Origin of the sequence: Spirillospora sp. NPDC048911 (assembly GCF_043198015.1) — a bacterium.
GTDB lineage: Bacteria > Actinomycetota > Actinomycetes > Streptosporangiales > Streptosporangiaceae > Spirillospora.
Genome location: NZ_JBICUD010000022.1, coordinates 1 through 57,671, shown reverse-complemented (window position 1 = coordinate 57,671; position 57,671 = coordinate 1). Strand labels below are relative to the sequence as shown.

Genomic DNA, 57,671 nt, shown 5'->3' with positions numbered 1-57,671 from the left:
GCTGAGGGCGTTGCCGGTCAGCAGGTAGCCCTCGGACCGCTCGTCGGCGTGGGGCGTGCCGAAGCCGGGCAGGCCCGCGCCGATGAAGACGCCGGTCGGGGTGGCCCGCAGCGATACCGGGTCGATGCCCGCCCGTTCGAAGGCCTGCCACGAGGTCTCCAGGAGCACGCGCTGCTGCGGCTCCATCGCGGCCGCCTCGCGTGGGCTGACACCGAAGAACGTTTCGTCGAACAGGTCCGCGCCGTCGAGGAAGCCGCCTTCTCGCGCGTAGCTCGTCCCCGGGTGATCGGGATCGGGGTGATAGAGCGCTTCGAGATCCCAGCCGCGGTTCGCGGGGAATCCCGAGATGGCGTCCCGGCCCGCCGCCACGAGATCCCACAGGTCCTCGGGCGAGTCGACGCCACCGGGGAAGCGGCAGGCCATGCCCACCACGGCCATCGGCTCCCGGTGGCGTTCCTCCATCTCCGCCAGGCGTTCCTGGGTCTCCCCGAGTTCGACCGTCACCCGCTTGAGATACTGCCGCAGCTTCTCTTCCGTGCCCGACATCAATCCTCGTTCCCTGACGATCGCAGTTTCCGGTCGATGAGCGCGAACATCTCGGTGTCCGACGCGGCCTCGACGTCGGCGGCCGTCGCCGGGACGACCCGTTCGCCGTCCAGGCTCGCGAGCAGCCCCCGCAACCTGCGGACGACCCGCTCCCGCGACGCCTGATCCAGGGCGAGCGCGCCGAGCTCGCTCTCGACCCGGCCCAGGTCGCCGAGGAGCGGCTCGACGGCGTCGGCGGCCGGCGCCGCCGTGCCGCCGAGGTCCAGCAGGTCCAGCAGGTGGTCGGCGAGCAGGGTCGCCTGCGGATAGTTGAAGACGACGGCCGCGGGCAGGCGCAGGCCGGTGGCGGCCGACAGCCGGTTGCGCAGTTCGACCACGGTGAGGGAGTCGAAGCCGAGCTCCTTGAAGGAGGCGTTCGCGCGGACCTCACCCGCGTCGCGGTGGCCGAGCACCGCGGCGGCCTGCGAGCTCACGAGGTTCAGCAGCGCGGTGCGCCGCTCGGCGTCGCGCATTCCGGCCAGCCGGCCCTTCAGGTCGGTGGACGTCTCACCGGGTCCGGACGCGGCTCGCCGTCCGCGGCCCGCGGCCGTGCTCACCAGCGTCCGGAGCATGGCGGGCACCGCCTCGGCCGGCTGTCCGGCCAGCGCGCGCGGATCGAGGTTCATCGCCACCACGTGGGCTCCGCCCTCCTCGCCGGCGATGTCGAGGAGCGCGGTGCCCTGCTCGTCGCCGAGCGGGGCGAACCCGCTGCGCCGCAGGCGGCCGAGGTCGGCGGCGGTGAGGTGGCCGGTCATGCCGCTGGCGTGCTCCCACAGTCCCCAGGCGATCGACTGCCCGGGCAGCCCGGCGGCGCGCCGCTGAGCGATGAGCGCGTCGCAGTAGGCGTTCGCCGCCGCGTAGTTGGCCTGCCCCGGGCTGCCCAGGGTCGCGGCCGCCGAGGAGAACACCACGAAGAAGCCGAGCCGGGTGTTCGCGGTCGCGGCGTGCAGGTTGGCGAGGCCCTTGGCCTTGGGCTCCCACACCCGTCGAAGCCGGCGGGCGTCCATGTCGCCGACCAGACCGTCATCGATCACACCGGCGGCGTGGACCACCCCGGTCAGCGGATGCCCGGGGTCGATGCCCTCGACCAGTCTCGTCACGGCGTCGGCATCGGTCACGTCGGCGGCCACCACCGTCACATCGGCGTCCAGCCGGCGCAGGAGTTCCCGGGCTTCCGGTGCGTCCGGGCCACGGCGGCCGGCCAGCAGCACGTGCCGCGCCCCCCAGGCCTGGATCATGTGCTCGGCGATCAGCCCGCCCAGGGCACCGGTGCCACCGGTGATCAGCACCGTGCCGTCGGGGTCGAACGCGGCCGGGACGTCCAGCACGACCTTGCCGACGTGCCGCGCCCCGCTCATCGTCCGCAACGCCTCACGCGCCCGCCCGAGCGGCCACGAGCCGACCGGCAACGGCTCCAGCGCCCCTTCGTCGAACAGCTGCCGCAACCGGCCCAGCATGGTCCGGATCAGATCCGGGCCCGCGTCGGGCACCAGGTCGAACGCCCGGTACCGCACGCCCGGGTCGGACCGGACATCGGTCTTGCCCATCTCCACGAACCGGCCGCCCTCCGCCAGCGACCGGAACGACGCGTCGGTGAACTCCCCCGCCAGACTGTTCAGCACCACGTCGACGCCCCGGGAGTCCGTCGCCTCCCGGAACACCCGCTCGAACTCCAGGTCACGCGAGGACGCACGGTGCCCGGCGTCGATCCCCATCCGTTCGAGAACCGCATGCTTGGCCGGGCCGGCCGTCGCGAACACCTCGGCGCCCAGATGCCGCGCGATCTGCACGGCGGCCATTCCCACGCCGCCCGTCGCCGAATGCACCAGCACCGATTCCCCGGCTTCCAGACCCGCCAGCTCCACCAGCCCGTACCAGGCCGTCAAGAACGCCACCGGCACCCCGGCCGCGGCATCGAATCCCCAGCCCGCCGGGATCCCGACCACCATCCGGGCGTCCGCCACCGCCACCGGGCCGAAGGCACCGTCGAAGACGCCCATCACCCGGTCTCCCACGGCCACCCCGGCGACACCGGGTCCTGCTTCGAGCACCACGCCCGCGCCCTCGGTGCCGTGGAAGACCCCGTCGGCGTCGGGGTACATGCCCAAGGCGATCAGTACGTCCCGGAAGTTCACGCCCGCGGCGTGGACCTCGACCCGCACCTGGCCCTCCCCGAGCGGCGCCAGCGCCTCCGGGCAGGCGACCGCCGAGATGCCGTCCAGCGTGGCCGCCGGTCCGGTCATGCCGAGTCGCCAGGCGGGTTCCCCGGCCGGGCCCGCCAGCGCCCGCGGCGCGCCGCACCGGGCCAGGCGCGGGACGAGCGGCTTGCCGTTCCGGACGGCCACCTGCGGTTCGCCTGACCGCAGCGCGATCCCGACACAGGCGTCGAGGTCCTCGTCCTCGTCGACGTCCACCAGCACCAGCCGGTCCGGCTGCTCGGCCTGGGCACTTCGCACCAGACCCCAGACCGCCGCGGCATCCGGGTCCGGGTCGGCCGCCACCGCGCCGCGGGTGACGATCGCCAGCCGCCGGTCCGCCGGGGCCGGTCCGGCCAGCCAGTCCTTCACCCGCGCCAACGCCTCCTCGGCCGTCGCCGCCTCGACGGACTCGCAGTCGTCCGCCATGGGATCGCCGACGTCCGGAGCCGGCACCCACTCGACGGCGAACACGTCGCCGGTGCCGCGCGGTCCAGCCGCCCGGAGCCGGCGGTCGCCGGCCTGCCGGAGGGCGACCGAGTCCACCTCCAGCACGGGGGCGCCCGCCGTGTCGGTGACGCTCACCCGCACGCCCTGGTCGAGTCCCTCGCCCAGCGGTGACAGTCGGACGCGGACGGACACGGCGCCCACGGCGTGCAGCGTCACCCCGGTCCAGGTGAACGGGAGCCAGACCCGCCCGTCGCGGAAGTCGCCGATCAGAAGGAGCGGGTGCAGCGCGGCGTCCAGCAGCGCGGGGTGGACGCCGAATCCGTCCCGGTCCCGGACGACCTCGGGCAGCTCGAGCTCGGCGAGCACGTCGGCGCCCTGCCGCCACACCGCCCGTACGCACTGAAAGGCGGGGCCATAGCCGTACCCGGCGTCCGCGGTGTCACGGTAGAATCCGGCGGTGTCCACGGGCTCGGCTCCGGCCGGCGGCCAGGCGCCGGCCGGCGGCCCGGCCTCGCCGGGCGGTTCCGCGCCGAGTACGCCGGTCGCATGACAGGCCCACGCGGTGTCGTGGTCGGCACGGGAGTACACGTTCACCTCACGGCGTCCGCCGTCGTCCGCGGCGCCGACCGCGACCTGGACGTTCAGTGCGCCCTCCCCCGGGACGACCAGAGGCGCGTGGAGGACGAGTTCTTCGACACCGGAGCAGCCGGCCGCGTCGGCGGCCCGCAGGGCCCATTCCAGCTGTGCCGCGCCCGGGACCAGCACGGTGCCCGCGACCGTGTGGTCGACGAGCCAGGGTGGTCTTCGCCGCGAGATCTGCCCGGTGAGGACGCAGCCGTCGCCCGCGGCGTGCTCCACGACGGCACCGAGCACCGGATGGCCGGTGGATGCCTGTCCGAGATCGTCGACCCGCACCGCCGGGTCGCCGGCCGACAGCCAGTAGCTCTCGCGTTGGAAGGGGTAGGTGGGCAGGTCGACGAGGGAGGGTGCGGGGTCGGTGGGGAACCAGCGGGTCCAGTCGATGCCGACGCCTGCGGTGAACGCCGCACCGGCGGAACGGGTGATCTGCTGCAGGTCGCCGTGATCGCGGCGCAGCGTCGGGAGCACGACGGCCTGCACGTCGGTCTCATCGAGGCACTCTTCGATTCCTGGCACCAGACTCGGATGCGGGCTGGTTTCGATGAAGGTTCGGTGGCCGTCGTCAAGGAGTGTCTTGACGGTGTCGGCGAAGCGGACGGGTTGGCGCAGGTTGGTGACCCAGTAATCGGCATCAAGCGTGGTGCCGTCGGCCCGGGCGCCGGTGACGGTCGAGTAGAACGCCACGCCGCACTTGGCCGGGACGATGCCCGCCAAGGCCTCGATCAACTCGCCCGCGATCTGATCGACCTGCGGGCCGTGCGAGGCGTAATCCACCTCGATCATCCGCGCACGCAACCCCTGCTCCCGAGCCACCGCCACCACCGCCGCCACCTGTCCGGGCGGACCCGACACCACCATCGACACCGGACCGTTCACCGCCGCGACAGCGACGTCCGGCGCATCGGTGAGCAACTGCGCCGCCCGCTCCTCGCCGACACCCAGCGAGGCCATCGCGCCCTGCCCCGAGAGCCGTCGCAGAGCCTTGCTCCGCACGGCCACGACCTTGGCGGCATCGTCGATGGTCAGGGCACCGGCCACACAGGCCGCGGCGATCTCGCCCTGGCTGTGCCCGATCACCGCCGAAGGCACAACGCCGTGGTCGGCCCAGACGGCCGCCAGGGAGACCATGACCGCCCACAGCACGGGCTGGACAACATCCACCCGCGACAGCTCGGTGCCATCGCCGCAGATCACCTCGGAGAGCGACCAGTCCACGTGCGGGTTGAGGGCTTGTTCGCACTCGGCCATCCGCGCGGCGAACACCGGCGACTCCTCCAACAGCCGCGCACCCATCCCGGCCCACTGCGAACCCTGACCCGGAAACACCAGCACCGGACCAGACCCAGGATCCTTGACCATCCCGGTCACCACGTCCGGATGGGCCACACCCTGGGCGAGCGCCGCCAAGCCCCGCGCCGGATCCGCACCCACGACCACGGCACGATGCTCGAACACCGAACGCGTCCTGACGAGAGACCAGCCGACCTCGATCGGCGACAACTCGGGGTGGGCGGTCAGGTGCGCGGCGAGCGCCCGAGCCTGTCCGCGCAGAGCCTCCTCGGTGGAGGCCGAGACGACCCATGGCGCGACGCCCTCGACGCCCTCGCCGGCTCGTCCCGGATCCGGTTCGGGAGGCTCTTCGAGGATCAGATGAGCGTTGGTGCCCGAGAAACCGAAGGAGGAGACGCCGGCGCGGCGCGGGCGGCCGTTCTCCGGCCAGTCCACCGCCTCGGTCAGCAGCCGGACCTCACCCGCCGACCAGTCCACATGCGACGACGGCTCATCGACATGCAACGTCGCGGGCAGCAGCCCATGCCGCAACGCCATCACCATCTTGATCACACCCGCGACACCGGCGGCCGCCTGCGTGTGCCCGATGTTCGACTTGACCGTCCCAAGCCACGCCGGACGATCGTCCGGGCGCCCCTGCCCGTACGTCGCCAGCAGCGCGTTCGCCTCGATCGGATCGCCCAGGGTGGTTCCCGTGCCGTGCGCCTCGATCACGTCGACGTCGGCCGCGGTCAGACCGGCGCCTGCGAGCGCGCCCCGGATGACGCGTTCCTGAGAGGGGCCGTTCGGCGCGGTCAGACCGTTGCTCGCGCCGTCCTGGTTGACCGCCGACCCGCGCACCACCGCCAGCACCCGGTGCCCGTTGCGCCGCGCGTCCGACAGCCGCTCCAGCACCACCAGGCCGACGCCCTCGGCCCAGCCGGTGCCGTCGGCCGCCGCCGAGAACGCCTTGCACCGGCCGTCCGGTGACACGCCTCGCTGCCGGGAGAACTCCACGAAGGTGTTCGGGGTGGCCATCACCGTGGCGCCGCCCGCCAGCGCCAGCGAGCACTCCCCCTGCCGCAGCGACTGGCACGCCAGATGCATCGCCACCAGCGACGACGAACACGCCGTGTCGACCGTCATCGTCGGCCCCTCGAGGCCGAACGTGTACGCCACCCGGCCCGACGCGACGCTCGGCAGGCTGCCGGGCATGAGCCGGCCCTCGACCTCCGCCGGGATCCGGCCCAGGAAGCGGCTCCCGTAGTCGTCGTACATGATTCCGGTGATCACGCCGGTCTGGCTGCCGCGCAGCGTCGCCGGGTCGATGCCCGCCCGTTCGAACGCCTGCCACGCGGTCTCCAGCAGCAGGCGCTGCTGCGGGTCCATCGCCACGGCCTCACGCGGGCTGATCCCGAAGAACCCCGCGTCGAACAGGTCGGCGTCATAGAGAAACCCGCCCGAACGCACATAGCTGTGACCCGCACGGTCGGGATCGGCGTCGAACAGCGTCGACAGATCCCAGCCCCGGTCGGCGGGAAACTCTCCGACCGCGTCGCCCCCGGCGGCGACCAGGTCCCACAGCTCCTCCGGCGAAGCCACACCACCCGGATACCGGCACGCCATCCCCACGATCGCGATCGGGTCGTCGCCGGCCGGGCGGTCCGCGGGCATGGGAAGTGATCCGTCCGTCCCCTCGCCGAGTAGTTCCCCCCGCAGGTGGTCGATGAGCGCCTCGGGCGTCGGGTGGTCGAAGACGACCGTGCTGGGCAGCGTGACGCCGCTCGCCGCGCCGAGGCCGGCCCGGAGCTCCACGGCGGTGAGGGAGTCGAAACCGAGATCCTGGAAGGCCCGGCTGAGGTCGATGTCCTCCGGATCCGGGTGCGCGAGGACGGCGGCGACCCGCTCCCGGACGAGCGCGCGGAGGGCCCGGTCCCGTTCGGCTTCCGGGAGCGCCGCGAGACGCTCCCGCCATGGCCCCGGCGCGGAAGCCGAAGGCGTGCGGACCAGACCGCGCAGAACCGGCGGCAGAGCCCCGGCCGTGGCCTGCTTTCGCAACGCCGCGTGGTCGAGCCGGACCGGCACCAGCGTGGGCTCCGCCATGGAAAGTGCCGCGTCGAGCGTCGCGAGCCCCTGTTCTGGAGTGGTCGGGACGACTCCGGAACGGGCGATGCGGGCCGCGTCCCTCCCGGCGAGAGCGGCGGCCATTCCTCCGTCGGCCGCCCAGGGCCCCCAGGCGAGCGAGACCGCGGGCAGGCCCTCGGCGCGGCGGTGCTCGGCCAGGGCGTCCAGGAACGTGTTCGCCGCGGCGTAGCCGCCCTGACCGGCACTGCCGAGGACACCGGCGGCCGAGGAGAACAGCACGAACGCCCCGAGGCCCTTGTCCCTGGTCAGGCGGTGCAGATGCCAGGCCCCGGCCACCTTGGGCGCGAGGACGCCCTCCAGACGCGACCCGGTGAGCGACGTGACGACGCCGTCGTCGACGACTCCGGCGGCATGGACCACGGCGGTCAGCGGGTGCTCGGCGGGAATCGACGCGAGCAGGGCCGACAGCGCCTCGGGGTCGGCGACGTCGCACGAGGCGACGCGGACGTCGGCGTCCAGGTCGTCCAGCCCGGCCGGGCCGCCGCTCCGGCTGACCAGCAGCAGGTGCCGCGCTCCATGCGCGGTCACCAGATGCCGGGCGACCAGGCGGCCGAGCGTCCCGGTCCCGCCGGTGATGAGGACGGTGCCGTCCAGGTCGAACGGGCGTGCGGCCTCGTCCAGGCCCTCGATCCGGGACTTGACCAGGCGTGGGACCACGACGTCCCCGTCACGGACGGCCGCCTGCGGCTCCGCGGCGGCGAGGGCGGCCCGCAGGGCGCCGGGCTCGGTGTCTCCGTCGAGGTCGAGGAGGGCGATCCGGCCGGGGTGTTCGGCCTGCGCCGCGCGAACCAGGCCCTGAACGGGTGCGGTCACCAGGTCGCCGGAGGTCACGATCACGAGACGGCCGGTCGCGAACCGCTCGTCGGACAGCCAGTCCTGGAGCACCGCGAGCACGTGGCCGGTGACGGCGGAGGCCCGTTCCGGCACATCGCCGCCGGCCGGTCCGTCCGGGCAGGTCACGATGACCACGTCGGGAGCCGATCGCAGCGCGGAGAGGTCGGGATGGACGGGAACGCCCTCCAGGCCGAGGCCGTCCGGCCCGATCACCGCCCAGTCCCCGGCCGGAGCCCCGGGCTCGGCGTTCAGCGGCTGCCAGGTCAGGCGATACGCGGATTCGCCGGCCGCCGCGTGGGCGCCGCGCCAGCGATCGGCGGAAACGGCCCGGAGGGCCAAGGCGTCGATGGTCAGGGCCGGAGCGCCGTCCTGACCGGTCAGGACCAGACCGAACGCGTCGGCGCCGGCGGACCTGATCTGGACGCGCAGCCGGGAGAGGCCCGGTGCGCGCACGCGCACGCCGCTGAACGAGTACGGCAGCCGCACGGCCGGGCCGTCCTCCCGGTAGACCTCGTCGATCGCGTGGAGCGCGCCGTCGAGCAGTGCCGGGTGAACGACGTAGGCCCGCGTGTCGCCGGCCTGCTCCGAGCCGGGCCGCACCTCCGCGAAAAGGTCGTCGCCGAGCCGCCACGCGGCCCGCACCCCCCGGAAGGCGGGCCCATAGCGGTAGCCCCGGTCGGCGAGGCGCGAGTAGAGCTCATCGACGTCGACCTCGGCGGCACCGGGCGGTGGCCAGGCCGCCGAATCGGCAGGCGCCGTCTCACCGGCCGTCTCACCGGCCTGCGATGCGAACGTCCCGGCGGCGTGACGGATCCAGTCGTCCTCGCCGGTGCCGCGCGAATGGATCGCGACCGGTCGCCGGCCCGCCTCGTCGGGGGCCGCGACCGTGACCTGGACATCGACACCTCCCGATGGCGGCAGCAGGAGCGGTGCCTCCAAGGTCAGGTCGTCTATCAGGTCGCAGCCCGCCTGGTTCGCGGCGGCCAGGGCCAGTTCGAGGAAGGCGGTGGCGGGCAGCGGCACGGCACCGGCGATCTCGTGATCGGCCAGCCAGCCGTGCGCGCGCAGGGACAGGTGGCCCGTGAGCAGCAGTTCCCCGGTGGCGGCCTCGACCATGATCCGCAGGAGCGGGTGGTCCGCCGGGCCGACGCCACCGGAGTCGCCCACGACGGTGTCCGGGATCGGCCGCCAGTAGCTCCGTCGCTGGAACCGGTACGTCGGCAGCGGGATCGTGCGCCCGCCGGGCGGCAGGGCGGCGGCGAAGTCCACCGGCGCGCCGTCGACGTACAGGTCCGCCAGGGCGGTGAGGAACGTACGGGTCTCGGGACGGTCCTTGCGCAGGGCCGCGGCGAACACGCCGTCCTCCAGGCAGTCCCTCGCCATGGCCGTGAGCACGGGAGCCGGGCCGAGTTCGAGGTGGCGGACCACCCCTTCGGCACGCAGGGTGCGCAGGCCGTCGGCGAACCGGACCGGTTCGCGGGCGTGCCGTACCCAGTACTCCGGGTCGCCCAGCTGGTCCGCCCCGGCGACCTCGCCGGTGAGGTTGGAGATCACCGGGAGGCGCGGCGAGCCATAGGACAGGCCATGGGCGACCTCACGGAAGTCGTCGAGCATCGGGTCGAGCAGCGGCGAGTGGAACGCGTGGCTGACCCGCAGCCGCCGGGCCTTGTGTCCCGTGGCCCGCAGGCGGTCCGCCACCTCCTCGACGTCGCGTTCCGCACCGGACACGACCACGGCCGCCGGACCGTTGACGGCGGCGAGCGAGACGCGGTCCGCACGTCCCGCGAGCAACGGGAGCACCTCCGCCTCGGCGGCCTGGACGGCGACCATCGCGCCGCCCGGCGGCAGTGCCTGCATGAGCTTCCCGCGCGCGGCGACCAGCGCGCAGGCGTCGGGCAGCGACAGGACTCCGGCGACGTGTGCCGCGACGAGCTCGCCCACCGAGTGGCCGGTCAGGTGGCCGGGGACGAGCCCGAACGACTCGACCAGCCGGAACAGCGAGACCTCGAGCGCGAAGAGCGCGGCCTGGGTGACCTCCGTCCGGTCCAGCTCGCCGGCGTCGTCCGAGGTGAGGACCAGGTCGCGGAGCGAGCGGCCGAGCAGCGGGTCCAGGTGCGCGTCGATCTCGTCGAAGGCCTCGGCGAACGCCCGGTGCTCGTGATACAGCTCGCGGCCCATGCCGGGACGCTGGCTGCCCTGCCCGGTGAACAGGATCGCCGTGTCGCCGTCGCGCACCGGCCCGGGGCCGTCCGCCAGGGCGGACAGCCCCGCGAGCAGCTCGGCACGGTCGGTGCCGAGCAGGACCGCCCGGTGTTCGAACGACGTGCGCGTGGTGGCCAGCGACCGGCTGACGTCGGCGATGGCGGCCTCGGGGTGCGCGGCCACGTGCTCGGCCAGCGCCTTCGCCTGAGCCGTCAGCGCCTGCGGGGTACGGCCCGACAGCGGCCATGCCACGATCCGGGGCGCGGCCGCCGGCGGTGCGGGCTCCTCCGGCGGAGGCGCGGACTCCACCGGAGGCGGTGGCTCCTCGAGAATCAGGTGCGCGTTCGTGCCGGAGATGCCGAAGGACGACACGGCGGCCCGCCGCGAGCGCTCTTCGCGCGGCCACGGGACCGGCTCGGTGAGCAGCCGGACGGCATCGCCCGCCCAGTCCACGTCGGGGGTGGGCCGGTCGGCGTGGAGGGTCGCGGGCAGCCGCTCGTGCCGCAACGCCATGATCATCTTCAGTAGGCCGGCCACGCCCGCCGCGCCCTGGGTGTGGCCGAGGTTGGACTTGACCGCGCCGAGCCACAGTGGACGGCCGACGTCGCGATCCTGCCCGTAGGCGGCCAGCAGGGCCCGCGCCTCGATCGGGTCGCCCAGCCGGGTACCGGTGCCGTGCGCCTCCACCGCGTCCACGTCGGCCGCCGACAGCCGCGCGGACTCCAGCGCCTGCCGGATCACGCGCTGCTGCGCGGGGCCGTTCGGGGCGGTGAGGCCGTTGCTGGCCCCGTCCTGATTGATCGCCGAACCACGGATCACCGCGAGCACGTCGTGGCCTTCCGCGAGCGCGTCCGACAGGCGTTCCAGCAGCACCAGCCCGACGCCCTCGGCGAAGCCGGTGCCGTCGGCCCCGGCCGAGAACGGCTTGCACCGGCCGTCGGGCGCGAGCCCGCGCTGCCGCGAGAACTCGACGAACACGTTCGGCAGGGCCATCACCGTGACTCCGCCCGCCAGCGCCAGCGCGCACTCGTTCCGCCGGAGGGCGGTGCACGCGAGGTGGATCGCGACCAGCGAGGACGAACACGCGGTGTCGATCGTCACCGCGGGCCCCTCCAGGCCGAGCGTGTAGGCCACGCGGCCCGAGAGGACGCTCGGGGCGTTGCCGGTGATCAGGTAGCCCTCGGCGCTCCGGTCCGCGTGCGGCGTGCCGAAGCCGGGAAGCGCGGTCCCGGCATAGACGCCGGTCCGGCTTCCCTTCAGCGAGACCGGGTCGATGCCCGCCCGCTCCAGCACTTCCCATGACACCTCCAGCAGCTTGCGTTGCTGGGGATCGAGCGTCAGAGCCTCGCGCGGGCTGATGCCGAAGAACTCGGGGTCGAACAGGGCGGCGTCGTCAAGGAAGCCGCCGGCGCGGGCGATGCTCGTGCCGGGGTGGCCGGGGTCGGAGTGGAACAACCGGTCGAGGTCCCAGCCGCGATCGCCGGGGAACTCGCTGATCACCTCACCGCCGGAGGCGATCAGCTCCCAGAGCTTCTCAGGCGAGTCCACCCCGCCGGGGAAACGGCACGCCATCGAGACCACGGCCATGGGCTCGGCGTCCCGCTCCTCGACCTCGCGCAGCCGCCGCCGCGTGTCGTGCAGGTCGGTGGTGACCCGCCGCAGGTAATCGACCAGCTTCTCTTCGCTGACCATTCGCGATCACACGCCCAGCTCGTTGTCGATGAACTCGATGATCTGACCCGCGTCGGCGGCGCGCAGCCGTTCGGAGGCGTCGCCGTCGCCGTCCGCGGCCCCCCGGGACGCCGCGGCGTCCCCGGCCGCCGCGGTTCCCCCGGCGTCCGCGGCCTGCCCGGTTTCCGCCGCGTCCGGCGAGAGCCGCTCCAGCAGATGGTCGGCGAGCACGGTGACCTCCGGGTAGTCGAAGACGAGCGCGGAGTGCAGGCGCAGCCCCGTCGTGGCGGCGAGCCGGTTGCGCAGCTCGACGGCGGTCAGGGAGTCGAAGCCGAGGGACTTGAACGACGCGTTCACGGGCACCGCTCCCGGGTCGTCGTGGCCCAGGACGGTCGCGGCGCCGGCGCGGACGACCTTGAGAAGCACCTTGCGCCGCTCGGGGGGAGCCATGCCGCGCAGCCGCGCCGGCCAGTCGTCCTGAGGCCACGCCGACGCCGCGGCACGGCGCGCGGATCGGCCGCCGGGCCTGCCGCCGGGCCCGCCGCCGGGCACCGCGAACCCGCGCAGAGGGCCGGGCAGCTCGCGGGCGGGACGGCCGGCCAGGGCGCTCGCGTCGAAGCCGAGCGCCACCAGTGCGGGACGCCCGTCATGGCGGGCGGCGTCGAACAGGGCGAGCCCCTCGTCGGACGGGAGGGCCTTGATCCCGAATCGGCCGAACCGCGCCAGATCGGCCTCGGTCAGCCTGCCGGTCAGCCCGCTCATCTCGGCCCACAGCCCCCACGCGATCGACAGGCCGGCCAGACCGGCGGCGCGCCGGCGGGCCGCGAGCGCGTCGAGGTAGGCGTTGGCCGCGGCGTAGTTCGCCTGCGCGAGCGTGCCGAGGGTTCCGGCGAAGGAGGAGAAGACGACGAACATGCCGAGCCGCAGGTGGGCCGTGGCCTCGTGCAGGTGGTACGCCCCGTCCGCCTTGGCCGCCCACACCCGCGCGATGTGGCCGGGCGTCAGTGACCCGACCAGCGCGTCGTCGAGCGCCCCCGCGGCGTGGACGACGCCGGTCAGCGGATGCGCCGGGTCGACGCCCGCGACCAGTTCCCGCGCCGAGTCAGGGTCGGCGACGTCGGCCGCGACGGCGCGCGCCTGGACGCCCAGCTCACCCAGCCGTGCGATCAGCTCCGCCGCGCCGGGTGCGTCCGGGCCGCGCCGGCCGGCCAGGATCAGCCGGCGGACCTGCCGGGTCCGTGCCAGGTGTTCGGCCACCGCCGAGCCGATCGTGCCGGTTCCACCGGTGATGATGACCGTGCCGTCCGGGTCCACGGCGGCCGGTACGTCCAGGACGAGCTTGCCCGTGTGGCGGGCTTGGCTCATGTGCCGGAACGCCTCGCGGATCCGGCACAGTGGCCACGCCCTCACCGGAGGCGGCTCCAGCTTCCCGTCGGCGAACAGGCCGGTGAGCTCGGCGAGCATCTCACCGACCCGGTCCGGCCCGGCATGATCGAGCAGCTGGAACGCCAGATAGGAGATCTCCGGAAGGCTGACCGGGTCGCGGACGTCGGTCTTGCCCATCTCGACGAACCGCCCGCCGCGCCGGAGCAGCCGCAGCGAGGCGTCGATGAGGTCCCCGGTCAGGCTGTTGAGGACCACGTCGACGCCCTGGCCGCCGGTGGCGGCGCGGAAGGCCTCTTCGAAGCCGGTGTCCCGGGAGGACGCCCGGTGCGCCCGGTCGATCCCCATCTCCTCGAGGATCGGATGCTTGCCGGGACTGGCCGTCGCGTACACCTCCGCACCCAGATGGCGCGCGATCCGTACCGCCGCCATGCCGACGCCGCCGGTGGCCGCGTGGATCAGGACGCGCTCACCCGGCCGCAACCCGGCCAGGTCCGTGAGGCCGTACCAGGCGGTCAGGCAGGCCACCGGGACGCCCGCGGCCTGCCGGAAGTCCCACTCGTCCGGGATCGGGGCCACGGTCCGGGCGTCGGCGACGGCGATCGGGCCGAACGCGCCCCGGAACAGTCCCATCACCCGGTCACCAGGCGACAGGCGGGTCACTCCGGGGGCGACGTCGAGCACCACACCCGCGCCCTCGCTCCCCAGCCCGGTGTCGGCGTCCACACCGAGCCCGATCAGGACGTCCTTGAAGTTGATCCCGGCGGCGCGCACCTCGACGCGGACCTGACCGGGCTCCAGCGGGTCCAGCACCTCGGGACACGGCACCGCCGCGATGCCCTCGAGCGTCGCGTCCGCGCCCTCGGCCAGCCGCCACGCCCGTTCGCCCACCGGTATCGCCGGCTCCGCGGTCTCGGACGCGGGGGTCATGCGCGGCACCAGCACCCGGTCTCCGCGCACCGCCACCTGCGGCTCGCCGGCGGCCAGGGCCCGCCGGAGGCCCTCCTCGACGTCGGCGCGATCGACGTCGAGCAGGACGAATCGGCCGGGGTTCTCCGACTGCGCGCTGCGGACCAGCCCCCACACCGCCGCGCCGCCCAGGTCGGGGGCGGCGGCGGCGACCGCACCCCGCGTCACCAGCACCAGCCGGGAGCCGGACAGACGCGGCTCGGCCAGCCAGTCCTGAAGTACGCCGAGCGCGCGCTCGGCGGCCTCCCGCCCGCCCGTGGTGTCCAGGTGCGCCACGGCGACCGCCGGGACGGACGTCTCGACGTCCATCGCCTCGAGGTCCATCCAGGTCTGGGCGTCCGGCGGATCGGCCGGCTCCGCGAGCGGCGTCCACTCGACGGAGAACAGGCCGTCGGGTACGCGCCTGAGCCGATCGGCGCTCGTCGGCCGCGACACCAGCGACTCCACGGTCAGCACGGGAGCCCCCGCCGGGTCGACGATGCCGACCCGCACGCCGCCGCCGGACGGCGAGATCCGGACGCGGACCGTCGTCGCCTGGACCGAGTGAAGGCATACGCCGGACCAGGCGAACGGCACCACGGGCCCGTCGGCGTCGAGCAGGATCGGCTGCAACGCCGCGTCCAGCAGCGCGGGATGCACGCCGAACTCGCCGGCCTCGCCGGCGGCGTCCGGCAGGCTCACCTCGGCCAGTACGTCCTGCCCCTGGCGCCACAACGCGCGCAGACCGCGGAACGCCGGGCCGTAGTCATGACCCGCCGCGGCCGCGCGATCGTAGAAGTCCTCGACGGGCACCGGCTCGGCGTCCGCGGGCGGCCACCGCCCCTCCCCGGCGTGCTCGCGCGGTTCCGGAGCGAGGACGCCGGTCGCGTGATGCGTCCAGCCGCCCGGGCCGGCGCCCGGGTCCGGGCTTGAGCACACCCGCACCTCTCGGCGGCCGTCCTCCTCCGGGGGGTCGACGAACACTTGCAAGTGCAAGGTGCGCGATCCCGGGACGAAGGCGGGCTCGTGCAGGGTCAGCTCGTCCACCGTCGCGCAGCCGACCTCGTCGGCGGCCCGCAGCAGGCATTCCACCAGCGCCGCGCCCGGCAGCAACGCGCTGCCCGCGACCGCGTGCTGGGAGGCCCAGCCGGAGGCGGACAGGTCACCGGTCAGGATCCGCCCGCCATCGGCGAGCGCGAGCGACACCGGCAGCAGGGGATGCGCGGATCCCGGCCCCGCCTGCGCACCGGCCGCCCGCGTTCCGGCCCGGTCGGCCAGCCAGTACCTCGTGCGCTGGAAGGCATAGGTCGGCAGGTCGACGACCCGTGGCCGCGGGTCGGCCGGGAACCAGGCGGCCCAGTCCACCTCCGCCCCCGCGGTGTACGCCTGGCCGAGGGAACGAGCGACCCGGGCGAGGTCGTCCTCGTCCCGGCGCAGCGTCGGAACGGCGGCCGCGGTGACGTCCGCCGCCTCGAAGGTCTCCTCCAGTCCCATCGTCAGCACGGGATGCGGGCTGGCCTCGATGAACACGCGGTGGCCGTCGTCCAGAAGCGCGCGGACGCCGTCGGCGAAGCGGACGGGCCGCCGGAGATTGGTGACCCAGTAATCGGCATCAAGCGTGGTGCCGTCGGCCCGGGCGCCGGTGACGGTCGAGTAGAACGCCACGCCGCACTTGGCCGGGACGATGCCCGCCAAGGCCTCGATCAACTCGCCCGCGATCTGATCGACCTGCGGGCCGTGCGAGGCGTAATCCACCTCGATCATCCGCGCACGCAACCCCTGCTCCCGAGCCACCGCCACCACCGCCGCCACCTGTCCGGGCGGACCCGACACCACCATCGACACCGGACCGTTCACCGCCGCGACAGCGACGTCCGGCGCATCGGTGAGCAGTTCGTCCGCGCGCTCCTCGCCGACACCCAGCGAGGCCATCGCGCCCTGCCCGGACAGCCGTCGCAGAGCCTTGCTCCGCACGGCCACGACCTTGGCGGCATCATGGATGGTCAGGGCACCGGCCACACACGCCGCAGCGATCTCGCCCTGGCTATGCCCGACCACCGCCGAAGGCACAACGCCGTGGTCGGCCCACACGGCCGCCAGGGAGACCATGACCGCCCACAGCACAGGCTGGACAACATCCACCCGCGACAGCTCGGTGCCATCGCCGCAGATCACCTCGGAGAGCGACCAGTCCACGTGCGGGTTGAGGGCCTGTTCGCACTCGGCCATCCGCGCGGCGAACACCGGCGACTCCTCCAACAGCCGCGCACCCATCCCGGCCCACTGCGAACCCTGACCCGGAAACACCAGCACCGGTTCCGACCCCACGACGCGGCCCGCCACGATGCCCGGATGGGTCTCGCCGGCGGCCACGGCGGCCAGCCCCGCCGCCTTGTCGTCTCCCACGATCAGGGCGCGATGCTCGAACGCCGAGCGGGTGGTCGCCAGCGACCAGCCCACGTCCACAGCCGGTGCCGCGCCGTCCGCCAGGAACCCGGCCAACCGGTGTGCCTGCGCCCGCAGCGCCGCCGCGTCACGCGCCGACAGCACCCACGGGACGACGGCCGGCTCCGGGCCCGTCCGCTCAGGCGCGGGCCCCGGCTCCTCGGGGGCCTCCTCCACGATCAGGTGCGCGTTCGTTCCGGAGATCGCGAACGAGGAGACGGCGGCGCGGCGCGGGCGGCCGTGGCGGGGCCACGGCGTGTCCTCGGTGAGCAGCCGCACACCACCGGTGTCCCAGTCGACGTAGGGGGTCGGCTCGTCGGCGTGCAGGGCCGCGGGCAGCGTTTCCGCCCGCATCGCCATCACCATGTTGATCAGACCGGCGGCGCCCGCCGCCGCGATGGTGTGCCCGATGTTGGCCTTGATCGACCGCAGCCACAGCGGGCGCTCCGGCGGCCGGTCCCGCCCGTAGGTGGCCAGCAGCGCCTGCGCCTCGATCGGGTCACCCAGCCGGGTGCCGGTTCCGTGCGCCTCCACCGCGTCCACGTCGGCCGCCGTCAGACCCGCGCCCGCCAGGGCGTGACGGATCACTTCCTCCTGCGCGAGGTCGTTGGGTGCGGTCAGCCCGTTGCTCGCGCCGTCCTGGTTCACCGCCGAACCACGGATCACCGCCAGCACCCGCCGGCCGTTGCGGCGTGCGTCGGACAGCCGCTCCAGGAGCAGCAGCCCGGCGCCCTCGGCGAACACCGTCCCGTCCGCCGTCGCCGCGAACGGCTTGCAGCGGCCGTCGGTCGCGAGCCCGCGCTGCCGGGAGAACTCGGTGAACAGGGCCGGGGTGGACATGACCAGCACCCCGCCCGCGAGCGCCAGCGTGCAGTCGTCGTTCCGCAGCGCCTGGCACGCGAGGTGGGTCGCCACCAGGGACGCGGAGCAGGCGGTGTCGATCGTCACCGCCGGCCCCTCCAGGCCGAAGGTGTAGGCCACGCGCCCGGAGACGACGCTGGTGCTGCGGCCCGTCGTGGCGTGTCCCTCCAAGCCCTCGGGGATGCGGGACAGCCCGGACACGTAGTCCTCGCCGGACGTCCCCGCGTACACGCCCGTCCGGCTGCCTCGCAAAGAGGCCGGATCGATCCCGGCCCGCTCGAAGAGCTCCCAGGACGTCTCCAGCATCACGCGCTGCTGCGGGTCCATCATCAGCGCCTCGCGCGGGCTCAGCCCGAAGAACCCGGCGTCGAACCGGTCGGCGTCGTGGACGAAGCCGCCGCGGCGCAGATAGCTGGTCCCCTCGTGATCGGGATCGGAATGGAAGAGCGCGTCCAGGTTCCAGCCGCGATCCGCGGGAAACCCGGTGAGCGCGTCCCGGCCACCCGCGACCAGCCGCCACAGTGCCTCGGGCGAGTCGGCTCCGCCCGGGAAACGGCAGGCCATGCCCACCACCGCGATCGGTTCGGACGAGCGCTCCTCCATCTGGCGCAGCCGTTTGCGAGCGTCGTGGAGTTCCGCCGCGACCTTCTTCAGGGTGTCGACCAGCCGGTCCTCATTCGCCATGGCGCATCACCGTTCAGGAGACTCCGAGGTCGTTGTTGATGAAGTCCAGGACCTGCTCGGCCGATGCGGACTTCAGCCGGTCCGCCGCGTCGGCGTCCTCTTCGTCCGCGGTCCGGCGGGCCCGCTTCCACATCTCGAGCAGCTGTTCCAGCCGGGCGGTGACGGCGCCGACATCGCTCTCGTCGACGTCGGCTGCGGAGAGGGCGGACTCCAGCCTGGCCACCTCGCCCAGGAGCGGGCCGGCGGCGCGGCCGCGGCGCGCCGCCGCGCCACCGGATGCCAGGCGCCGCAGGAGCTCGTCCGCGACGTCCTGCGGGGTCGGATGCCCGAAGACCAGTGCGGCGGGGAGCATGACCGCGGTGGCCGAGACGAGCCGGTCGCGGAGCTCGACGGCCATCACCGAGGCGAGGCCCAGTTCCGTGAACGTGGCGTCCGGCCGCACCTCGGCCGGATCGGCGTAGCCCAGGACGGCGGCGGAATGGCCGCGTACCAGGTCGAGCACCAGGCGGCGGCGCTCCTCCTCGGCGAGCGCGGCCAGCCTGCCGGCCAGGTCCGCGTCCTGCCCGTCGGCGGTGGACGCGACCGGACGGTGCCGGACCGCACCGCCGGACGGGGCCGCCTTCGCCTGATCCACCGCGGCGCGGAGCCGCTCCTCGTCGGCCATGAGCAGGGTGACCTCGGCGTCGAGCACCGGGCCTCCGGCCGGATCGGTGACGGTCAGCCGGACGCCCTGGTCGAGTCCGTGTCCGAGCTCCGACAGCCTGACGCGGACCGAGGTCGCGCCGACGGCGTGCAGGGCCACGTCGTTCCAGACGAAGGGGAGCCAGACCCCGCCGTCGTCGCACCGGCCGGCCAGCAGCGGGTGCAGCGCGGCGTCCAGCAGCGCCGGATGAACGCCGAAGCCGTCGCGGTCCTGAGCGGCCTCGGGGAGGTCGATCTCGGCGAACACCTCGGAGCCGGCCCGCCACATGGCCCGCAGGCCCTGGAAGGCGGGACCGTAGCCGTAGCCCGCGGCGGCGGACCTGTCGTAGAAGCCGGCGAGGTCCACCGGTTCGGCCCCGGCGGGCGGCCATTCACCCGGCGGCTCGCCCGGCGGGAGGGACGTGGCGCGCAGCATGCCGCCGGCGTGGCGGGTCCACGCGGCGCCGGAACGGGAGTACACGCCCACCTCGCGCCGGCCGTCGTCCCTGACCTCGCCGACCTTGACCTGGACGCTCAGGCCGCCCGGCTCGGGCACCGCCAGGGGCGTGTGGACGACGAGTTCCTCGACGGCCGCGCAGCCGGCCTGGTCGGCCGCCCGCAGGGCCCACTCCAGCTGTGCCGCGCCCGGCACCAGCAGGGTGCCGGCGATGAGGTGATCGGCGAGCCAGGGCTGCCGCCGTCGCGATACGCGGCCGGTCAGCACGTGGTCGTCGCAGCCCGCGGGCTCGACGGCGGCCCCGAGCATGGGGTGGCCGGTCGAGCCGAGGCCGAGGTCCGCGGCGTCGGTGACCTCGGACTCCCCGGAGAGCCAGTAGCGCTCGCGCTCGAAGGCGTAGGTGGGCAGGTCGACGACGCGCGGTGGCGGGTCGGCGGGGAGGCAGCGGGTCCAGTCGACGCCGACGCCGGCGGTGAACGCCCCGGCCAGCGCCCTGACGAGCTGGTCGTGCCCGCCATCGTCGCGCCGGATCGTGCCCAGCGCGACGGCCCGCTCGCCCGCCTCCTCGGCGCACTCCTCGATCCCGGGCGTCAGGACGGGGTTGGGGCTGGCCTCGATGAACACCCGGTGGCCGTCGTCGAGCAGCGTCTGGACGGTGTCGGCGAAACGGACGGGGTGGCGCAGATTGCTGACCCAGTATCCGGCGTGCAGCGCGGCGTCCGACCTCTGGCCGGTGACGGTGGAGTAGAACGGCACCTGTGCGGTGGCCGGCGCGACGCCGGACAGCGCCTCGCCCAGCTCGTCGGCGATCCGATCGACCTGCGGGCCGTGCGAGGCGTAGTCCACGTCGATCATCCGGGCGCGCAGGCCGTCCTCCCGCGCGGCCGACACCACGGCCGCCACCCGCTCGGGCGGCCCCGAGATCACGGTCGACGCCGGGCCGTTGACCGCCGCCACCGTCACGTCCCCGGCCGGCGCCAGCAGCCGGCCCGCCTCCGCCTCGCTCATCCGCAACGAGGCCATGGCGCCCTGGCCGGAGAGCCGCCGCAACGCCCGGCTGCGGACCGCGACGACGCGGGCGGCGTCCTCGATGGACAGAGCCCCGGCGACGCAGGCGGCGGCGATCTCGCCCTGGCTGTGGCCGATCACCGCCGCCGGGGTGACCCCGCACTCCTCCCACACGGCGGCGAGCGACACCATCACCGCCCACAGGGCCGGCTGGACGACGTCGACCCGCTCCAGGTCGCCCCCGCGCAGCACCTCGGTGAGCGACCAGTCCACATGGGGCGCGAGCGCCCGCTCGCAGTCGCCGACGCGCGCGGCGAACACCGGAGAGGACTCCAGCAGCTCCGCGCCCATCCCGACCCACTGCGATCCCTGCCCCGGGAACACCAGAACCGGCCGGGCACCGCTCGCGCCCGCGACGCCGGTCACGACGTCGGCGTCCGGCGCGCCCTCCGCCAGCGCGGCCAGCCCGTCCAGCAGGCGGTCACGATCCCGCCCGATCACCGCCGCACGATGCTCGAGCTTCGACCGCGTCTTGATCAGCGACCATCCGACCTCGGCCGGCGTCAGGTCCGGGTCGGCCGTCACGTGCTCGGCCAGCCGCCGCGCCTGGGCCCGCAGAGCCCGCGCCGACTTCGCCGACACCACCCACGGCGCGGCCGACGGGTGGGGCCCGCGGTGGTCCGGTGCCTGTTCGAGGATCATGTGGGAGTTGGTACCGGAGATCCCGAACGAGGAGACGGCGGCGCGGCGCGGGTGACCGGCCCGCGGCCAGCGAACCGGCTCGGTCAGCAGCCGTACCTCTCCGGCCGACCAGTCCACATGCGGGGTCGGCTCATCGACGTGCAGCGTGGCGGGCAACGTTCCGTGCCGCAGCGCCATCACCATCTTGATCACGCCCGCGACACCGGCGGCCGCCTGCGTGTGCCCGATGTTCGACTTGACCGTCCCAAGCCACGCCGGACGATCGTCCGGGCGTCCCTGCCCGTAGGTGGCCAGCAGCGCGTTCGCCTCGATCGGGTCGCCCAGGGTGGTTCCCGTGCCGTGCGCCTCGATCACGTCGACGTCGGCCGCCGCGAGGCCCGCGTTGGCCAGTGCCAGCCTGATGACGCGTTCCTGTGCGGGACCGTTGGGAGCCGTCAGGCCGTTGCTGGCGCCGTCCTGATTGATCGCCGATCCCCGGATGACGGCCAGAATCCGACGGCCGTTGCGCTCGGCGTCCGACTGCCGCTCCAGGATGACCAGGCCCAGTCCCTCGGCCCAGCCGGTGCCGTCGGCCGCCGCCGAGAACGCCTTGCACCGGCCGTCCGGTGCCAGGCCGCGCTGCCGGGAGAACTCCACGAAGATGCCCGGCGTCGCCATCACCGTGACGCCGCCCGCCAGCGCCAGCGAGCACTCCCCCTGCCGCAGCGACTGGCACGCCAGATGCATCGCCACCAACGACGACGAACACGCCGTGTCCACCGTCATCGTCGGCCCCTCCAGACCGAAGGAGAAGGCCAGCCGGCCGGCCATCACGCTGGGGGTCGTGCCGGTGAGCAACTGGCCGTCGGCCTCCTCCGTGGCCTCGTGCATGCGGGGGCCATAGTCCTGGGTGGTGGCACCGACGAACACGCCGGTCCGGCTGTGCCGCAGCGAGCCCGCGTCGATGCCCGCCCGCTCGAACGCCTGCCACGCGGTCTCCAGCAGCAGCCGCTGCTGCGGGTCCATCGCCGCCGCCTCGCGCGGGCTGATCCCGAAGAACCCCGCGTCGAACAGGTCCGCGTCGTGCAGGAAGCCGCCCTCGGTCGCGTAGCTACGGCCTGACCGGCCGGGGTCGGGGTCGAACAGCTCCGTGAGGTCCCAGTCCCGGTTGGCCGGGAACTCCCCGACCGCGTCGACCCCGTCGGACACCAGGCCCCAAAGATCCTCCGGCGAATCCACTCCGCCCGGATACTGGCAGGCCATGCCCACGATGACGATCGGGTCGTCACCGGTGACGGGTGCGACGCGTTCGGGCGCGGTGGCCCGCGTGCGGAGGGCCCGATCTCGCAGGTGCTCGGCGACGGCGGCCGGCGTCGGGTGGTCGAAGGCCAGCGTCCTGGGAAGCGGCAGCCGGATCTCGGCACCGAGCCGCTCGGCCAGCTCGGTGTTCCCGATCGAGTCGAAGCCGAGCTGCTTGAAGGTCAGGCCCGGGTCGACGGCGGCCGGCGAGTCGTGTCCCATGACCTCGGCGGCGCTCGCCCGCACCGTCTCCAGCAGCAGCCGGTCACGGTCGGCCTCGTTCAGCGAGGCGAGGTGCCGGAAGAAGGGTGAGTCCTCCGCCGGGGGCGATACGACGGGATGCGACGACGACGGCGCGGGTGCCGGTTCGTGCACGGCCTCGGGTGCCGGGACGGCCTCGGGCCAGTGCCTGCTGCGCTGGAACGGGTAGGTCGGCAGACCGACCCGCCGGCATCGCCGGTCCGCGAACACCTGGTCCCAGTCCACGTCGGCACCCGCCACGTACCTCTCAGCGAGGGTGTGGGCATCGCCGTCGGCCGCGCCACTCTGGACCAGCCCGTCCGCCTCGGCGCCCCGTTCCAGGGCGGCGAGCCGTTCGAGTCGTTCCCCGATGTCGTCTCCGAAGACCACCGCCCGGTGGGTGAACGCCGAACGGGTGGTGGCGAGCGAGTACCCGACGTCCACGGGATCAAGGTCCGGATGCTCGGTGAGGTGCCTGCGGAGCCGCCTGGCCTGCGCCGCCAGCGCGGCCGGGCTCGTTCCCGACAGCGGCCATGGGACGTCCGCGGTCTCGGTCTCCACGGGACGGTCGTCGCCCTCGGCCGGCTGGGGTGCCTGGCCGAGCACGAGATGGCAGTTGGTCCCCCCCATGCCGAAAGAGCTGACCCCGGCGAACAGCGGCCGGTCCGGCAGCGGCCAGCCGGTCAGCTCGTCCTGGACCCGCAGCCCGAGCCGGTCGAGGGGGATGTCCGGGTTGGGCGTGCTGAAGTTGAGGCTCGGGGGCAACTGCCCGTTTCGCAGGCTCAGCGCGGTCTTGATCAATCCGGCGATTCCGCCCGCGCCCTCCAGATGCCCGATGTTGGTCTTGACCGAGCCCACCGGCAGGGGCGCGCCGGCGGGACGGCAGGATCCGAGTACCGCGCCGAGCGCGGCCGCCTCCACGGGATCGCCGACCGGGGTGCCGCTTCCGTGCAACTCGACGTACTGGACGTCCTCCGGGGACACTCCGGCGGCATGGTAGGCCCGGCGCAGCACGCGCTCCTGCGCCGCCGAACTGGGCACGGTCAGCGCGTCGGTGTTCCCGTCGTTGTTCACGGCGCCGCCGTGGATCACGCAGTACACGTGGTCGCCGTCGCGCACCGCCGCGTCCAGCGGCTTGAGCAGCACCAGCCCCCCGCCCTCGCCACGGACGAAGCCGTTGGCGCGGGCGTCGAAGGTGAAGCACCGGCCGTCCGGGGAGAGGCCGCCGAACTCGGCGGACATCTCCATGCTGTCCTCACCGAGGATCAGGTTGACGCCTCCCGCCAGTGCGAGCGAGCACTCGCCGCGGCGCAGGCTCTCGCTCGCGACGTGCACCGCGACCAGCGAGGAGGACTGCGCGGTGTCGAGGTGAAGGCTCGGGCCGCGCAGGTCGTACCGGTGGGAGACACGGTTGACCATGATGCTGCGGTGCACGCCGGTCATCGCGTGGCGTGCGCCACCGCTTGCGGAGCGGCGGAGCAGCGCGGCGTAGTCGTCCCAGATCGCACCCGCGAACACGCCGGTGTCGCTGCCCGCCAGGGACGCCGGGCGAATGCCGGCGTCTTCCAGGGCCTCCCAGGTCAGCTCAAGCATGAGGCGCTGCTGGGGATCCATGGCCACCGCCTCGCGCGGCGAGATGCCGAAGAACTCGGCGTCGAAGGACGCCACGTCGTCGAGGAAGCCGCCGGGCCAAGTACGGGAGGTGCCATCGCCGCCGGATGCCGGGCCGGTACGGCCGCGGTCGGCCGGCATCGTGGTGATCGCGCTCTCACCGAGATTCAGAAACCGCCAGAAGGCGGCAGGGTCCGGCGCGTGCGGCAGCCGGCAGGCGAGGCCGATGACCGCGATGGGCGCCGCATCGGTCGCTGGAGCCATGGAGTCCCCTCCGTGGGCATATCGCTCTGGGTGGGTCGCCAGTCATCGTTGGCCACCGTGCTAAAGGCGCTCCAAACGAACGGGGGTGATCAGCCGCTTTAGCGGGGCGTTGGCGCTGACGCGCATCATTCGCCTCTATGGCAGGTTCATTGCGAATCGGACGGCTGCTTCTGGCTCCTGTGCTCACCTGCGGAACGCTGTTCACCTTTTCCATGCCGGTAGGCGCCGATGCCGCGCCCAACTGCACGACGCACGAACTCAAGGTGCGCCTCGCCGATCCGGGTCCGGCCGACCAGACCCTGTGGGGCCGGCTGTGCTACCCGGGCGGCGCCCGGCCCGGCACGGTGCAACTGCTGGTCCACGGCTCCACTTACAACCACTCGTACTGGGACTTCCCGACCGGGGACGGCCGCTACTCCTATGTCAGGGCGGCGGTCGGTGCGGGCCATGCCACCTTCAACGTGGACCGGATCGGCAACGGCGCCAGCTCGCACCCGCTCAGTACCCGGCTCGGCCCGGAGGCGGGCGCGGTCGCGCTGCACGACGCCATCACCGCGCTCCGCTCGGGCTCCCTGGACGGCCACGCCTTCTCGCGCGTCGCATGGGTCGGGCACTCGCTCGGCTCGTTCCACGCCTGGTACGAGATACCGCGCTACCGCGATGTGGACGCGGCGATCCTGACCGGCTCGCTGCACGCGATCAATCCCGAGGCCGGCACCATCGTCCACCCGGCCGCGCAGGACCCGAAGTTCGCCGATTCGGGCCTGGATCCCGGCTACGTCACGACGCGGCCGGGCACCCGGGACTTCTTCTACGACCCCGCGACGTCGGACCCGAAGGTGATCGCCGCCGACGAGACGGGCAAGGACGTGGGCACGCTGACGGGCGGGCCCCCGCTGCCGGCCCCCATGGACATCCGGGTGCCCGTGCTGCTGGTGTCCGGCCGGCGGGACCGCGGCCAGTGCGTCAACGTCACGCAGTACGACTGCGCGGATCCGGCCAGCGTCGCCAGATGGGAGTCGCAGTACTACCCGCCGGAGGCGCGCCTCACCGTCACGATGATCCCGGGCACCGGCCATGACCTCGCCCTGTCCACGACGGCGCCGGTGACCGATGCCATCATGCTCGGCTGGCTCCGTTCGAGCCTGGCTCGCCAGGGACCGGGCGGGTGATCCCATGGCGCCCCGGGCCGCGACCGGCATCCTCCAGCCACAGCTCCAGGCCGTCCAGCAGGCGTTCGAGGCCGAATTCGAAGCCGTCGCCCTGGAGCTTCTCGATGTCGGCGCCGCTGTTGTCGGACCACCACGCGGCATAGCTGGGGTACTCGGCCCGCAGGCTCCGCATGTACGGATCCAGCTCCGCGGCGAGTTCGTTCGGGCTCTTGCCGGCGCGGCTCGAGGCCCTGTACATCGCCGCCTCGAGCGTTGCCGATCCGATGGTGTGCGCCGAGAGCAGCGAGCTGGCCAGCGCCAGCTCGCTGCCGGTGAACCCCGCCATCATCAGCGCCCCGAGCATGCGGTCGCCCATGCGCATCGAGTTCGGGCCGATGGCGGGCTGGACGCCCATCAGACTGATCACCCACGGGTGGCGCAGCAGCGCGGCCCGGTACTCGTGGGCGCAGGCTCTGGCCGCGGCCCGCCAGCCGACCTCGGCCGGATCCGGAACGTCGATCTCGCCCATGACCTGGTCGAGGGCGAGCTCCAGCAGTTCGTCCTTGTTGGTCACGTACCAGTAGGCCGACGTCGCGCCGGCGTCCAGCTTGATCCCGAGCCGCCGCATGCTCAGACCGTCCAGGCCCTCGGCGTCGAGGAGCTCGATCGCCGCGGACACGATCTGGTCACGGCTCAGCGGCGGCTGGCCCCGGCGCTGGCGAGGCGGCGGGCGCATCCAGACCGAGGCGGCAATGGGATCGGTGTTTCGCGGCATTCCTCGTCCTTACAGCTCTGCAAGCCCCCACAGGTTACCCGTACCCGACCCGTTCTCGCACACCATGCGATTGTCGTACACCATGCGAAAGTGGTACAGTGTGCGAGAATCATACATCGTGCGAGTGGAGACACCCAGATGTCATTCCCTCGATCCGACACTCAAGAAACGACGACCCCCGACCCGCGGCGGTGGTGGATCCTCGCCGTCCTCTGCCTGAGCCTCCTCGTCGTCGTCATCGACAACATGGTGCTCAACGTCGCGATCCCGTCACTGATCCAGGACCTGCACACCGGCATGTCCGGTGTGCAGTGGGTCCTCGACGCCTACATCCTGGTGTTCGCCGGGCTCCTGCTCACCGCGGGCGGCCTGTCGGACCGGTTCGGACGGCGACGCTGTCTGGTCATCGGACTGGTCCTCTTCGGCGGCGCCTCGATTCCCGCCGCGTTCGCCGAGACGACCGGTCAGCTCATCGCCGCCCGCGCCTTCATGGGCGTCGGCGCCGCGTTCCTCATGCCGGGGACGCTGTCGATCCTCACCACCGTCTTCGACGATGAGGAGCGCAAGAAGGCCATCGCGATCTGGAGCTCGGTGCTCATGGTCGGCGCGCTCGGCGCGCCCCTCGTCGGCGGTGTCCTGCTGAACCACTTCTGGTGGGGCTCGGTGTTCCTGCTGAACATCCCCGTCGTCGTGGTGAGCATCATCGCCGCGCTGCTGATCATCCCCGAGACGCGCGGCCCGGCGCACCGTCCCGACGTGCCCGGCGCCGTCTTCTCCACGCTGGGAATGGCGGCCCTGGTCTTCGGGATCATCTCCGCCCAGCGGGACGGCTGGACCTCGTGGCAGACACTGGGCGGAACCGCGGTGGCGGTCGTCTCGCTGTTCGCCTTCGCCCACCGGGAGCGCACCGCCAAGGAGCCGATGCTCCCGCTGCGGCTGTTCCGCGACCGCAACTTCACCGGCGCCAGCGTGACGCTCGTGCTGGTGGCGTTCTCGGCCGGCGGGCTGATGCTCGTGCTGACCCAGTTCATGCAGTTCGTCCTCGGCTACAGCCCGCTGAAGACCGGGGTCGCCTTCATCCCGCTGCTCGTCACCGTGATCGTCTTCAACGGCGCCGGCGTGGCGATCAGCAAGAAGTTCGGCGTCCGGGCCACCATCGTCGCCGGGCTCATCATGCTGGCGGTGGGCTTCGGGCTCCTCGGGACGATGTCACCCGGAGACGGCTACGCCAGGCTGGTCATCGCACTGCTGATCACCGGTGCCGGCAGCGGCACGGTCGGGCCCGCCGCGTACAACACCCTGCTGTCCGCGCTGCCGAAGGAGCGCGCAGGCGTCGGCTCCGCCATCAACGACACCGTTTCGCAGACGGGCCAGGCGCTCAGCGTCGCCGTCCTGGGCACGCTGCTGACGGCCTTCTACGCCAACGAGCTGCCGGCCGGCGTCACCGGCTCGGCCCGCGACTCCATCGGCGAGGCGCTGGCGGCAGCGGCGGCCGGCCACGACGCGGGACTGGTGCGGACCGCGCAGGACGCTTTCGTCCACGGCATGGCCTCCACCTCGATCGTCGGTGCGGTCGGCATGGTGATGGCGGCGGCCGTGGCGGCGTTCGTGCTGCGTCCCATCGCCCCCGCGGAGGAATCCGCCAAGGAGAAGGCCGGAGTCTCCGTGTAAGCGCACAACATTGAAGAGCCGGCGCCGGTGGCGCCGGCTCTTCGACGTCGCGGACTACTTCGGGACGCTCTCGCCGGTACCGGAGTACTCCCCGGCGAGGTGGCCGGCGAGCTGGGCCGCCGTCGGATGATCGACGATGGTCACCAGTGGTATCTCCATCTCGGTGATCGCCATCAGGTTCTTCGTCAGCTCGAGGGCCGACAGCGAGTTGAGCCCGAGTTCGAGGAAGTTGCCGTCGTCCTCGATCGAATCCAGCGATAGCAGCTCCATCAGGCGCGTACGGATCGCCTCCCGAAGCAGCAGCTCCCGCTTCGCGGCATCGCCGCCGGCAAGAGAGACCTTGAGTTCGGCCACGTTCATGTCGCTGTTCACCATTGCCTTCATTGCTCGACAACCGTTGCATGGTCGATTGCTTCAATGTCGTCAGTGCTCCCGGCGGCCTCCTTTCTCACGTCCGCACCCGGGTTCCCCGGCGCGGCGTCGGTCAGCCAGTAGCGCTCGCGCTGGAATGCGTAAGTGGGCAGCGGGACGGTACGGGGAGGCGGCTCGCGACGGACGAGCCCACCGGCCTGGCAGAGCCCCGCCCAGTCGACGGTGCCGCCGATGGCGTCCAGGCGGGCCAGCGCACACAGCAGTGCCCGGGCCGCGGGCCGTTCCCCGTCCAGTACGGGCAGCACGACCGGGGGCCGCGCGCCGGCCGCCGGCTCGGGGCAGGGCCCGATCTCCAGCAGGACGTCCGCCTCGTCCGCGGACCGGCCGCCGGAGATGACCGGAACGCTCGGGGGCGCGCCGTCCCGCCTGGCATCGGCGGGCCCGCCCATCAGCTTGCACGCGTCCGCCAGGTCCAACACCCCGGCCACATGCGCCGCGGCGATCTCACCGGTGGAATGCCCGACCACCAGGTCAGGGCGCAGTCCGGCCGCCTCGAGCAGCCGGGCCAGCCCGATCTGCAGCGTGAACAGGCCCGCCCCGTCGGCGGAGAAGATTTCATGCGGCGTGTGCCCGAACCAGCCATCGAGCAGCTCGCACACCTCGTCGACGGCGGCGGCGAACGCGGGAAAACGCTCGTACAGCTCCGTGCCGGCGTCCGGCGGAGGATTCTCCCCGCCGAAGGCCCAGGCCGTCCTGCCGCTTCGCGCCGGCGCCGATCCATCGGCGGCGACCGCTCGCAGGCCCGCGACGAGTTCATCATGATCCGCACCGACGACGACCGTCCGGTGTTCGAAGACCGATCTCGTCGTCGCGAGCGACCAGGCCACGTCGGCCGCGGCCAGTTCCGGGTGCTCGGCGACGTGCGCCGCCAGCTCCGCGGCCTGTGCCCGCAGCGCCTTGTCGTTCCTGGCGGAGACGATCCATGGCACGACGTGGGCAGGCACCTCACGGCCGTCCCGTTCCGCGGGTTCGGGGGACGCCTCAAGGATCAGGTGAGCGTTGGTGCCGGAGACGCCGAAGGAGGACACCCCGGCTCGGCGCGGGTGCTCGCCCTCCCGCCATTCCGCCTGCTCGGCGAGCAGCCTGACTTCGCCCGCCGACCAGTCCACGTAGGGATTGGGCCGGTCGATGTTCAGCGTGGCCGGCAGCGTCTGGTGGCGCATGGCCTGAACCATCTTGATCACCGAGGCGATCCCGGATGCGGCCTGCGTGTGCCCGATGTTGGATTTGACCGAGCCCAGAAGCAGCGGCCGGTCCGCCGGCCGGTCCCGCCCGTAGGTGGCCAGCAGCGCCTGGACCTCGATCAGGTCGCCCATGGCGGTTCCGGTGCCGTGTCCCTCGACGACGTCCACATCGGCCGGGGACAGCCCGGCTCCGGCCAGCGCCTCGCGGATCAGCCGCTGCTGGGCCGGGCCGTGCGGGGCGTCGAACCCGCCACCGCCGCCGTCCTGATTGACCGCCGAACCACGGATCACCGCCAGCACCGGGTGGGCTTCCCGCCGGGCGTCCGACAGCCGTTCCAGCGCCAGCAGGCCCGCGCCCTCGCCCCACACCATGCCGTCGGCGGCCGCCGCGAAGGGCTTGCACCGGCCGTCGGAAGCGAGCATGCCGGGCTTGGCCGAGTACTCCAGGAACAGCCCGGGCGTGCACAGGACGGTGGCGCCGCCTGCCAGCGCGAGCGTGCACTCGCCCCGCCGCAGCGCCTGGCAGGCCAGGTGCACGGCCACCAGCGAGGACGAACAGGCCGTGTCCACCGTCACCGCGGGCCCCTCCAGCCCGAACAGGCGGGACACGCGCCCGGAGGCCAGGCTGCCGGAGATGCCGGCGCCCAGGTGCCCGAGAACGTCGTCGGGCGGGCGGTCCATCCGGGAGAGCACGGTGATGTAGTCGTGCGTGGTCATGCCGACGTAGACGCCGGTGCGGCTGCCGTGGAGCGAGTGCGGGCCGATGCCCGCGCTCTCGGCGGCCTCCCAGGCGAGCTCCAGGAGCATCCGCTGTTGCGGCTCGGTCGCCCGCGCCTCGCTCGGGCTCATGCCGAAGAAGGACGCGTCGAAGTCGAGCGCGTCGTGGACGAATCCGCCGGCCCGGTCACCGAAGGCGCCGTCGAGCGAGCGGAGTTCGTCGCCGTCCCAGCCCCGGTCGGAGGGGAATCCGGAGATCGCCTCCCGGCCCTCGGCGACCAGCCGCCACAGCCGCTCCGGCGACCGTGCCTCACCCGGGAACCGGCAGGCCATCGCCACGATCGCGATCGGCTCCCGGTCCCTGGACTCGTACTCGCCCAAGCGCTGCCGGGCCTCGTGCAACTCGGCGGTGGTCCATTTCAGGTAGTCGACGAGCTTTTCTTCGGTCGCCATGCTCGCTCTCTCCGGCTAGGCGGTCGGGACGCTCTCGTACGCGGGCAGCCGTACGAGGTCGAGCTCCTCGGGCCGCAGCGGCGGCCCGGTCAGCTTCGAGCAGGACGCCTCCCTGTGCATCAGGGAGAGGAAGCGGCTGGAGCCCAGCTCGGCGTAGCCCGCGGACAGGCTGATCACGTCGGTCACCACGGCGCAGACCTCGGGGGCGACGATCGACTTGTCGATGATGGCGTCGGCGAACATCCGCTGCTGCCGGGTGTGCTCGCCCACCAGCCGCGGGTCGCTCGCCCGCATCCGGCAGTTCACGTAGGCGGCGTCCTTGGAGGCCGCCAGCACCCACGGGTCGTCCACCACCGCGCCGATCGCCTCCTGCGTCCGGCGGGTCGTGCCACCGGAGGCCAGCGCCCGGTCCAGCGCGGCCGCACACCGCGCCGCCGAGCTCATTCCGTGGCCGTAGACCGGGTTGAACGCGGTGAGCGAGTCACCGACGACGACCAGGCCGTCGGGCCAGCCTTCATGCCGTTCGGGATACAGGCGCCGGTTGGCTCCGGAATGGGAGCGGAACACCGGGGTCAGGGGCTCCACCGAGCCGATCAGGTCGGCGACCAGCGGGTGGCCGAGCCGGCTCCGCGCGAACGCCTGGAAGTCGTCCTCGTGAGCGGGAAGCACGCCGCCCCGGGTACAGGACAACGTGACGAGCCAGCGGTCGCCCTCCACGGGGTAGACCACGCCGAAGTGGCCGGGCTCGTGCGCGCGGTGGAAGGCTCCGACGTTGACCGCGGGGAACGCGGTCGTGGCGCCCGGCGGCGCCGCGAAGAGCCTGGTGGCGTATCCGATCCCCGCGTCGACGACGTCCATCTCGGGTGGCGGCACGTCCAGCGCCGACAGCCAGTGCCGGAGCCCGGAGGCCCGTCCGGTGGCGTCGATCACCAGGTCGGCGTCGATGTCGGTGGTCTCGTCCCGCTCGACGTCACGGACGCGCACGCCGGTGACCCGGTCGCGGTCGCCGCACAGTGCCGCCACTTCGACGCCCTGCCGCACGTCGACGTCGCCGGCCCGCAGGACCTGGTCGCGGATGATCCAGTCCAGCAGCGGACGGGTGCACACGATGGCGAACTGGGTCGGCGGGAAGCGGTGCTGCCACCCCTTCACCGTCAGCGTCACCTGCTCGCCCTGGAAGCCGATCCGGCGCGCTCCGGCGCCGAGCAGCCGGTCGGTCGTGCCCGGCAGCAGCTCGTCGATGACGCGGGCGCCGTTGGACCACAGCAGATGGGCGTGGTGCGCCTGCGGTACCCCCCGGCGGTGTCCGGGCCCGTCGGGAAGGGCGTCGCGTTCCACCACGGTGACCGAGCCGGCGTGCCGGGTCAGGACGTGGGCCGCCAGCATTCCCGCCAGGCCGCCTCCCATGACGATCGCATGTGTCAGTCGGCTCATGCCCCGGCTCCTCCCGCGTCCAATGCCCCGCGATCCTTCGCATTGCCAAGTCCTTCGCGGCAACATCGCACAGCCGGCTAAAGCACGGCTAATACAGAAATGGCCGACCCGGCGAATAGGGGATGCGACAGGGGCGGTTAGGGGTGTCCGCCCGTCCGGTGCTTGGGAGACCGTGCAGGAATGACGACACATGCCGACGAAAAGCGACGCTCCATTGTCATTGCCGGGGAGCGACGGCCCACCGACTCGCGCACCATCGGGGAATATTACGATCATGCGGTCCTCGAGGTGATGGGCGAACTCTGGGAGGGCAATCTGCACTACGGTCTCTGGCGCGACGAGAACGACACCAGCGATTTCATCGACGCCGCCAAGGCGATGACCGACGACATGATCAGGCGGCTGGACCCCGCTCCGGGCGACCGCGTCCTCGACGTCGGCTGCGGAAACGGGACGCCGGCCATCCAGCTCGCCCGGGCCCGCCCGGTCGAGGTGGTGGGGATCTCCGTCAGCGAACGCCAGGTCGCCCGCGCCAACGAAAGCGCCCGCGAAGCCGGCCTGGCCGACCGCGTCTCGTTCGAGCAGGTCAACGCCATGGATCTGCCCTACCCGGCGGAGTCGTTCGACGGCGCGTGGGCGCTGGAGTCGATGCTGCACATGCCGGACAAGGTCCAGGTGCTGTCGGAGGTGGCCCGCGTCGTACGGCCCGGCGGGCGCATGTCCATCGCGGACATGGTCTACAGGGACCCCGGGGACGGCGCCGAGGACACCGGTGAGCGGTACAGCACGGTCTACGCGACGCTGTCCCGGCTGGACGAGTACGGGGACCTCATCGAGCGCGCCGGTCTCGTCCCGGAGAACATCAGGGACGTCACCAAGGAGACCTTCCCCACCAACGCCGCCTTCGCCGCGGGCCTGAGGTCCCGCCGCGACCGTTTCGTCGAGATCCTCGGGACCGAGGGGTACGAGCTGCTCATCGGAAACCAGGAGAAGATCGCTCACATGCCGGAGCTCGGCTACGTGCTCATCACGGCGCGCCGGCCCTGAGGGAACATCATGAGGGACCCCGGAATCCAAGATCTTTCTGTCCGGGCGGCGGACGGCGTGCACCTGCGCGTCCGGCATCGGCCGGGCGCGCGGCCCCCGGCGTTCCTCCTCGTGCACGGTATGGGCTCGACCGCCCGGGAGTGGGATGAGGTCGCCGATCGGCTCGCCGCGCGAGGGCATCCGACGTACGCCGTCGACCTGCGCGGGCACGGGGAGTCCGACGCCCCCGCCGAGGGCAATGACACCGCCACGGCCGCCGCCGACGTCGCGGCGGTCGCCGCCGCGCTCGGCCTGAGCGGCGCCGTCGTGGCAGGCCACTCCTGGGGTGCGAGCGTCTCGCTGCGGCTGGCCGCCCGGCATCCGGCGCTGGCCGCCGGACTGGCGCTGGTCGATGGCGGCTGGCTCGAGTTGAAGTCGGCGCACCGGAGTCTGACGCAGTACCGCGACGTGCTGGCCCGGCTCCTGGTGGACCGCGGTTTCACCGACGCCGACGCGATGCGCGCCCATCTGCGCCACATGCACCCGGGATGGTCCGAGAGAGCGATCGAGGCGCAGGTGGCCGACATGCGCGCCGGACCGGACGGATCACTGGTCCCCCGCCTGTCGCGGCATCAACTGGCCTCGATACTCGAGAGCGTGTGGGAGGACGATCCGCGGCGGTGGCTTTCCACGGTCACCGTTCCGGTCATGCTGCTGCCCGCCACCCGCCCGGAGACCCCTGGCGGGGCGCGCCAGTGGCGGCAGTGGGTGGCCGGCGCCGCGGCGGCGCTGTCCCGGCCGACCATCAGGTGGTACGAGAACGCCGACCATCATGTCCACTGCGAGCAGCCGGACCGGCTCGCGAACGACCTGCTCGACCTGGCCCGCGAGGTCGAGCAGTAAGTCGATCCGTTCCGTAAGTCACCACTCCACCGGCAGCCTGTGGACGCCGAAGGCCATCGCGTCTGCCTTGGTCGGCACCTCGTCGGGCGACACCGCCAGGCGCAGGCCCGGGAAACGATCGAACAGCGCGGGATAGGCGACGCGCAGGACGATCCGGGCGAGTTGCTGGCCGAGGCACCCGTGCACGCCGTGGCCGAACGCGACATGCCCTCCGGCGGGCTTGGCGATGTCGAACGTCTCAGGTTCGGGGAAGTGCGCGGGGTCGCGGTTGGCGGCGGGCAGCGACATCATGACCGCCTGGCCCTTCTCGATCAGAACGCCTTCGATCTCGACGTCCTCGAGCGCCGCCCGCTGCGGGCCGATGTGGCCGATGGTCAGATAGCGCAGCAGCTCCTCGACGGCGTTGTTGACGAGGCCGGGATCGTCGCGCAGCCGCTCCTTCTGCGCGGGGTGTTCCATCAGCGCGAAGGTGCCGAGGGCCAGCATGTTCGCCGTGGTCTCGAAGCCCCCCGCGAACAGGATGTATCCGATCGTGGCGAGCTCGTCGTCGGTCAGGTCGGTGCTGTGCGTCAGCCTGCTCAACAGGTCGCCGCCCGGGTCGCGGCGCCTGCGCCGCACCAGCGGCGGGAAGAATCCGAGCACCGTGTCCAGGGCGTCGCGCGTCTCCTCGACGCCGCTGCTCCAGCGGGACATCGTGGCCACCGCCCGGCGGAAGTCCTCGCGGTCCTCCCGCGCGACTCCCAGCAGCTCGCAGGTCACCAGGGAGGGAATGGGGAACGCGAACTCCTCCACCAGGTCGGCCGGCGAGCCCGACCTCTCCATGGCGTCCAGGCACGTCCGCGTGATCTCGGCGATCCTCGGTTCGAGCCGTTTCATCTGCCTGACGGTGAACTCGCCGGCGAGCGCGCGCCGGTACCGCGTGTGCTCGGGCGGATCCTGCAGATGGAACATGCCCGACACGCTCAACGTCATCCTGCCGGCGAAGGCCTCGGCCATCGGGAGTTCGACCACCAGGTGGTGGCGCTCCGGGCGGGCGCTGAATCGGGGGTCGCTCAAAATCGACCGTACGGCCGAATAGCCGGTCACGAACCAGCCCAGGTGACCGTCGCTGAATCTCATCGGAATCAGCGGAGCCCTTTCCCTCAGCGCACGCAGAACGTCCGGCGGGTCAAAGGGGCCGGGACGGGCCTCCCGGGGAAACGTGATCGGTTCAGCCTTCGACGCATTGGCGGTGGCCATGTGGCGAGCGTCGCGGACCCGGCTAACGCCGTACTTGCCGGGCACTAAAGCCCGCGTCGGCCGCCGCCCGGGTTAGGCGGGCTTTAGCGGCTTCGGCGAGGCTTCCGCCAGGCACATTCTGCGGAGAGGAATGGTCGACCACCGATGGCCGACAACGAAGCCAAACTCCTGGACTACCTCAAGCGCGTCACCGGCGACCTGCGCCGGGCTCAGCGGCGGCTCAAGGACGCCGAGTCGGCGTCGCGGGAGCCGATCGCGATCGTCGGCATGGCCTGCCGCCTGCCCGGCGGCGTACGGTCGCCCGAGGACCTGTGGGACCTGGTCGCCGAGGGCCGCGACGCGATCACCGAGTTGCCCGGCGACCGCGGCTGGGATCTGGACGCGCTCCATCACCCCGACCCCGAGCACCCGGGTACCGCCTATGTCCGGGAGGGCGGTTTCGTCCATGACGCCGGCGAGTTCGACGCCGCCTTCTTCGGCATCGGCCCCGCCGAGGCCCTCGGCATGGCCCCGCAGCAGCGGCTCGCCCTGGAGACCTCCTGGGAGGCCATCGAGCGCGCGGGCATCGACCCGAGGTCGCTGCGCTCCGCGCCCGTCGGTGTCTTCCTCGGGGCGGACGGGTTCGACTACTGCCTGAGCGACGCGGAGGTCCCCGAGGGCTCGGCGGGCTACTTCACCATCGGGAACTCCGCCAGCGTCACGTCGGGCCGCGTCTCCTACACCCTCGGGCTGGAAGGGCCCGCCCTCACGATCGCCACCGCGTGCTCGTCGTCCCTGGTCGCCCTCGACCGGGCGTGCGAGTCGCTGCGGCGGCGCGAGTCGACGCTGGCGCTGGCCGGTGGCGTGCACGTCATGTCCTCGCCGGCCCCCCTGATCGGCTTCAGCGAGATGCGCGCGCTGGCGCCCGACGGCCGCTCCAAGCCGTTCTCGGCGAACGCCGACGGCATGACGCTGGCCGAGGGCGCCGGGGTGCTGCTTCTGGAGCGGCTGTCGGACACGCACCGCAACGGCCACCGTGTGCGGGCCGTGATCCGTGGTTCGGCGGTCAACCAGGACGGCGCGAGCAACGGGCTGACCGCGCCCAACGGCCCCTCCCAGGAGCGGGTGATCGGGCAGGCGCTCGCGAGCGCGCGCCTGCCCGCGTCCGAGGTGGACGTGGTGGAGGCGCACGGCACGGGCACGCCGCTCGGCGATCCCATCGAGGCGGGAGCCCTGCTCGCCACGTACGGCGAGGACCGCCCCGCCGACCGGCCGCTGTGGCTCGGCTCGGTGAAGTCCAACATCGGGCACACCCAGATGACCGCGGGCGTGGCCGGGGTGATCAAGATGGTGATGGCGATGCGGCACGGCGTCCTGCCGGCCTCGTTGCACATCGACGAGCCTTCCGAGTACGTGGACTGGGAGAGCAGCGGGCTGCGCCTGCTGACCGAGGCCCGGGCCTGGCCGCGCGACGGCCGGCCGCGCCGGGCAGGCGTGTCGTCGTTCGGCTTCTCGGGTACGAACGCGCATCTGGTTCTCGAGGAGCCCCCGGAGACCGAGCGGGAGCCGGAGCGGGAGAGCCCGGTCGACGGGATGGTGCCGTGGGTGGTGTCGGCGCGGTCCGGTGAAGCGTTGAGTGCGCAGGCGGAGCGGCTGAGAGCGGTGGCCGATGCCGCCACACCCGCGGAGGTGGGTTGGTCGTTGCTCCGTACCCGGCCGGCGTTCGAGCACCGGGCGGTGATCGTGAGTGAGGATCCGGCGCCGGGATTGGAAGCGCTCGCGCAAGGTGTGGCCCATCCGGACGTGGTGACCGGCATGGCCGGAGACCCTGGGTCCGGCCCCGTTCTGGTGTTCCCTGGTCAGGGTTCGCAGTGGGCCGGGATGGGTGCCCGGCTGCTGGAGGAGTCGCCGGTGTTCGCCGCCCGGATGGCCGAATGCGAACAAGCCCTCAACCCGCACGTGGACTGGTCGCTCACCGACGTGATCCGCGGCGACGGCACCGAGCTGTCACGCGTGGACGTCGTCCAGCCCGCGCTGTGGGCGGTCATGGTCTCTCTCGCCGCCGTCTGGGCCGAGTACGGGATCACTCCCGCAGCGGTCGTCGGGCACAGCCAGGGCGAGATCGCCGCCGCCTGCGTCGCCGAAGCCCTGACCATCGACGACGCCGCCAAGATCGTCGCCGTCCGGAGCAAGGCTCTGCGACGGCTCTCGGGACAGGGCGCGATGGCCTCCCTGGGCGCCGGAGCCGAACAAGCCGGGCCGCTGCTGCGCGAGGGCGTGGTGATCGCCGCGATCAACAGCCCCACCTCCACCGTCATCTCCGGCCCGCCCGACCAAGTAGCCGCCGCCGTGACCGACGCCCGGGAACAAGGACTACGGGCCCGGACGATCGACGTGGACTACGCCTCCCACGGCCCCCACATCGACCAGATCACGGGCGAACTCACCGAAGCCCTCGCGGGCATCGACCCCGCACCCACCACCATCGCCTACTACTCGGCGCTCACCGGCACCCGAACCGGCACCACCACCCTGGACACCGACTACTGGGTCACCAACCTGCGCGAGCCCGTCCGCTTCGCCGACGCCATCACCGCGCTGCTCGACGACGGCTACAGGATCTTCATCGAAGCCGCCCCCCACCCCGTACTGACCACCGGCCTCGAAGAATCCTTCGAACACGCCGACACCACCGCCACCGCCGTCCCCACACTCCGCCGCGACCATGGCGACCTGACCCAGATCGCCATGGCGGCGGCCCACGCCTACGCCGCCGGGGCACAGGTGGACTGGTCTCCCTGGTTCCCGGCCGACCCCTCGCCCGGCACCGTCGACCTGCCCACCTATCCCTTCCAACGGCAGCGCTACTGGGTGGAGCGCGCGGTCACGGCCGTCGCAGGCGAAGGGCATGACGAGGCCGAGGCGCGGCTGTGGCAGGCGATCGAGAACGGCGACATCGACACGCTGACCGACACGCTCGGTCTGGACGGCGAGGACGCCGCCGCGATGCTCGGCCCGGCGCTGCCCGCGCTGTCGGAGTGGCGGCGTGGACACCGCGAGCAGAGCACGCTGGACTCCTGCCGCTACCGGGTCACCTGGAAAAGCGTCCGGGTCTCCGCGTCAACGGGTCTGTCCGGTACGTGGCTCCTGCTGGTCCCGGAGGCGCACCACGACTCCCCCGCGTTGGAAGCCGCCGTACGCGCCCTCGACGGCCATGGCGTCACGACGGTCCGTCAGACCATCGACGCGCCGCACGCCACCAAGGAGACGCTCGCGGCCCACCTCGCCGAGGCGGAGCCGGCAGGCGTTCTCAGCCTGCTGGGTCTGGACGAGTCTCGACACGCGGAGTCCGAGGCGGTGCCGTCCGGCCTGGCGGCCACCACCGCCCTGATCCAGGCCATGACGGACGCCGACATCACCGCACCCCTGTGGTGCCTCACCCAAGGCGCCGTCGCCACCAGCGCGACCGATCCGCTCACCAACCCGACGCAAGCACAGATCTGGGGTTTGGGACGCGTCGCCGCCCTCGAACACCCCCGAACCTGGGGCGGCCTGATCGACCTGCCCGCCGCCATCGAGCAGAGCACCTCCGACCGGCTCGCCTCGCTGCTCGTCCCTGACCAGCCCGAAGACCAGGTCGCGATCCGTTCCTCGGCGGTCTGGGTGCGACGCCTGGAGCACGCGCCGCCCACACCGCCCGTCCCCGCCGACTGGGAGCCCACCGGCACCACACTGATCACCGGCGGCACGGGCGGCATCGGCGCGCACCTGGCCCGCTGGCTCGCCGCCAACGGCGCACCCCACCTCCTGCTCACCAGCCGCCGCGGACCAAAGGCCCCCGGTGCGGACGAGCTGACCCGCGAACTCAAGGATCTGGGCTCCGGCGTCACCATCGTCGCCTGCGACGCCGCCGACCGCGCCCAGCTCGAGGACGCCCTCGGGCACGTCCCCGAGGACCAGCCCCTGACCACCGTCATCCACGCGGCCGGAGTACCCAACTACATCCCCATCACCGACCTCACCCCGGCGACGCTCAGCGATGTTCTCGGCCCCAAGTCCCACGCGGCCGCCCATCTGCAGGAGCTGATCGAGCACCACCCGGTCACGGCATTCCTGATGTTCTCCTCCGGCGCGGGCACCTGGGGCAGCGGTCAGCAGGGCGCGTACGCGGCCGCCAACCACTTCCTCGACGCGCTGGCCCAGCATCGCCACGCCCACGGCCGACCGGCCACCTCCCTGGCCTGGGGGCTCTGGAGCGACCTCGGCATGGCGGCCGACCGGGCCTCCACGGACTTCCTCGCGCGCTTCGGCGTCCGCCCCATGCATGCCGACCTGGCCACCAAGGCCCTGCACCAGGCCCTGGCCACCGGCACCACGAACCTCACCATCGCCGACATCGACTGGGACCGGTTCATCCCGACCTTCACCATCGGACGGCCCGCTCCCCTCCTCGGTGACCTCCCGCAGAACCGGCAGCCCGCCGAACCGGGCGGCACCGCCTCGACTCCCCTGGTCGAGGAACTGGCCGGGGCCACGGCCGCCCAGCGGGAAGAGATGTTGCTGCGGCACGTTCAGGCCCAGACCGCCGCCACGCTCGGCCTTCCATCACGCGACGCCGTTCCTGCGAACAAGCCGTTCCAGGATCTCGGCTTCGACTCCCTCACCGCCGTCCAGCTCCGCAACCAGCTCAACGCCAGCACCGGACTCCGGCTCCCGACCACGCTGGTCTTCGACCGGCCCACGCCCCGGGAGCTCGCCGACCACCTGCTCGGGGAGCTCGCCGGCCGGGACACGCCGACCGAGGGCTCCATCCTGGCCGAGCTCGACAGCTGGGCCTCGGCAGGCGCTTCGGGCGAGGTGAACGCCGCCGCGCGCCGCCGGATCGCCGTCCGCATGCGGTCGCTGCTGGCCGCCTGGAGCGGCGGCCCGGCCGAGTCCCGCCGCGACCTGGAGACGGCGACGGCCGACGACATGTTCTCGCTCATCTCCGAAGAGTTCGGCAAGTCCTGACCACCCCTGCCGCGAAGGAGCACGACCGCATGGCCACCGAGGAACAGCTTCTCGAGAATCTCAAGTGGGTCACCGCGGAGTTGCGCGCGGCACGCGGACGTCTGGACGAACTGGAGTCCGCCGAGCCCGAACCGATCGCGATCATCGGGACGGCATGCCGGTTCCCCGGCGGGGTTCGGTCCGCGGCGGACCTCTGGCGTCTGGTGGTGGACGGCGCGGACGTCATCTCCGCCTTCCCGGCGGACCGGGGCTGGGACCTGGACGCCCTGTTCGATCCGGACCCGGAGAACCCCGGCACCAGCTACGTGCGCGAGGGCGGGTTCCTGTACGACGCCGGGGATTTCGACGCGGCGTTCTTCGGCATCAGCCCGCGCGAGGCGATCGCCATGGATCCCCAGCAGCGGCTCCTCCTGGAGACCTCCTGGGAGGCGGCGGAGCACGCGGGGCTGAACCGGGAGGCGCTGGCGGGCAGCGACACCGGCGTGTTCACCGGCGTCAGCGCGCACGACTACCTGATGCTCGTCCCCCAGACCTCCAGCGAGGTCGAGGGCTACATCGGCACCGGCAACCTGGGCAGCGTGGCGTCGGGCCGCATCTCCTACACCTTCGGTCTGGAGGGCCCGGCGACGACGGTGGACACCGCCTGCTCGTCCTCGCTGGTGGCGATCCACCTGGCCTGCCAGGCGCTCCGGGACGGCGACTGCTCGCTCGCACTGGCCGGTGGGGCCACCGTCATGGCCACCCCCGGAGCGTTCACCGAGTTCTCGCGGCAGCGCGGCGTCGCCCCCGACGGCAGGGCCAAGCCGTTCGCCGACGCCGCCGACGGAACGGGCTGGGCCGAGGGCGTCGGGCTGGTCATGCTCGAACGGCTGTCGGACGCCCGGCGCAACGGCCGCCGGATCCTGGCGGTGGTCCGCGGCTCGGCGGTCAATCAGGACGGCGCGAGCAACGGGCTGACCGCGCCCAACGGCCCCTCGCAGGAACGCGTGATCCGGCAGGCGCTCGCCAATGCGGGACTGTCCGCGACCGAGGTGGACGCCGTCGAAGCCCACGGCACCGGAACCGCCCTCGGTGACCCCATCGAGGCCCAAGCCCTCCTGGCCACCTACGGAACGAACCGCCGCGATGACGAGCCACTGTGGCTCGGCTCCGTCAAATCCAACATGGGTCATACGCAGGCGGCGGCCGGCGTGGCCGGGGTCATCAAGACCGTCATGGCCATGCGCCACGGCCTGCTGCCCGAGTCCCTGCACATCGACCAGCCCACCCGGCACGTCAACTGGGACACCGGCACCATCCGCCTGCTCACCCAGGCCACCCCATGGCCCGACACCGGACGCCCCCGCCGCGCCGGCGTCTCCGCCTTCGGCATCTCCGGCACCAACGCCCACCTCATCCTCGAACAAGCACCCGAACAAACCGAGCCCGAACCACAGCGACCGCCTCCTCCCCCTGATGGCATCACCCCATGGCTGATCTCCGGCCACACCTCTCAGGCGCTACGCGGACAGGCCCAACGCCTGACCGACCACATCGCCGCCCTCCCTGACCTCTCCGCGGCCGACATCGGCTGGTCCCTGATCAAAAACCGGTCGGCCTTCGAGCATCGTGCGGTGATCGTGGGTGCGGACCCAGCCGTGGGCTTGGCGGCGCTCGCACAAGGTAGGGCGCATCCGGACGTGGTGACCGGCATGGCCGGAGACCCCAGGTCCGGTCCGGTGCTGGTGTTCCCCGGTCAGGGTTCGCAGTGGGCCGGGATGGGTGCCCGGCTGCTGGAGGAGTCGCCGGTGTTCGCCGCCCGGATGGCCGAATGCGAACAAGCCCTCAACCCGCACGTGGACTGGTCGCTCACCGACGTGATCCGCGGCGACGGCACCGAGCTGTCACGCGTGGACATCGTCCAACCCGCGCTGTGGGCGGTCATGGTCTCCCTCGCCGCCGTCTGGGCCGAGTACGGGATCGTCCCTTCGGCGGTGATCGGCCACAGCCAAGGCGAGATCGCCGCCGCCTGCGTCGCCGGAGCCCTGACCATCCAGGATGCCGCCAAGGTCGTCGCCGTACGGAGCAAGGCCCTGCGACGGCTATCCGGGCAGGGTGCCATGGCCTCACTCGGCGTCGGCGAAGAGCGCGCGGCGCAGTTGCTCACCGACGCACCGGACGTCACCATCGCCGCGATCAACAGCCCCACCTCCACCGTCATCTCCGGCCCACCCGACCAAATCACCACAATCGTCACCACCGCCCGCGAACAACGACTACGAGCCCGAACGATCGACGTGGACTACGCCTCCCACAGCCCCCACATCGACCAAATCACCAACGAACTCACCCAAACACTGACCGACATCACCCCCCTCCACACCGACATCACCTTCCACTCCACCCTCACCGGCACCCAGGCCGACGGCACCACCCTCGACACCGCCTACTGGGTCGACAACCTGCGCCACACCGTCCGCTTCGCCGACGCCGTCAACGCTCTGATCGAGGACGGTCACCGGACCTTCATCGAAACCAGCCCGCACCCGGTCCTGACACCGGCCATCGAAGAATCCGTCGAACAGGCCGGCGCCACGGCGACCGCGGTGCCCACGCTCCGCCGTGACCACGGCGACCTGACCCAGATCGCGCACGCACTCGCCCACGCCCACACCACCGGCACCCCGGTCGACTGGTCCCGCTGGTACCCCGCCGATCCGCCGCCCCGCACCGTGGACCTGCCCACCTACTCGTTCCAGCGCGAGCGCTTCTGGCTGGAGCCTCCCGTGGCCGAACAGCCCGGGGTCGCCGGGCACGACGCGGTCGAGTCGAAGCTGTGGCAGGCGATCGAGAACAACGACATCGACGCGCTGACCGACACCCTGCGCCTGGACGACGAGGAGGCCGTGGCGGCGCTTCGCCCGGCACTGCCCGCGCTGTCGGAGTGGCGGCGGGAGCATCGCGAACGGCGGACGATCGACTCCTGGCGCTACGAGATCAGATGGAAGCACGTCTCCGACCTCACCGCGCCCATGCTCTCCGGCACGTGGTTGCTCCTGGTCCCGGCCACGCGGCCGGACCACCCCGCCGTCCACGTCGCGCTGCGAGCGCTCAACGCCCATGGAGCCACCGCCGCGCGCCACACGCTGGCAGGTCATGAACTAGAGCGCGAGGAGCTCACCCGCCGCCTGACGGACTTCGCCGCCGAGGCGGAGCTGGCGGGCGTCGTGAGCCTGCTGGGTCTGAACGAGTCGCCGCACGCGGAGTTCGAGGCCGTCCCGTCCGGATTGGCGGCCACCACCGCCCTGGTCCAGGCCATGACGGACGCCGACATCACCGCACCGCTCTGGTGCCTCACGCAGGGCGCCGTCGCCACCACGCCCGCCGACTCCCTCACCAACCCGACGCAAGCGCAGGTCTGGGGCTTCGGACGCGTCGCCGCCCTCGAACACCCCGCGATCTGGGGCGGCCTGATCGACCTGCCCGCCACCATCGACCAGCGCACGGCGTCCCGGGTGGCCTCCGTCCTCACTCCGGACCAGCCGGAGGATCAGGTGGCCATCCGCCCGACGGGCGTGCTGGCTCGCCGGATGCGGCACGCGCCGCCCACCCCGTCCGTCCCCGCCGACTGGCAACCCACCGGCACCACACTGATCACCGGCGGCACGGGTGGCATCGGCGCGCACCTGGCCCGCTGGCTCGCCGCCCGCGGCGCACCTCACCTCCTGCTCACCGGCCGCCGCGGACCGGACGCCCCCGGCGCCACCGAACTCGCCGAAGAGCTTCACGACCTCGGCAGCGCCGTGACCGTCACGGCCTGCGACGCCGCCGACCGTGCCCAGCTGGAGCAGGTCCTCGCCGACATCCCGCCGGACCGGCCGCTGACCACCATCCTCCACGCGGCCGGAGTACCCAACTACATCCCCATCGCCGACCTCACCCCGGCCGACCTCGACCAGGTCCTCCGCCCCAAGTCCCACGCCGCCGCACACCTGCACGAGCTGGCAGAACACCACCCGGTCACCACCTTCCTGATGTTCTCCTCCGGCGCGGGCACCTGGGGCAGCGGCCAGCAGAGCGCCTACGCCGCCGCCAACCACTACCTCGACGCCCTCGCGCACCACCGCCACTCCGGCCGCCGACCGGCCACCTCACTCGCCTGGGGCCCCTGGAGCGAGACCGGGATAGCCGCCGACCAGGCCACCCAGTCCTTCTTCTCCCGCTTCGGCCTCCACCCCGTCCAGCCCGACCTGGCCACCAAGGCCCTCCACCACGCCATCAGTCACGGCACCACCAACCTCACCATCGCCAACTTCGACTGGACGCGGTTCACCCCCACCTTCACCACAGTGCGTCCCGCACCCCTCATCGCCGACCTCCCCGAGAACCAGCGGCCCGCCGCCGCGAGCGAACCCGAGACGAGCGCCGCGTCCACGCCCCTCGGGCAACAACTCCAGGGCGCGACGCCGGCGCAGCGGCAACAGATCCTGCTGAACCACGTGCGGACGGAGGCGGCCGCGACGCTCGGGCACGCCGGCACGGACGCGATCCCGGCGAGCAAGCCGTTCCAGGAGCTCGGCTTCGACTCCCTCACCGCCGTCCAGCTGCGCAACCGGCTGAACCAGGCGACCGGGCTCGACCTGCCGGTCACGATGCTCTTCGACCACCCGACGTCGCAGGATCTCGCCGAGTACATCAAGGGCGAACTGCTCGGCGAGCGGCCGGCGGCGGCGCCCGCCCCCGCCGCGGTACGCGCCGCAGGTCCCGAGGGCGCGGGCGACGAGCCGATCGCGATCGTCGGCATGGCATGCCGCTATCCGGGCGGGGTGGGTTCGGCCGAGGACCTCTGGAAACTGGTCTCCGAGGGCCGGGACGCGATCGGAGAGTTCCCCGCGGACCGGGGCTGGGACCTTTCCGCCCTGTACGACCCCGACCCGGACCGGCCGGGCACCAGCTACGTACGCGAGGGCGGATTCGTCTACGACGCGGACGAGTTCGACGCCGCCTTCTTCGGCATCAGCCCGCGCGAGGCGATCGCCATGGATCCCCAGCAGCGGCTCCTCCTGGAGACCGCGTGGGAGACCATCGAGAACGCGGGAATCAACCGCGAGACCCTCGACGGCAGCGACACCGGAGTGTTCGCCGGGCTGACGATCTTCGATTACCTGACGCTGGTCGGCAGGCGGTTCACCGAGGTCGAGGGCCATATGGGCACCGGCAACCTGGGCTGCGTCGCGTCCGGCCGCATCTCCTACCTGATGGGCCTGGTCGGCCCGGCCGTGACCGTGGACACCGGATGCTCGGCCTCGCTGGTCGCGATGCACATGGCCTGCCGGTCGCTGCGGCAGGGCGAGTGCTCGCTCGCGCTGGCCGGGGGCGCGACGGTGATGACCACGCCGGTCTCGTTCGTGGAGTTCTCGCGGCAGCGCGGGATCGCCCCCGACGCCCGCTGCAAGCCGTTCGCCGACGCCGCCGACGGCACGAGCTGGGCCGAGGGCGTCGGGCTGGTCATGCTCGAACGGCTGTCGGACGCCCGGCGCAACGGCCGCCGGATCCTGGCGGTGGTCCGCGGCTCGGCCATCAACCAGGACGGCACGAGCAACGGGCTGACCGCGCCCAACGGCCCCTCACAGGAACGCGTCATCCGGCAGGCGCTCGCCAACTCCGGGCTTTCACCGGACGAGGTGGACGTGGTGGAGGCCCACGGCACCGGAACCACGCTGGGCGACCCGATCGAGGCTCGGGCGCTCATGGCCGCGTACGGGCGGCAGCGCCCACCGGACCGGCACCTTTGGCTCGGCTCGGTGAAGTCCAACATGGGACATACGCAGGCGGCGGCCGGCGTGGCCGGGGTCATCAAGACCGTCATGGCCATGCGCCACGGCCTGCTGCCCGAGTCCCTGCACATCGACCAGCCCACCCGGCACGTCAACTGGGACACCGGCACCATCCGCCTGCTCACCCAGGCCACCCCATGGCCCGACACCGGACGCCCCCGCCGCGCCGGCGTCTCCGCCTTCGGCATCTCCGGCACCAACGCCCACCTCATCCTCGAACAAGCACCCGAACAAACCGAGCCCGAGCGACAGCGGCCGCCTTCCGGTGACCACCCCGTTCCTTGGGTGATCTCCGGCCACAACGGGGAGGCCCTCCACGCGCAGGCCCGGCGGCTGGCCGATCACGTCGCCGCCGATCCTGACCTGGCCCCCGCCGACATCGGCTGGTCCCTGATCAAGACCCGCTCCGCGTTCGGCCACCGGGCCGTGGTGGTCGGCGCGGACCACGAACGGCTGCTGGAGTCCCTGCGGGCGCTGGCGGACGGCGAGCCGGACGCGGACGTCGTGACCGGCGTGGCCGACACGACCGGAGCGGGACCCGTGCTGGTGTTCCCTGGTCAGGGTTCGCAGTGGGCCGGGATGGGTGCGCGGCTGCTGGAGGAGTCGCCGGTGTTCGCCGCCCGCATGGCCGAATGCGAACAAGCCCTCAACCCGCACGTGGACTGGTCGCTCACCGACGTGATCCGCGGCGACGGCACCGAGCTGTCACGCGTGGACATCGTCCAACCCGCGCTGTGGGCGGTCATGGTCTCCCTCGCCGCCGTCTGGGCCGACCACGGCGTCGTCCCTTCGGCGGTGATCGGCCACAGCCAAGGCGAGATCGCCGCCGCCTGCGTCGCCGGAGCCCTGACCATCGACGACGCCGCCAAGATCGTCGCCGTCCGGAGCAAGGCCCTGCGACGGCTGTCCGGGCAGGGCGCGATGGCCTCACTCGGCGTCGGCGAAGAGCGCGCGGCGCAGTTGCTCACCGACGCACCGGACGTCACCATCGCCGCGATCAACAGCCCCACCTCCACCGTCATCTCCGGCCCACCCGACCAAATCACCGCGGTCGTCACCACCGCCCGCGAACAACGACTACGAGCCCGAACGATCGACGTGGACTACGCCTCCCACAGCCCCCACATCGACCAGATCACCGGCGAGCTCACCGAGGCGCTGGACGGCGTGACGCCCCGTACGGCGCGGGTGACGTTCTACTCCGCCGTCACCGCCGCGCCGCACGACACCGCCGGCCTGGACGCCGCGTACTGGATCACCAACCTGCGCCGGCCCGTCCGGTTCGCCGACACCGTGGCCGCGGTGCTGGCCGACGGTCACCGCCTGTTCATCGAGGCCAGTCCGCATCCGGTGCTGACACCGGGGACCGAGGAGTGCGTCGACGCGGCCGGCGCCGAGGCCGCCGTCCTGCCCACGCTGCGCCGCGATCACGACGGGGCGGAGCAGCTCATCCTGGCGCTCGGGCAGGCCTTCGCCGCGGGAGCCGAGGTGGACTGGACGCCCCGGTTCCCCGCCGACCCGCCGCCGCGGACGGTCCCGCTGCCCAGCTACCCCTTCCAGCGGCGTCGCTACTGGCTGGACCCGCCCGCCTTCTCCGGCGGCGACCCGGCGGGCCTCGGCCTGGCAGCCGCCGGGCACCCGCTTCTGGGTGCGGCGGTGGAGCCGGCGGGCGAGGAGAGCCTGCTGCTCACGAGCCGGGTCTCCCAGCGGGACCACGCCTGGCTCGCCGAGCACCGCGTGCTGGGCAGCGTCCTGCTGCCCGGCTCGGCCTTCGTCGAGATGGCCCTGCACGCCGGGGCGCGAGCGGGCTGCGACCACCTCGCCGAGCTCATGCTGGAAAGCCCGCTGATCGTGCCCGACGACGCCGCCGTCGACCTCCAGGTCGCCGTCGGCCCGCCGGACGAGACCGGGCTGCGGCCCGTCAGCGTCCACTCCCGCCCGTCCTCCGCCGATGAGGGCGACGAGCCCGCCTGGGCGCGGCACGCGACCGGGCTGCTCGCGCCCGAGCCGCCGGACGGGCCGCCTGCCGGCCTGGCCGGCGCGTGGCCACCGCCGGGGGCGGAACCGATCACCGCCGGAGACCCGTACGACGAGCTGACCGCCCGCGGTCACGAGTACGGCCCGGCCTCGCGGGCGCTCGTCGCCGCGTGGCGGCTCGGCGACGAGGTCTACGCCGAGGTGGCGCTGCCCGAGGGGGAACGGGCACGGGCCGCCGAGTACGGCGTGCATCCGGTCCTCCTTGACGCCACCATCCACGCACTGCTGCTGGAAGCCGGCGTTCGAGCGGACACGGCCGAGGAGATCCTGCTGCCGTTCGCGTGGACCGGCCTGCGTCTGCACGCGACCGCCGCGACCACCCTCCGGATAAGGATCACCCGCGAGGCGCAGGACCGGCTCGCTCTCAGCGCCGCCGATCCGACCGGCGCGCCGGTGCTCGGCCTGGAGTCGCTGATCCTGCGGCCGGTCTCCGCCGAGCGGATCGCGCGGGCCCGCAGCGACGACGCGCTGTACCGGCTCGACTGGACCCCGGTCACCCGGCCCTCCGACGTTCCCGAACGTCGGCACGCGGTGCTCGCGCCCGATGACGACGCGCTCGCCCGGGCCCTGCCCGGGTCGTGCGCGCACCGCGATCTGGCCGGGCTCCGCGCCGCCGCCGAGGCCGGGGACCGGGCACCCGACGAGATCATCGTCGTCACCCCCGGCCCGCGGGACGGGGACGATCCGGCCGAACGGCTCCGCCGGGTCGGCGGCTCGCTGCTGCCGCTGCTCCAGGACTGGCTGGGCGACCCGCGGTTCGATGGGGTGCGGCTCGTCGTCGCCACCCACGGGGCGGTCGCGACCCGTCCCGGGGACCATGTCACCGACCCGGCCGCCGCGGCGCTGTGGGGACTGGTGCGCAGCGCACAGATCGAGTTCCCCGGCCGGCTGGTCCTGCTCGACCTCGACGGGAGGGACGACTCGTACCGCGCCGTTCCCGGGGCCCTGGCGGCGGAGGAGCCGCAGCTGGCGCTGCGCGACGGCGACGCGTTCGCCCCGCGCCTGGTCCGCCACGACCGCGCCGGAGAGCACGACCCCGGGCAGAACGCCCCGCGGGCCGTGCTGGACCCGGACGGCACCGTACTGATCACCGGCGGCACGGGCGCGCTCGGCGCGCTGTGCGCCCGCCACCTGATCACCGGGCACGGCGCACGCCGGCTCCTGCTCGTCGGCAGCCGCGGGCGGAACGCGCCCGGCGCCGCCGAACTGGCCGCCGAGCTGACCGGGCTCGGCGCGGACGTCACCGTCGCCGCCTGCGACGTCGGCGACCGGGATGCCCTGGCCGCCCTGCTCGCGGACATCCCCGGCGAACATCCGCTCACCGCCGTCGTGCACGCCGCCGGGATCGTCCGGGACGCCACCGTCCAGTCGATGGACCCGGGCCAGCTCGACGCCGTGCTGCGCGTCAAGGCCAACGGGGCGATCCACCTGCACGAGCTGACCCGCGACCTGGACCTGTCGGCGTTCGTGCTGTTCTCCTCGATCGCGGGGCTGATCGGAGGCGCCGGCCAGGGCTCCTACGCCGCGGCCAACGCGCTCCTCGACGGGCTCGCCCAGCACCGGCACGCCCTGGGCCTGCCTGCGAAATCGCTGGCCTGGGGGATGTGGCGACAGGAGACGGGCGGCATGTCGGGGCGGCTCGCCGAGGTGGACCGCGCCCGCCACGCTCGCACGGGCGTCCTGGGGCTGAGCGTCGAGCATGGCCTGGCCCTGTTCGACATCGCCCTGGCCGGCGACCGTGCGCTGCTCGCGCCCGTCCGCCTGGACCTGGCGCGGATACGCGGCCAGGCACAGGCCCACGAGGTGCCGGGCGTGCTGCGCCATCTCGTCCGCCGCGCGGGCCCGCAGGACGGCGGCCCCGCCCCGTCCGACCTGGTCGGCCGACTGGCCACGATGTCCGAGGACGACCGGGAACAGGCGATCCTGAACCTGGTGCGCGCCAACGTCGCGACGGTCCTCGGACACGACGGCGCCGACACGGTCGCCGCCGCGCAGCGGTTCCAGGACCTCGGCTTCGACTCGCTGACCGCGATCGAGCTGCGGAACCGGCTCTCGGCGGCCACCGGACTGCGCCTGCCGGCCACGCTCATCTTCGACCACGCCGGCCCGGCGGCCCTCGCCGGGTACCTGCTCGCCGAGCTCGACCCGCCGCGGACCGATCCGCTCGCCCCCGCGCTCGGTGAGGTCGACAGGCTGGAGCGCTCGCTGCTGGCCGTCGCGGCCCGGGACCAGGCCTCCCGGGACGCGCTGACCAGCCGGTTGCGGGACACCCTGCGGCGGCTGGAGGAGCAGGACGGCGACACCGCCGCGGCGGCGCCCGCCACCGGACTGCCGGCGGCGGCCACCCCCGACGAGATCTTCGACTTCATCGACCGCGACCTCGGACGAGGCACGAACACGGGAGAGACCGTTGGACAGAGCGCTGACAGGTGAGCGCGACCGCAAGGAGCTGGCGCTGGAGCACAGCCGTCGCGTGAACGCCGGTGACGTGGACGCGATCCTCGAACTGTACGGCGACGGCGTCGTCTTCGAGGACCCCGTCGGCTGGGAGCGGCGGACCGGACGAGACGCCCTGCGCGCCCATTTCGACGAGGCGGTCGCGGCGGGCGTACGGGAGGTCGCCGGCGAACCGGTCGCGGGGCAGGACGGCGCTCACGCCTTCATTCCGATCACCTCCGACATGGACTACTTCCCCCTTGGCCCCGTGTTCGCCGAACGGGGCTGGCTCGTCCCCCCGGCCGACGCCGCGGGCAAGCGGCTCAGGCGCAGGCACATGCTGTTGCTCCGGGTGGACGCGACCGGCCTGATCTGCCAGGCCCAGGCGTTCTGGGGAAAGTCCGATCTCGAAGTCGCCGGCTGACCCGTCCGGCCGGCCGGCCGCACCTGGAGGTGCCATGCCCGACGAGGCGTTTCGCAAGGCGATGGTGGCTGAGTACGCGCGGCTGCTGAACGAGGGTGACGTGGAAGGCGCCCTGGACCTGTTCACCGACGACGTCGTCTTCGAGGATCCGGTGGGACGGGAGCCGACGGTGGGCAAGGAGGCCCTCCGCAGGCACCTGGTCCTGTCCGTCGAGAACCACGTGCACGAGACGCCCGGAGAACCGGTGACCTCGATGTGCGACCGGTTCGTCGTCACCCACAGCAGAGTGGTCCTGCGCACCCCGGCGGTGATGAGCTTTCACATCATCGGCATCGTGGAGTTCAACGACGAGGGCCTGGGCCACCACGTCCGGGCGTTCTGGGGGATGACGGACATGACCGTCGGCGAGGCCCGGCGGACCGATACCGAACATCAGACGGCGTGAGAACGAAGGGCGGAGCGGGCGGCCGGAAGGGCCGCCCGCTCCGCCTGTGCGGTCAGGCGCCGAGCTCGCGGTCGAGCAGCGCGAACATCTCGTCGGCCGTCGCCGTGTCAAGGTTCTCCCGGCCCTCGGCCTGCCCCGGCTCGGCGTCGTCGTCCGCGTACCTCCACAGCAGCGTCCGCAGCCGCTCGACCAGACCGCTGCTCCGTACGTCCTCCGGTGGGAGCGCGGCCAGCGCGGCCTCCAGGTCGCCCAGGCGGCCGAGCGCCGCAAGCGCCGCACCGGCGTCCGCCGGCAGCACCGCGCCCAGCATCCACCCCGCCAGCGCGTCCGGCGTCGGACGGTCGAACACCAGCGTCGCCGGCAGCCGCAGCCCGGTCGCGGCCCGCAGGCGGTTGCGCAGCTCGACTGCCGCGAGCGAGTCGAAACCCAGGTCCTTGAACGGGAGCCGCGGATCCACCGCCTCCGCGCCCGCGTGCCGCAGCACGGCCGCCACGTTCGAGCGCACCAGCGTCAGCAGCACGCCGTGCCGCTCCGCCTCGGGCCGCGCCGCGAGCTCGCGCCGGAGCGCCTCGGTCGTCTCCGCCGCCGCGTCGTCGCCGGTGTCCCGCGCGACCCGGATCACCTCCATCGCCGCGGGGATCTCGTCGAACAGGTGTGTCCGGCGCTCCAGCGTGAACAGCGGCGCGAAGCGCTGCCACGCGACGTCGGCCACGGCGACCGACGGATCGTCCCGCTCCAGGATCCGGTGCAGCGCGGCGAGCGCCAGCCGCGGATCCAGCGGTACGAGCCCCTGCCGCCGGGCGAGTTCGATGTGCGGGCGCACCTGCCCGGCCTGCTCCTCGTCGTCGTCCGGTACGTCCCACGGGCCCCACGCCACCGAGACGGCTCGCACGCCGTCCGCTCGGCGCCGCCGGGCCCAGGCGTCCAGATGAGCGTTCGCCGCGGCGTAGGCGCCGTGGTCGCGGCTGCCCCAGACGGCGGCCACCGAGGAGAGGTGGACGACGGTGTCGCCGGGGCCCAGATCGCAGCTCTCCTCGACGCCGAGGACGCCGTCCAGGGTCGTGCGGACGGTCTCGGCCAGCTCCGGCGGGGTGAGGTCGGCGAGCGGCGCCAGCGCGCTGGACGACCAGGCTTGCACGAGCGTTCCGATGCCGGCATCGGCCGGAACCGAGTCGACGACGGTCACGCCCGGCGGGGCCTGTGCCGTCGCCTCGGCGGTCGTGGCCCCGGTCCGGTCGAGGGTCCGGTCGAGGACGAGCACGCGCTCCGCGCCCCTGTCCACCAGCCACCGCGCCATCGCCCCGGCCGGTCCGTCCAGGCCGCCGTTGACGAGCACGGTGCCGTGCGGGCGCCAGCCGGGCCGCGGCTGGCCGGCGCCGAGCGGATCCGCCACCAGCCGGCATCCGAACACGCCGGCCGGACGCAGCGCCAGCTGGTCCTCGCCGTCCTCGCGGGCGAGCGCGGCGCGCAGGTCCGCCGGGTCGAGCTCGTGCGGCGTGGACGGCAGGTCGACGAGCCCGCCCCAGACGGCCGGGTGTTCCAGGGCCGCCACCCGGCCGAGCCCCCAGGCCTGCGCCTGTTCGGGGCGCTCCGGACCGCCGTCTCCCTCGTCGCCCTCGCCGGCCGAGACCGCGCCGCGGGTCAACGTCCACAGCGGCGCGTCCAGCTCGGCGTCGATCAGGGCCTGGAGGAGCGTGAGGGTTCCTGTGAGCCCCGGGAAGGCGCCGTCGCCGTCGCCGTCGCCGAGCGCGAGCAGCGAGAGCACGCGGGCCGGTGGCGTCTCCTCCGCGGCGGACATCTCCCGGAGGGCGGCCAAGAGGTCCTTCCGGGAGATGTCCGGGTCGATGTCGAGGTGACGTACCCGGCCGCCGCCCTCCTCCAGCGCGACGGCGCACGCCTGTGCCCAGTCGTCCGCGACGCCGGGCGGCCGGACGATCAGCCACGATCCGGCCGGGGTCTGGCCGGCGGCGGGCTGGGCCGTCAGCGGCCGCCACTCGACGCGATGGCGCCAGGAGTCGACCGCGGATCGTTCACGACGTTGCCGCCGCCATCGCGACAGGACCGGGAGAACCGCGTCGAGCGAGGTCCTGTGGCCGTCGGCCTCGGTGATCTCGAGCGTGCCCGCGAGCCCGTCGGAGTCGCCCCGCTCGACGGCCGTCCAGAACCGTGCCTCTTCCTCGTCCCCCGGCCCGTCCGTCACGGGCGGCGCCGCGACCTCCGGCAGCCAGTACCGCTGGTGCTGGAAGGCGTAGGTGGGCAGGTCGGCGGTGCGAGGTGGCGGGTCTGCGGGGAACCAGGGAGACCAGTCGACGGGTGCGCCGGCGGTATAGGCGTGGGCCGCCGCTATGGCGATCTGGGTGAGGTCGCCGTGGTCGCGGCGGAGGGTGGGTGTGGCGGTGGCGGTGGTGTCGGTGTGTTCGAAGGTTTCGTGGAGGGCGGTGGTCAGGACGGGGTGGGGGGCGGTTTCGATGAAGGTGCGGTAGCCGTCGCTGAGGAGTGTGGTGGTGGCGTCGTTGAAGCGGACGGGTTGGCGCAGGTTGGTGACCCAGTAGGTGGTGTCCAGGGTGGTGGGGTCGGTTCGGGTGCCGGTGAGGGCTGAGTAGTAGGCGGTGGTGGCGGGTGTGGGTTGGATGCCGGTGAGTGCTTGGGCGAGTTCGTCGGTGATCTGGTCGATGTGGGGGCCGTGGGAGGCGTAGTCCACGTCGATCATCCGGGCCCGCAGTTCCTGCTTCTCGGCGTCAGCCACCACCTGTCGCACATGGTCGGGCGGGCCGGAGACGACGGTGGAGGAGGGGCTGTTGACCGCGGCGATCGTGACGTCCGGCACGTCGGCGAGCAACTCGGCCGCCCGCTTCTCGCCCACGCCGAGTGAGGCCATGGCGCCCTGTCCTGACAGTCGGCGCAGGGCCTTGCTGCGGACGGCGACGATTTTGGCGGAGTCCTGGAGGGTCAGGGCTCCGGCGACACAGGCGGCGGCGATCTCGCCCTGGCTGTGCCCGACGACCGCTGCGGGAGTGATCCCGTACTCGGCCCAGACGGCGGCGAGGGAGACCATGACCGCCCACAGCACGGGCTGGACGACGTCCACCCGCGACAACTCGGCGCCGTCGCCGCGGATCACCTCGATGAGCGACCAGTCCACGTGCGGCGCGAGGGCCTGTTCGCACTCGGCCATGCGGGCGGCGAAGGTCGGTGACTCCTCCAGCAGCCGGGCACCCATCCCGGCCCACTGCGAACCCTGACCAGGGAACACCAGAACAGGACCTTGACCGGAATGGCGGGCCACTCCCGAAACCACGTCGGGATGCGGAGCCCCTTCGGCCAGCGCGGCCAGACCCGCCGGATGGGCATCCATGATCACTGCCCGATGATCGAAGACCGAGCGGGTGGTGAGCAGCGACCAGCCCACCTCCACCGGCGACGGCCCGCCGTCCACGCAAACCCGCTCCCGCAGCCGGGCGGCCTGCGCGCGCAGCGCGGCGCCATCGCGCGCCGACACCACCCACGGCACCACGCCCGTGCGGTGAGGGTCCTCGATCGGCTCCGGCTCCTCGATCGGCTCGGGCTCTTCGGCCGCCTGCTCCACGATCATGTGCGCGTTCGTACCGGAGACGCCGAAGGACGAGACACCCGCCCGGCGCGGCCGGCCGCCCGTGTGCGGCCATGCCTGCGCCTCGGTCAGCAGGCGCAGCCCACCGTCCTCCCACTCCACGTACCCCGAAGGCTCGTCGATGTGCAGCGAGAGCGGCAGGACGCCGTGCCGCATCGCCATCACCATCTTGATCACCCCGGCCACCCCCGCGGCCGCCTGGGTGTGCCCGATGTTGGACTTCACCGAGCCGAGCCACAGCGGCCGGTCCTGCGGACGATCCCGCCCGTAGGCCGCCAGCAACGCCTGTGCCTCGATCGGGTCGCCCAGCTTGGTCCCCGTGCCGTGCGCCTCCACCACGTCCACCTCGGCCGCCTTGAGGCGGGCGTCCTCCAGGGCCCGCCGGATCACCCGTTCCTGGGCGGCGTCGCTGGGTGCGGTGAGCCCGTTGCTGGCGCCGTCCTGATTGACCGCCGAACCCCGGATCACCGCGTGCACGCGATGACCGTTGCGGCGCGCGTCCGACAGACGCTCCAGCAGCACCAGGCCGACGCCCTCGGAGAAGCCCGTGCCGTCGGCCGCGGCCGCGAACGCCTTGCAGCGCCCGTCGGGAGCCAGTCCCCGCTGCCGCGAGAAGTCGACGAACGCGGTCGGCGTGGCCAGCACGGTGACGCCGCCGGCCATGGCCAGGTCGCATTCGCCCCGGCGCAGCGCGGTGCAGGCCAGATGGGCGGCGACCAGCGAGGACGAGCACGCCGTGTCGATCGTCACCGCCGGGCCCTCCAGGCCGAGGGTGTAGGCGACCCGGCCCGACATGACGCTGGCGAGGCTTCCCGTGGCGATGTGGCCCTCGATCTCGTCGGGCGCGCCGAGCCCGGTGTGGTAGTCCTGGCTGGAGATGCCGGCGAAGACGCCCACCTCCGTTCCCCTCAGGGAGTTCGGGTCGATCCTGGCCCCTTCCAGCAGTTCCCACGCCGTCTCCAGCAGCACGCGCTGCTGCGGCTCCATGGCCAGGGCCTCGCGGGGGCTGATCCCGAAGAACGCGGCGTCGAACCCCGCGGGATCGGTCAGGAACCCGCCGTGCCGCACATAGGTGGTGCCGGGGTGGTCGGGGTCCGGATGGAACAGCCGGTCCAGGTCCCAGCCGCGGTCGCCGGGGAACTCGCTGATCGCGTCCCGGCCCGAGGACACCAGCTCCCACAGGTCGTCGGGAGAGCTCACGCCGCCGGGAAGACGGCAGGCCATGCTCACCACCGCCACCGGCTCGCGGGACCGATCCTCCACCTCGCGCAGGCGCTGACGCGTTCGGCTGAGATCTCCGGTGACGCGCTTGAGGTATTGGCGGAGTTTGTCTTCCGTCTCGGACATCAGTCCTCACTCCCCAGGGGAGACCCGAGTTCCTTGTCGATGAGTTCGAACACCTCGTCGTCGGACGCCGACTCCAGCGCGCCGTCGTCGACGGCGACGCCGTTGCCGACGCCGTTGCCGGAGTCGCCCAGCCTCCACAGCAGGGCCTCCAGACGTTTGGCCAGCCGGAGGCGCGTGTCCCCGTCGGGGACGGCCTGGTCGATCACCGCCTCCAGCTTGTCCACCTCGCCGAGGACGGCGGCCGACGGGTCCGCCTCGGCCGGGATCAGCCGCTCGCGCAGGTGGTCGGCGATGGCCGCCGCGGAAGGGTAGGTGAACGCGAGGGCGGCGGGCAGGCGAAGCCCGGTGGCCGCCGACAGCCGGTTGCGCAGCTCGACCGCCGTGAGGGAGTCGAACCCCAGGTCCTTGAGCTGGGTGTCGGCTCGCAGCGCGCCGGGATCGGAATGCCCGAGCACGGCCGCCGCGTGCGTCCGGACCATGCCGAGCAACATCGAGAGCTGATCCTCCGACGACTGCCCGGCGAGCCGCCCGGCCCAGTCGACCCGCCGGTGCCCGTTGGCGGCGGCACCGCGGGCGTCGCCGCCGCCCGAACCGAGGGCGCGCAGCAGGGGCGGCAGGACGTCGGCGGGTATCCCGGCGACGTTCAGGTCGGCCGCGACCAGGTGCGCTCCCCCGTGCTCGAACGCGGCGTCCAGCAGCGCCAGCCCGTGTTCGTCGCTGAGCGGGGTGATTCCGCTGCTGCTCATGCGGTGCATGTCGGTGTCGCTGAGTTCGCCCGTGATGCCGCTGGCCGACTCCCACAGTCCCCATCCGATCGACTGACCGGGGAGTCCGGACGAGCGGCGCCGGGCCATCAGCGCGTCGCAGTAGGCGTTGGCGGCGGCGTAGTTGGCCTGGCCCGGACTGCCCGAGGTACCCGCGGCCGACGAGAACACCGTGAAGAAGCCGAGTCGCTGGTCGGTGGTGGCGGCATGCAGGTTGGCCGCGCCGGTCGCCTTGACCCGCCAGACCCCTGCCATCTGCTCGCCAG

At 73.0% G+C, this 57,671-nt stretch carries 19 protein-coding genes (1 of these 19 running past the window's edge); 8 read left to right on the top strand and 11 right to left on the bottom strand.

Annotated elements, in window-relative coordinates:
* The 4 genes from ACGFNU_RS50530 to ACGFNU_RS50515 form a co-directional block, all read right to left on the bottom strand.
* On the bottom strand, nucleotides 1-546 hold part of the coding region annotated (locus ACGFNU_RS50530; RefSeq protein ID WP_392604122.1) for an SDR family NAD(P)-dependent oxidoreductase (this coding region is incomplete at its 3' end). Its footprint begins 8,594 nt before the window's first position; 546 of 9,140 annotated nt are visible.
* The gene (locus tag ACGFNU_RS50525; RefSeq protein WP_392604120.1) at nucleotides 546-12,011 is read right to left on the bottom strand and encodes an SDR family NAD(P)-dependent oxidoreductase; all 11,466 of its coding nucleotides are present in this window, start codon (nucleotides 12,009-12,011) and stop codon (nucleotides 546-548) included. The genes ACGFNU_RS50530 and ACGFNU_RS50525, both read right to left, overlap by 1 nt.
* A gap of 6 nt (nucleotides 12,012-12,017) precedes the next feature.
* Nucleotides 12,018-18,311, bottom strand: a complete 6,294-nt coding sequence (locus ACGFNU_RS50520; protein ID WP_392604118.1) for an SDR family NAD(P)-dependent oxidoreductase — start codon at nucleotides 18,309-18,311, stop codon at nucleotides 12,018-12,020.
* Nucleotides 18,312-18,324: 13 nt separating this feature from the next.
* On the bottom strand, nucleotides 18,325-24,552 hold the full coding sequence (locus tag ACGFNU_RS50515) for a beta-ketoacyl synthase N-terminal-like domain-containing protein (RefSeq protein ID WP_392604116.1): 6,228 nt from the start codon (nucleotides 24,550-24,552) through the stop codon (nucleotides 18,325-18,327).
* 137 nt (nucleotides 24,553-24,689) lie between these two features.
* Here ACGFNU_RS50515 and ACGFNU_RS50510 point away from each other — a divergent pair, with 137 nt between their 5' ends.
* Nucleotides 24,690-25,724, top strand: coding sequence for an alpha/beta hydrolase (locus ACGFNU_RS50510; protein WP_392604114.1), 1,035 nt, complete (start codon nucleotides 24,690-24,692; stop codon nucleotides 25,722-25,724).
* On the opposite strand, the gene ACGFNU_RS50505 is transcribed toward ACGFNU_RS50510, so the two are convergent.
* Nucleotides 25,672-26,478, bottom strand: coding sequence for a TetR/AcrR family transcriptional regulator (locus tag ACGFNU_RS50505; protein WP_392604112.1), 807 nt, complete (start codon nucleotides 26,476-26,478; stop codon nucleotides 25,672-25,674). The genes ACGFNU_RS50510 and ACGFNU_RS50505 overlap by 53 nt on opposite strands.
* 138 nt (nucleotides 26,479-26,616) lie before the next feature.
* Between ACGFNU_RS50505 and ACGFNU_RS50500 the strand changes: the two genes are divergently transcribed.
* Nucleotides 26,617-28,149: an MFS transporter gene (locus ACGFNU_RS50500; RefSeq protein ID WP_392604110.1), complete on the top strand. Its 1,533-nt coding sequence runs from the start codon at nucleotides 26,617-26,619 to the stop codon at nucleotides 28,147-28,149.
* Nucleotides 28,150-28,203: 54 nt separating this feature from the next.
* On the opposite strand, the gene ACGFNU_RS50495 is transcribed toward ACGFNU_RS50500, so the two are convergent.
* The 3 genes from ACGFNU_RS50495 to ACGFNU_RS50485 are packed head-to-tail and all read right to left on the bottom strand — an operon-like array spanning nucleotide 28,204 to nucleotide 32,369.
* Nucleotides 28,204-28,503, bottom strand: coding sequence for an acyl carrier protein (locus tag ACGFNU_RS50495; RefSeq protein ID WP_392604108.1), 300 nt, complete (start codon nucleotides 28,501-28,503; stop codon nucleotides 28,204-28,206).
* Nucleotides 28,504-28,529: 26 nt separating this feature from the next.
* Nucleotides 28,530-30,935 carry a type I polyketide synthase gene (locus ACGFNU_RS50490; protein ID WP_392604106.1) on the bottom strand — a complete coding sequence of 802 codons (2,406 nt, stop codon included), beginning with the start codon at nucleotides 30,933-30,935 and terminating at the stop codon, nucleotides 28,530-28,532.
* 15 nt (nucleotides 30,936-30,950) lie between these two features.
* Nucleotides 30,951-32,369: an NAD(P)/FAD-dependent oxidoreductase gene (locus tag ACGFNU_RS50485; protein ID WP_392604104.1), complete on the bottom strand. Its 1,419-nt coding sequence runs from the start codon at nucleotides 32,367-32,369 to the stop codon at nucleotides 30,951-30,953.
* A 291-nt stretch (nucleotides 32,370-32,660) separates the two neighbouring features.
* Here ACGFNU_RS50485 and ACGFNU_RS50480 point away from each other — a divergent pair, with 291 nt between their 5' ends.
* Nucleotides 32,661-33,416 carry an SAM-dependent methyltransferase gene (locus ACGFNU_RS50480; protein ID WP_392604102.1) on the top strand — a complete coding sequence of 252 codons (756 nt, stop codon included), beginning with the start codon at nucleotides 32,661-32,663 and terminating at the stop codon, nucleotides 33,414-33,416.
* A gap of 9 nt (nucleotides 33,417-33,425) precedes the next feature.
* A complete protein-coding gene (locus ACGFNU_RS50475) occupies nucleotides 33,426-34,298 on the top strand; it encodes an alpha/beta fold hydrolase (protein ID WP_392604099.1) in 873 nt (290 codons plus the stop codon).
* A gap of 18 nt (nucleotides 34,299-34,316) precedes the next feature.
* Here ACGFNU_RS50475 and ACGFNU_RS50470 read toward each other — a convergent pair whose 3' ends face one another.
* Nucleotides 34,317-35,417, bottom strand: a complete 1,101-nt coding sequence (locus tag ACGFNU_RS50470; protein WP_392604097.1) for a cytochrome P450 — start codon at nucleotides 35,415-35,417, stop codon at nucleotides 34,317-34,319.
* Between the two features lie 264 nt (nucleotides 35,418-35,681).
* Here ACGFNU_RS50470 and ACGFNU_RS50465 point away from each other — a divergent pair, with 264 nt between their 5' ends.
* Genes ACGFNU_RS50465 through ACGFNU_RS50450 form a run of 4 tightly spaced genes read left to right on the top strand, consistent with a single transcriptional unit; the run spans nucleotide 35,682 to nucleotide 51,684 of the window.
* Nucleotides 35,682-40,526 (top strand): type I polyketide synthase, encoded by a 4,845-nt coding sequence (locus ACGFNU_RS50465; RefSeq protein ID WP_392604095.1) that lies wholly within the window; start codon nucleotides 35,682-35,684, stop codon nucleotides 40,524-40,526.
* 29 nt (nucleotides 40,527-40,555) lie between these two features.
* A complete protein-coding gene (locus tag ACGFNU_RS50460; RefSeq protein WP_392604093.1) occupies nucleotides 40,556-50,812 on the top strand; it encodes a type I polyketide synthase in 10,257 nt (3,418 codons plus the stop codon).
* Nucleotides 50,790-51,239, top strand: a complete 450-nt coding sequence (locus tag ACGFNU_RS50455) for a nuclear transport factor 2 family protein (RefSeq protein ID WP_392604091.1) — start codon at nucleotides 50,790-50,792, stop codon at nucleotides 51,237-51,239. The genes ACGFNU_RS50460 and ACGFNU_RS50455 overlap by 23 nt, the downstream gene beginning before the upstream one ends.
* 34 nt (nucleotides 51,240-51,273) lie before the next feature.
* Entirely contained in the window at nucleotides 51,274-51,684 is a 411-nt protein-coding gene (locus tag ACGFNU_RS50450; protein ID WP_392604089.1) for a nuclear transport factor 2 family protein, read from the top strand.
* 52 nt (nucleotides 51,685-51,736) lie between these two features.
* Here the strand turns inward: ACGFNU_RS50450 and ACGFNU_RS50445 are convergent, their stop codons facing one another.
* The gene (locus ACGFNU_RS50445; RefSeq protein ID WP_392604087.1) at nucleotides 51,737-56,641 is read right to left on the bottom strand and encodes a type I polyketide synthase; all 4,905 of its coding nucleotides are present in this window, start codon (nucleotides 56,639-56,641) and stop codon (nucleotides 51,737-51,739) included.
* Nucleotides 56,641-57,671 (bottom strand): beta-ketoacyl reductase (locus tag ACGFNU_RS50440; RefSeq protein ID WP_392604085.1); only part of this gene is annotated, 1,031 nt, incomplete at its 5' end. The genes ACGFNU_RS50440 and ACGFNU_RS50445, both read right to left, overlap by 1 nt.

Bases quoted from the DNA above. Each gene is read 5' to 3' on its own strand.
- ACGFNU_RS50525 (WP_392604120.1), bottom strand. From the start codon at position 12,011: ATGGTCAGCGAAGAGAAGCTGGTCGATTACCTGCGGCGGGTCACCACC.
- ACGFNU_RS50520 (WP_392604118.1), bottom strand. From the start codon at position 18,311: ATGGCGAATGAGGACCGGCTGGTCGACACCCTGAAGAAGGTCGCGGCG.
- ACGFNU_RS50515 (WP_392604116.1), bottom strand. From the start codon at position 24,552: ATGGCTCCAGCGACCGATGCGGCGCCCATCGCGGTCATCGGCCTCGCC.
- ACGFNU_RS50510 (WP_392604114.1), top strand. From the start codon at position 24,690: ATGGCAGGTTCATTGCGAATCGGACGGCTGCTTCTGGCTCCTGTGCTC.
- ACGFNU_RS50505 (WP_392604112.1), bottom strand. From the start codon at position 26,478: ATGCCGCGAAACACCGATCCCATTGCCGCCTCGGTCTGGATGCGCCCG.
- ACGFNU_RS50500 (WP_392604110.1), top strand. From the start codon at position 26,617: ATGTCATTCCCTCGATCCGACACTCAAGAAACGACGACCCCCGACCCG.
- ACGFNU_RS50490 (WP_392604106.1), bottom strand. From the start codon at position 30,935: ATGGCGACCGAAGAAAAGCTCGTCGACTACCTGAAATGGACCACCGCC.
- ACGFNU_RS50485 (WP_392604104.1), bottom strand. From the start codon at position 32,369: ATGAGCCGACTGACACATGCGATCGTCATGGGAGGCGGCCTGGCGGGA.
- ACGFNU_RS50480 (WP_392604102.1), top strand. From the start codon at position 32,661: ATGGGCGAACTCTGGGAGGGCAATCTGCACTACGGTCTCTGGCGCGAC.
- ACGFNU_RS50475 (WP_392604099.1), top strand. From the start codon at position 33,426: ATGAGGGACCCCGGAATCCAAGATCTTTCTGTCCGGGCGGCGGACGGC.
- ACGFNU_RS50470 (WP_392604097.1), bottom strand. From the start codon at position 35,417: ATGAGATTCAGCGACGGTCACCTGGGCTGGTTCGTGACCGGCTATTCG.
- ACGFNU_RS50465 (WP_392604095.1), top strand. From the start codon at position 35,682: ATGGCCGACAACGAAGCCAAACTCCTGGACTACCTCAAGCGCGTCACC.
- ACGFNU_RS50460 (WP_392604093.1), top strand. From the start codon at position 40,556: ATGGCCACCGAGGAACAGCTTCTCGAGAATCTCAAGTGGGTCACCGCG.
- ACGFNU_RS50450 (WP_392604089.1), top strand. From the start codon at position 51,274: ATGCCCGACGAGGCGTTTCGCAAGGCGATGGTGGCTGAGTACGCGCGG.
- ACGFNU_RS50445 (WP_392604087.1), bottom strand. From the start codon at position 56,641: ATGTCCGAGACGGAAGACAAACTCCGCCAATACCTCAAGCGCGTCACC.